Source organism: Chitinophaga sp. 10T418, assembly GCF_056394125.1.
In genome coordinates this window covers 115,343-173,013 of the sequence record NZ_JBFTHG010000008.1, presented here as the reverse complement: position 1 = coordinate 173,013, position 57,671 = coordinate 115,343, and the positions used below count along the sequence as shown (strand labels likewise).

Sequence of the window (57,671 nt, the reverse complement as noted above, 5' to 3'; positions counted from 1 at the left end):
CGGATATACTGGTGAGTAACCTGCTAGGTAATGCCATCAAATACAACTATTCAAAAGGCAACATTGATATTCGTTTAACACCTAATGCCTTCAGTATTACCAACAGCAGCCAGCTACCGGAAATCCCCGCAGAAATGCTGTTTCAGCGCTTTAAAAAACACAACAACGGTTATACGAATTCTAACGGACTGGGACTTGCCATCGTAAAAAAAATGGCAGATACCTACCACCTGCATTTGACGTATGGTTATGAAAACGGCCAGCATACTTTTACTGTAACTGTCTGAAACATTCAGATTTGCTCCAGATTCTATTACTTTCTTTGTACGACAAACCATACACGTTGTTATATGAAACGCATTTTACTGGCTATAATTTTACTGAGTACGGGCTTTCAACTGGCTGCTCAAAATCGTGTACCCATTTCCGTTAGTGATACTACCAAACCGTCTGCTAAGGATACGATCAGCAAAATTTCCGACCTGAATGAAGTCATTATTTCTTCTACACGCAATAACAGCCGTATTGCAGACCTCCCCATGAAAGTAGAAGTACTGGGCAAAGAAGATATGATGGAAGAAAGCGGGATTAAACCCGGTAATGTCGCGAGTATCTTAGGCGACTTATCGGTGATACATATTCAAAATACCTCGGCAGTCAGTGGTAATAACGCCATCCGTATGCAGGGACTGGATGGCAAATACACACAGCTGCTCCGCGATGGCGTACCCGTATACGAAGGTTTAAGCGGGAATTTTGGTGTACTCGCCATTCCTCCGCTGGACCTCAAACAAATCGAGATCATAAAAGGCTCTGTATCCACACTCTATGGCGGTGGGGCTATTGCCGGCATTATCAACTTCATAGCCAAAACACCCGGCAGTTCACCTGAACTTACCATACTGGCCAACCGCAGCACGCTGAAAGAAACGAATGTAAATGCCTTCTACTCAGAACGCTTCGGTAAAACCGGGCTGACATTGTTTGCCGGTGTCACTACACAAAATCCGGTAGATGTAAATAAAGATGGCTTCAGTGATGTTCCCCGGCTGCGGCAATACCTGCTGCATCCCCGCTTCTTCTGGTACATCAATCCACTGAGTACCCTGGTAGCAGGTTATACCGGCACCATCGAAAAGCGTGAAGGCGGTGATATGCAGGTACTGGAACATTCCGCAGATAATATTCATCAATACACAGAAGTCAACAATAGCGAACGTCATAGTGTAGACCTGCAATTTACCCGCAAAAGCCTCCTCGGCGGCACCCTGGCGATCAAAGGCGTGGGAAGTTTCTTCCATCTGCAAAATGATCAGGGCACCTTTGCGTTGCTGGGTAACCAAACCAGTACTTATGCAGAAGCTTCTTATAATAAAAAAAGCGGGCGGCACGATTGGGTGGCAGGGTTGAATAATACCGGTGAAATTTACCGCCGTGCTCAGGGCGATAGCACCTTGCTTGGTAACTACACCTACAATACTATGGGCGCCTTTGTGCAGGATGGCTATCACTTTACCGATCAGTTCCTGGCGGAAGCCGGAATTCGCGCCGATTACCACAACGTATTCGGATGGTATGTACTGCCCCGCCTGGCCTTTGTATACAAACCGGCAGAAGGCCTTTCTCTCCGCCTCAGCGCAGGCACCGGCTATAAATCACCGGCCGTATTTACCGCGCAAACGCAAACCATTGGCTATCGTAACTTGTTGCCGCTCAGTGCAGGTATTAAGTCTGAAAGAAGCCAGGGCATTAACTTTGACGGCAACTACCATACCTCTCTCGGCAAGGTAGATGTTACTATCAACCAGGCGCTGTACTATACCCATATCAAAGATCCGATCCTGCCGGTAGCAAGTAAGAACGACAATAACATGCTCCTGCTCCAGAACATGCCTTACCAGGTAAACAGTCTGGGTACCGACTCCTACCTCCGTTTTGAACTGGATCACCTGGAATTGTACCTGGGTTACAACCATACGGTTTCCAGGTATAACAATACCGGATCTACCAATATTCCCTTTGCTCCGCAGGACAAATTTGCCAGTACCCTGGCGTATGAAATAGAAGGGAAATGGCGCTTTGGGATAGAAAACAGCTGGATAGGTAATCAGTATGATGAAGCCAATCATAAAACGCCCAATTACTGGTTCTGGGCGGCCATGATTTCCCGGCAGTTTGGTGAACATATCACGCTGGTATTGAACGGAGAAAACATTTTTGACGCCAGACAAGGCAAAAATACGCCATTGTTTACCGGCCCGGTGAGTCATCCCAACTTCGCATCCCTCTGGGGGCCCATAGATGGACGCACTATCAACATGTCCGTAAAATTTAATTTATAGATAATATTGAGAACGGCGTACCTTCGCGATCCTAATTTTCTGTGCAAAATGAGATCTGCAAAAAACAGGTACGCCGTTTTATTTGGCTTTGGTACCTTACTCCTTATCCTGTCATTCCTGGTTAGAACTGCTCTGCTTATCTGGATTTATCCACAATCCGGCCTCCATATCTCTGATATACCCGCTATTTACGGCAAAGGTCTTGTCTACGATGTAGGAGTGGCGCTGTTCTTTACCATTGCTTACGCCTTTTACCTCTTAATACTGCCACAGCGGCTGAATAGTACGTTATTTAACCGGGTATTTACCTATATCGGCTTTTTCCTGGCCACCATGATCCTGGTATTTTCCTTCTTCGCTGAATTTACTTTCTGGGGAGAATATGCCGGTCGCTTTGACTTTATAGCAGTAGATTATCTCATATATACATACGAGGTGATCGGTAATATCAATGAGTCATACCCATTGCCATTACTGATTGGAGGCGTACTGCTGTTCACGTTCCTGCTTACCTGGGGCCTTAGTCGCCGGGGGACTTTCCGCAACAGCTTCCAGTCTAATACTTCCTGGGGAAAAAGATTGCTCACATTTGCCACCTTGCTGGGATTACTTCTGCTACACGTTTATTTTATCAGCAATACCTGGGCAGAAAAAAGTAAAAACCGCTATGCGCAGGAGTTATCCAAAGCAGGCGTCTATTCCTTTATTTCTGCTTACCAGAATAATGAGCTGGCTTATGATAAATATTATTTACTGGAAGATGACAACAAGGTGTTCGATCGCATGCGCTCCCTCCTGCAGTCACCAGACAGTCGTTACCTGGAGAATGGTAAGAGTGTTTACAGAAGTATAACGGATACGGCTACACGCGTAATGCCGAATGTAATGATGGTCACCATCGAAAGCTTCAGTGCCGACTTCATGGACCGCTTCGGCAACACCCAGCACATCACACCGGTACTGGACAGCATTGCAAAACAAAGTATCCTGTTTACCAATATGTATGCTACCGGCACCCGCACAGTGAGAGGGATGGAAGCCCTTACCCTGGCCGTTCCTCCTACACCCGGACAAAGTATTGTACGCCGCAAAAACAATGAAGGCCTGTTTTCTGTAGGCCAGATATTTGAACAGGCCGGTTACGAAAGCACTTTCTTTTATGGTGGCGATGGCTACTTCGACAACATGAATAAATTTTTCGGCAACAACGGCTACGATATCACCGACCGACATCGCCGGAAGCTAGTAGAAGATCAGATCACCACTACCCGTACCAACATACCAGATAGCGCCGTTCAATTCTCAAATGCCTGGGGTATCTGTGATGAAGATATTTACAACGCCGCTATCAGAAGTGCCGATGAGAAGTACGCCGCAGGAAAGCCGTTCTACGACTTCATTATGACGACCTCCAATCATCGCCCTTTCACCTACCCTTCCGGTAAAATAGATATTCCTTCCGGTGCAAGCCGGGAAGGTGCGGTAAAATATACCGACTACGCCATCGGACAGTTCCTGAAAAATATCAGCACCAAACCCTGGTTTAAAAATACGGTAGTCATCTTCGTAGCAGATCATTGTGCCAGCAGCGCCGGTAAAAATGAAATTGAAATCAGCAAATATCATATCCCCTGCATCCTGTACAATGTACCCGGGGCTACGCCACAGGAAATCAGTGCTATGTGCTCACAGATAGATATCTACCCTACCCTGTTGAGCTTATTGCACTGGAGTTACAACAGCAAACTCTACGGAAAAAATGTACTGGAGCCTGGCTACCAGCCACGTGCCATGATCAGCACTTACCAGAAACTGGGCTACCTGGAACCCGGAAAATTACTCATCCTCAGTCCACAACAAAAAGCAGCCTGCTTTAGCTGGAACCAGGCACGCAATGAACAACACGCAGCACCTATGGATAGCAGTCTGCTGAAAAACAGCATTGCGAATTATCAAACGGCTTACTCGTTGTTTAAAAACGGCGGGATGAAGAAGTAATCCATTCGTGATTGGGAGAATTTGTTAGCATCACCTGGTATTGCAGCACAAATTCTCCCAATCACGAAATATTTCATGTTTGTTTTTCCTCATAATTCCCTAAATTTATTTCCCCGGTATCATATTGATAATTTTTCTACCAACCGGTACTCATAATCTGGCCTCTTTTAAGCAACATTCGTCCAACATATAGCAGTACTGTCAGCCATTGACGGCAATGCCTTGTTTTTTTATTTGCTGAAAACAACCAAAACAGTAAAATCAACATCACTCATGCTGGCTACAACTTTTACGGGTTCCCTAGAAAGTGATCCGGACGGCGGGGAAATGAAAGATGATATGCAGCTGCATGAAAGACTAATGCGCCAGCAAAAATTACTGGAAATCATTGGTAGTATTCATGATAATTTTGCAACACCCGAACGCATCCATGATGCGTATGAACATTTATTACCCGATCTGATTTCACTAACAAACAGTGAGCACGGTTTTGTGAGCGAAGTGATTCAAAACCGGAATGGTGTCGTTCAGTGGCAACCGCTTGCCAAAAGCCGGATGCCGGAAAGCGAAGGAAGCTTTGCTGCGTCCCTGCAAAAGGCGGTCTATAGCGGGCACCCGCATATCAGTACTGTTGATAGTGGAGCCGTCAACTCCTGGTCGTTTCTGGGAATTCCGATTGTATTTCAACAAAAGGTCCTGGCTATAATAGGCCTGATCAGCAAAACCACTAGGTATACTACCGCCACCATACAACTACTTCAGCCCCTGCTGCAGGTGCTGGGTAATCAGCACGGACATGCCTTCCGTGTCCGTGAATACCAGCAATTGAAAAATGTACATACCGAACTGAAATCAGAATGGGAGGCACTCATGATGACGCTGGACGATATTGTGTTTGAAATGAATGATCAGAAAGTCTTCACCAAAGTATGGTGCAACCAGGAAAGCCTCCTGTTTCGTCCCCGGGAAGAAGTAATAGGCAAAACCATATCCGAAGTATTGGGCGAACATTCCATTGCCTTTAATCGCCTGGCAGACAAAATCCTGCGGACGGGAGAACCCCAGGAGTACCTATATCCGGACATCCGGCAAAGTCTTGAGCATTGGTACGAACTGAAAATGACGCTCATCAATAGCCCGCAACCAGGCCCTAAACGGATATTACTGCTTATCAGGAATATTTCCACCCGGGAAAGAAAACATACCGGCTACCAGCAGGCACAGTCAGAATTGAAGCGAAGCAATCAGTTACTCGGTATTTGCCAGCAAATGGGTAAAATGGGGGGCTGGGAATTCAATGTGGTGACCGGCGAAATGTACTGGACCAAAGAAGTGTATGCTTTGAGAGAAGTACCACCCGACTTCCCCATTACATTTCATGCAGCAGCCAGTTTCTATCATCCCGATGATCAGCCGGTTTTTGAAGCCGCCCGAGATCTCCTCTCCAGCGAGAATGTACCTTTTGACCTGGAACTACGGCATATTTCTGCCAAAGGTACCAAAACATGGGTACGGACAGTAGGCCGGCCCGTACGAAACAATAACGGCCACCTGACACATTTCCGGGGTATCATCATGGATATCACCGATAAAAAAGATACTGAACTGGCACTCACCAATGCCAGGGACAGCGCACAAAAAGCAGCACAATCAAGAAGTGAATTCTTATCCGTTATGAGCCACGAAATCCGTACTCCTTTAAATGCCATCATAGGCATTGCAGGCATCCTGGAAGAAAATCCGATGACAGAACATGCAGAAGTCATTCATAGCCTGCAATTCTCTGCCAACCATTTGCTGGGTCTTATTAATGATATTCTTGACTTCAGCAAGATGGAAGCAGGTAAGATTGAACTGGAAAAAATTCATTTCGATCCGGCGGCCCTTATACAGGGTATTACCACCAACTACCAGCCAATGGCCAAATCCAAGGGAATTGAACTGGTGTCCAACATCGATAGAAGACTGCCGGCCAACATTACCGGCGATCCGGTCAGGCTCTCACAAATCATCAATAACCTCCTCAGCAACGCTATCAAGTTTACCAACGAAGGCAGCGTTACCATAGCCGTACAAATGGAACGCAGCACGGAAGATACCTGCAATATCTCCTTTATGGTAAAAGATACCGGGATAGGCATAGTCCCTGAAATGCAGGATAAAATATTTGAAACTTTTGTACAGGAAGATTCTGCCACCACCCGCCATCATGGTGGTACGGGATTAGGCCTGGCCATCACAAAAAAACTGGTCAACCTCCATAACAGCAATATCACCCTGGAAAGCCAGAAAAATGAAGGCACCATTTTCCGCTTTGATATCCGTTTCGCCGTTCCGGAAAACGAAGCCAATCAACTCCGTAAAAAAGAGAAACAAGCCACTGGCTTCCTCAACGACATCACGTTGCTCGTAGTGGAAGACAATGCCATCAACATACGCATCATTGGATTACAGCTGAAAAATTCAGGCGCCACCATCGTCACCGCCAGTAATGGCCGGCAAGCCCTGGCCAAAATGCAGGAACAGTCTTTCGATGGCATCATCCTCGACCTGCATATGCCGGAAATGAATGGCTATGAAACCATCCCGCATATACAACACCTGCAGCCCAACGCTTTTATCATTGTACTTACCGCGGATATTATGCCGGAGGTAAAAGAGCGGCTCCATAAATTGCAGGTGAAAGATATGCTGCCCAAACCCTATGCTGCGGAAGATCTCCTGCATATTTTGGAAGAAGCGAAAAACAGAAGGCAAAAGCAAAAAGCTATTGACGCGAATGACCACAGCTGATAATACCTCAATATCCTGGTTCGATCATACAAACTCATTCGTGTCAATAGCTTTTTGCTTTTGCCTTCCGCTTTCCGCTTTTAAAAGTACCTTCGCGCCTGCACAAAAAGCCAACAATTATGCAAACACCTTCTTTGTCGGCCCGGGACCTGGACGTCATCTGGCACCCGTATACACAAATGCAAACCGCTCCTGCGCCTATCGGTATTGTACGTGGACAGGGCGCACTTCTTTTCGATGAACAAAACAACAGCTATATAGACGCCACTTCCAGCTGGTGGGTAAACATACACGGCCATGCACATCCACATATTGCACAGCAACTGGCCGCCCAGGCGCTGCAACTGGAACATTGCATCTTTGCCGGGTATACCCATCCTCCGGCCGTAAACCTGGCGGAACGCCTGCTACAGATCCTGCCGGATAACCAACGCCGCATATTTTACTCCGACAACGGATCTACTGCGATAGAAGTAGCCCTGAAAATGGCCATACAATACTGGGATAATAAAGGTACCCGTAAACATAAAATACTGGCCTTTAAAAATGCCTATCATGGCGATACTTTCGGCGCTATGAGTGTGAGCGGCAGAAGTGTGTTCACCCGCGTGTTCGATGACCTTTTGTTTGATGTTCACTTCCTGGAGGTACCCACCGCGGAAAACATCTCACAAATAATAAATACTATAAAAGACTTACAGCCGGAAGACATAGCTGCCTTTGTTTTTGAGCCACTGCTCCAGGGCTCCGGTGGGATGGTGATGTACGATGCCAATGCATTTGAGCAACTGTTACAGTATTGCGCTTCCAAAAATATTTTACTCATCGCCGATGAGGTAATGACCGGCTTCGGCAGAACCGGAAAAAACTTTGCCATGGAGTATCTCCATACGCAACCGGATATGATATGCCTCTCCAAAGGGCTTACCGGCGGCACCATGGCGCTGGGCGTAACCACCAGCACCGCTGCCGTATACGAAGCATTCCTATCGAACGATAAGCTGAAAACATTATTCCATGGCCATTCCTTCACGGCCAACCCCCTCGCCTGCACCGCCGCACTGGCCAGCCTGGACATCTTTACCGATCCCGCCTGTGCACTGAACCGGGAACGCATACACGAAAAACATGCTGCCTTCTTAAGCGAACTGCAACAGTTTTCGATGATAAAAAATCCAAGATTGCTGGGTACTATCCTCGCATTTGAAATAGTAACCTCCAACGCAGACGGGTATACGAATGCGTTAGCAGATCACCTGCACCGCTTCTTCCGGGAAAAACGGATCATGCTGCGCCCGTTGGGTAATACACTCTATATACTGCCACCATACTGCATCACCAACGAACAGCTGGACCAGGTATATGAGAGCATCCGGGAACTGATACCAACACTTGGCCACCAATAAAAAAATGGCTTAAATGCAAAGAGGCCGTCTTTTCAGACAGCCTCTTTGTAAATACTTCACCCAGTACAATTATTTTACCGGTACAGCAATTTTAGTATCATCCCACTCAAATACCACAGCATTGCCTGGTAATGTGAATGTGAGCTTTTCAGCCGGCGTAGCCAATGCTTCGCGCTTTACTTTTACTGCTACCACATCTTCACCTTTATTTTTGTCGTAATCATAAGCACCCCATTGACCCAGTTTACCATTGAGGATAACGGTCCAGGTTTTAGGATCAGGAATAGAAAATAAAGTGTAAGTGCCGGCTTTTACAGGTTTACCACCAAATACAACATCTTTGCTGAAGGTGATTTGAGTGGCTTCATCGGCACCGGTACGCCATACTTTACCGAATGGCTCCAGGGTGCCAAAAATTACGCGGCCATTTTTAGAAGGTTGTCCGTAAACTACTTTAATACCGTTGGCTTCTGTTGTAACGTGTGGACTCTTACGTGGCTTTTCCTGTGCAAAAACGAGGCTGGTAACTGCCAAAAATAAGGTTGCCAAAAAGAAATGTTTCATTTTTTTAAGTTTTTTCTGAAATAAGAAGAATTTTTCAAGAAAGCTTTACAATTTAAATTAAACCATAAAATCCGTTGTAAGCAAAACAATGGGATCAATGGTAAAATAACTCCATATTACTTCTTTTCACAGATATCACTCAACTTAGTTAAGCCGGTTTCCATGGCAGGCCCATAGATCCGGTCCGTTACAAATCCTCTTAATTTCCACCACGGCAGCATCCCCAGTTTGATTTCCATATGCCAGAATATAGCCGTGGATGCTCCATCTGCTGTGGGCTTTAGTTCAATACCTCCATTTACAGGTCTGGCACCTTTGATATCCAGCAGGTAATGTATGCCCTTAGCCGGATCACTGTCCAGGATCGTTACCTTTCCACTGCTTTCCTTGCCGTCCCAGCTATACCAGGCGCCTGTGCCGGCAGCCGGCCCTGAAAATACGAGGGTAGCGGTGCTGTCTGGCTTTGTCCATGGATTCCAGGGCTCCCATGCCTTCAGGTCACTGATCTGTGCATATACCACGGAAATTGGGGCCCGTATCACGCCGGTACGCTCTACCACTCCCGTAGATGGAAATAACAATGACAGCAGAAAAATCATACTGCCCAAAATGATCACACTGATCAGCAACAACTTAATAAGACGCATAGAAAGAAATTACGAATTACGAATGATGAATTACGGAGCATGGAGTATATCATACCCTGTAATTCGTAATTCCTCATTCGTAATTCTATTTATCGACAATCCTTTTTATATTCTCCAATCCCTTTTCAAAATCTTTCCCCACCCACTTGTCCATCATCAGGCCCATGACTTTTCTCAATGGATGCTGCCCCATATGGCAAATCATGCCCCAGGTAACCAGGGTGCCTCCGGTAACGGTATCAAAGCGAAAATAGCCTTTGGCGAGTCCCATGGCCATAAAATCGGTATCTGTAGCGATGTACTGATCTGCCCGCGACTCCGTGACAGACATGTGCCCCTTGCCTACATTGCGGTTGCTGCTTTCCCAGCTATATCCCGCGCCTACTCCGCTTTCCTTTTCTCCATAGGTAATTTTCACCGCCGGGTCCTGCTCTTTCCAGGGCGACCACAGCTCCCAGTTACGCACCACATTTACCAATGGGAAAATAACACCGGCTGCTGCCGGGACTAACAGCGAACGTTCCACTTTAACGGTGGGTGACAGGAATAAACTGAAAATGAAAAGCCCCAGTACAAGGACAATAAATGCACCCAGAATAATGAAAAAGGCTTGCATCTGACTGGATTTAGATAGCACAAAGCTAATAAAATCACACTATTCCCACTTGAATACTTTCACGGCTACCGCATATACGACAACACCCCACAAAGTAAGAATGGCAATATCCCAACCTACATTCCAGAGATGTTGCCCCTCAAAGGCCACTTTCCGCAACGCATCAATCAGGTAAGTCAGCGGCATTATTTTGCAAATAGGCTGCAGCCAGCCCGGGAAGGAATCTATCGGGAAAAAAGTGCCCGCCAGCAGGAACTGTGGCAGGGTAACAATATTGGCCAAAGGAGGAATGGTGCTTTCGTTTTTAGCCAGACTGCTTACTACAAAGCCAAAGCCCATGAATACCAGCAGCCCGAACACTGACAATACCAGCATTTCCAGGAAAGTGGCAAAACCATGCACCAGCGTAAAGCCAAACGCAAAATGCCCCAGCGCAATAATCACCACAGAGCTGATCAACTGGAAGATCATCCGGCTCAGCGCCTCCGCCAGTACAATATAGGTACGTTTGATAGGCGTAGCAAAGAAACGCTTGAGTACCAGCGTTTGACGCATATTATAAAACAGGAAAGCGGTACCAAATACGGCCGCACTCATCAGCGCAAATCCCAGCTGTCCCGGTAAAATAAAGTCAATGGTCTTAAATTCCCGTCCGGGGATCTCTGTTTGCTTAAAAACAGCCACAGTAGGACGTTTATAAGAGGAGTCATCCATGTTGGCGGTCACATTTTTCAACACGCCCATCAGGATCATTTTCTTACTGGCATCTGAAGCGGTAGACGTCCGGATATCAATTTCATAGTGCGGCACCTTATCTGCACTTTCCACAGGCACCACGTTCAAAATAGCCACCAGTCGCCCTTTCTTCAGGTCTTCCTCCATGTCAGCTGCCGGTTGATCCGTTACCAGCTTCAGGGCGCTTATATAATGCAAGTTCTTATAAAACTCACTCGTAGTATCGGTTTGGCGGCCTACTCCCACTTTTACGGAAACAGTACTGCCTCCTATAAACCCAAACACCAGGATAAATACCAGCGGGAACCCCAAACTAAACACCACGGCGGAAGGACTCCGGAATATACCCCTTAAACTTCCTTTCGTAATCGCCAGCATGGCCCTCAACTGATTGTACTTAGCTCCATTCATCTGATCTGCTATTTTAAAAACCGGAAGCAAAACTACTATAAAAAAGGAGAAAGCCTAAGGCATAAAGCAAAAAGCTATTGTAGCGGAGATATAAAGGGATATTGTATCCGCTTCGATCTATGCTACAATAGCTTTTTGCTTTATGCTTTGAGCCTTCTGCTCTTAGAAGCTATATTTAAATGGTATTCTTGCCTGTATCTGGCCATGCAACTGCTGCACGTCTTTCAATTGTTGATACAGCTCATAATTAGCGCCCAGCTCTTTTTTCACCATGTTGGCACTGGTCTCTGCACCTAACCCTTTGAGGAACCGGGCGATCTTATTCTTTCCAGCTTCAGGATATTCCCTTAAACGGTACTCAGATAATTTTGCCAGTCGCGCCGCACAAGCCAGGGCTTCATTCACACCACCTATACGGTCTACCAGTCCCAGTTGTTTTGCCTCTACACCGCTCCATACACGTCCCTGGGCGATGCTGTCCACCACAGCAGGATCCAGCTTTCTGCCGGCTACCACGCGGGATTTGAAGGAAGCATAGGTACTGTCAACACCATTCTGGATAAAGCGCTTCTCTCCTTCTGTCAACGGACGACCTACTGAACCCAGATCGGCATACTGTGCCGTTTTAACACCATCGAAAGTAACACCCAGCTTATTTTTAAAGAAATCCTGCAGATTAAACATCACACCAAATACACCGATAGAACCGGTTAAGGTATTAGGCTCTGCAAAAATGCTGTCGGCCATACAGGAAATATAATAACCACCGGAAGCGGCATAGTCGCCCATAGATACGACCACTGGTTTTACTTTCTTCGCCAGCGACAGTTCCCTCCAGATCACTTCAGAAGCCAGCGCACTACCGCCACCGGAGTTCACACGGAACACGATGGCCTTCACATGCTTATCTTCTCTTACCTTGCGGATTTCGCTGATATAATTTGCACTGGCAATGGTATTATCCTTATCAGATTCTCCATCCACAATATCACCCTGCGCATAGATCAGTGCAATTCTGCCCTCTCCCGTGCCGCTGGAAAGTTCGGTACCTACATTATATTTCCCCAGGGTAACAAAGTTGATGTCACCATCCGTCTTGGTAGCTGTTTTACTTTTCAACTCCGCAGTTACTTCATCATCATATTTCAAACCATCTACCAGCTTATATTTCAACGCATCATCGGGCTCCTGGATCAAATTTTCATTGGCGTATCCATGTAAGGTAGCAGTATCTATATTACGTGCTTTGCCTACTCCCTGCAGGAAAGTACCGTACAACTCTCCCAGGAACTGGGTAGTTTGAATACGGTTAGCTTCGGTCATCTGCGTTTCACGCAATGGCTCGGTAGCGCTTTTGAATTTGCCGCAATAGAAAATTTCCGGTTTTATTTCCAGTTTATCCAATGCTCCCTTTAAAAAAGGGATCTGGGTGGAGAAACCTGTGAAATCCAGTCCACCTTTGGGGTTCAGGTAAATTTTATCAGCAGCGGAAGCCAGGTAATAAGCGCCTTGCCCCATCACTTCTCCATATGCATACACAAATTTGCCTGATTTACGGAAACGAAGCAACGCATTACGCAACTCTTCTGTGCTGGCAAAACCACTGGGATTACCATTTACTTTGAGATAAATACCTTTAATGTTATCATCATTGGCTGCATTTTCGATCAGTCGTACTGCCTGAAACAAACCAGGCACCTCTCCTTCATCATCCGGCATCAGGGCACTAAGCGGGTTTACTACTTTCTGTTCTTTATACGACTGGCCCGTTTCGAGCACCAGTACGCCGTTGGGGTTAATGGTTACCTTTTCGGAGGTAAGGGCCTTGCCTATTATGACCATCAACACGATGATGCATATACCTGCAAATGCAACAAATGCAAGAAAGGCTGCCAGGAAAACTTTGAAGAAACGCATACTTTTTGGTTAAGATGAAACTGAGATAGAAAGATACATTTTTTCAAAAATAAGGAATATGGCTACTTTTGGGGCTTGAAATATACATGAATACAGCAATATTACTTATAGGTGGCAATTTGGGTGATCGTACCGGGAACCTTGAAAAGGCGGTACAGCTGATCTCAGAAACAGCCGGAGAGGTCGTACAGATCTCCGCCTTATACCAGACCGCTCCCTGGGGAGCCGTGGACCAGCCTGATTATCTTAATCAGGGTGTAGAAATCCGCACCACAATGGATGCACTAACGTTACTGCATACACTTTTGGAAATAGAAAGAAAGATTGGACGTATCCGTCAGGAGAAATGGGGATCGAGGGTCATTGACATCGACCTTATCTTCTTTAACGACAGCATTATAGCCCTACCGGAATTAAAGTTGCCGCATCCCCGGATGCAGCTACGGCAATTTGTACTGGTGCCTTTGCTGGAAATCGTCCCGGATTATGTACACCCGGTGTTACATAAAACAGTTAAAGAACTGGCAGCCAGCTGCCCGGATACATTACCGGTTAACCGCTACTCCAACTAAACGGGTTAGCATCATTCTAAACAACACATTCATGCACTATAAATTTATTACGGTAGAAGGGAATATCGGCGCTGGCAAAACAACACTGGCCAATATGCTGTCTGCTCATTTTTCTGCGAAACTGATCCTGGAAGAATTTGCAGATAATCCTTTCCTCCCCCTCTTTTACGAACGCCCGCAACAATACGCCTTCCCCCTTGAATTGTTTTTCATGGCGGAACGTTATAAACAACTGAAAGAAATGCTGCAGTCGCAGGATCTTTTCAGCGATATCATTATCTCCGATTACCTCTTTATTAAAAGCCTGCTGTTTGCAAAAATCAATCTGCCGGAAGAAGAATATGCCCTGTATCAGAAATTATTCGACATCATCAATCCGCAGCTGGTACAACCCGAACTACTTATCTTCCTGAACGCACCTGTTACCAAGCTTCAGGAAAATATCAAACACCGTAACCGTACTTACGAACAACATATTCCGGACGAATACCTCATGAGTGTACATGATATGTACATGCAGTATATTAAGCAGCATCCGGTACGTACACTGGTGGTAGATACCACCAAAGTAGATTTTCTCCGTCAGCCGGAAGACTTTAATAACCTGCTGCTGGCGCTGGAAAAAGAGTATGCACCGGGCGTGCATTACTTAAAGCTGTAGTACGATTTTTTGTCTTTGTCCAGGATTCTCCCGGACAAAGACAAAATCCGCTTTAAACCTTCTGCGCAATAGCATTCGCCGCTACAAAACCGCTGGTCCAGGCATGCTGAAAATTAAAGCCGCCTGTGATACCGTCTACATCCATTACCTCACCGGCAAAATATAAATCAGGTACCAGCCGGCTCTCCATGGTGGCAGGATCTATTTCACTCAGCGTAATACCACCGCAGGTTACAAATTCCTCTTTAAAGGTAGTTTTACCTTTTACCGGGAACTCCATGCTGACCAGCAATTTCATTAACTTGTTCTGGTCTTTGGCCGGCAGGTCAGCCCAACGCATTTCTTCCGGTATTCCTACCTGTTGCAGCAGAAATTGCCATAACCGTTGAGGCAAACTGAATGGATTCTTATTATATAATTTCTGTTTTCCTAACTCAAAACGCAGGCTTTGCCAGTCTTCCCGCAGCGTGTTTTCATTATAGGCCGGCAGCCAGTTCACAATCGCTGTAAAGGTATACTGGAGTTGCTGCAGCTCCCGGGCACCCCAGGCCGATAGGCGCAATATGGCCGGGCCACTCATACCCCAGTGGGTGATGAGCAAAGGTCCTGTTTCCTGTAACTTCGTCCCAGCCACTTTTACCTGGGCTGTGTTGGCCACTCCCATCAGGCTGGTGATCGGATTACCAGGCATGTTAAAGGTAAACAGGGAAGGCGCCGGTGGCACGATGCTATGCCCGCTTTGTTCCAGCCAGGCAAATTTGCCCGCCTGCGCATACCCTCCGGCGGCAATACATAAATAATCAGCTACCAGCTCACTGCCATTTTGCAATTGCAGTTGCCAGCGGCCATTTTTCCCCTTTTTAAAGGAAGTCACCTCTGTATTGGTCCGGATATTCAAATGGTATTTATCTGCTTCCCGCAGCAAACAATCGATGATGGTCTGGGAATTATCTGTTACAGGGAACATACGACCATCTTCTTCTGCCTTCAGCTTCACCCCTCTTTCGGCAAACCAGGCGATGGTATCGGAGACAAAAAACCGGGAAAATGATTTCTTTACAAAATTCTGCCCCCTTGGATAGCGTTTAGCCATATACGTAATATCCGGTGCATTGTGGGTAACATTGCAGCGGCCACCGCCACTTACCTTCACTTTGGATAACAGCTTGCCTGTTTTCTCCAGCAGCACGACTTCCAGCTGCGGGCAAAGACGGGCCGCATTTACCGCACAAAAAAATCCGGCAGCTCCACCGCCTGCCACCACTAAACGTTTCTGTTCTGAACTCATTAAAATCTTGTTAAAACCATGGCTTGAGCACGCAATAATAACAAACCTGCCGTAATCTTACCGATTAATCTTCCGAAGTTTATATTTTTACATATATTATACTGGCTCAAAATATATTGCATGCAACCGCACCTGAAGAAAAAGCGACATCACCTGAAATGGATGATCCCTGCCGTTCTGTTAACCGGCGTAATGAGTGCACTGGCTATACTACCATCGCCCAATGATTGGTCCGACCGCATAGTGAAGGCATTACAAACATTTGGTTCCCGCTACCCGGCTGAAAAAGTTTATCTCCACCTGGATAAAGACTACTACGCCTCCGGCGAAACCATCTGGTTCAAAGCCTATATCAMCCTGCAGGGAATGCCTTCCACTTCCGCTACCAATCTCTATGTAGAGTTGCTGGATAAGAACAATAACATTGTACAGAAGAAACTGTTTGCTGCCGGTAATGCCGGCGCTCCGGGTAACTTCGATATTCCTGAAACACAGAAACCGGGCGTATACCAGCTCAGGGCTTATACCGCCTGGATGCTCAATTTCGATCCCGCTTTCAGCTATAACAGGACCATAGAAATATTTGATCCTTCCAAAAAAACAACCGCTCCCGCCGACAGCGTTGTTGCGCCCGACTTTGCAGTACAGTTTTTCCCGGAAGGTGGTAACCTTATTGCCGGCCAACCTAATATCGTGGCCTTCAAAGCCATTGACAACAACGGCTACCCGATTGAGGTTTCCGGTACCGTTAAAGATGCCAAAGGCGGCAACTCCGTTGCGCTTAAAACCATTCACGATGGTATGGGTACCTTTGATATTACCCCTGCCAACGGACAGGATATTTTCCAGGCAGTGGTGAAAAGTGCCAAAGGACAAACCAAAACAATTGCCCTGCCAGCACCGGTAACCACCGGCGCATCCCTGAAAGTATTCAATAAAGGCGCCCGCATCTTTTACCAGGCCGTTCCCGGTAATGTAAGCGATACCGCCTTTAATGACCTGGTGATTGTGGCTCAAATGGGCTCCCAACTGGTGTACAAAGCCAGTCTGGATGTAGGCGAAGGCCGGATCAGTGGTTTTATCCCGGCAGACCATCTGCCTTCAGGTATCTTACAAATTACCCTGTTCGCTAAATCAGGTATGCCGCTCTCTGAACGACTCACCTTCGTCCGAAAAAATGACCTCCTGCAAATGGATGTACTAGACGCAGATACCCACAAAGAACCCAGGGCGAAAAATGCCATTGAAATCCGCCTGCCGGATACCCTGCAAACCAGCATATCCATGGCAATTACAGATGCCGATGCTGTACCGGTAGATAAAAATTCAAATAACATCGTTTCTACTTTCCTGCTGACCTCCGATCTCAAAGGATATATATACAACCCGTCCTGGTATTTCCATAACAATGCCGATTCCACCCTCCGTGGTCTGGACCTCGTAATGATGACCAACGGCTGGAGACGGTTCGCCTGGGAAAAAATCCTGAATAACGAATTCCCGGAAATCAGATTCCCTTACGAACAAGGGCTGCTGATGAAAGGAGTAGCCACCATGCTGAATGGCCGTCCTATGCCTACCGGTAAACTGGATATGATCATCCGCCTGCCGATAGACAGCTCCTCCATGTTCGCCTCTGCACCTATCAACGATAAAGGTCAATTTGAAATTGCCAACATGGTGTTCCCGGATACGGCCTATATCTACTACCAGGGCAATGACCTCGTAAAAAAAGGAGTAGATGTAAATGTGAAGTTCGATAATCACTTCTTCGAACGCCCTACCCAGGTTAAAATACCTTATCCATTGCGGATACCACCAGCGATAGACAATAATGCCCTGAAGCAGTTCCTGGCCAATGCAGCGGAAGGCAATAAGGTAAACCGGTCCATCAACAACAAAACGGTATACCTGAAAGAAGTAAACGTCAATGCCACAAAAGTTAAACCGGAAGAAACCACCGAAAAGCGTTATACCTCCGGTATGTTCTCCGGCGGCGATGGCTATACATTTGATCTGACCAAGGAAAATCCGATTGCACTCAACGTATTCCAGTATCTGCAATCTAAAGTAGCAGGGCTGCAGATTACCGGCGATCTGAGTAACCCTTCATTGTCGTGGCGTGGTGGCAAACCAGGCTTATACCTCAATGAAATGCAATCTGATGTAAGCATGCTGGGTACCCTCTCCATACAGGATATCGCCCTCATCAAAGTATTCCGCCCTCCGTTTATGGGTGGATTTGGTGGTGCCAACGGCRCCATTGCGGTATACACGAAGAAAGGTGGCGACAATGCCCCTAAAAATGATCCAAGCATCAGAGGCTTTAAACTTTATAAGAAAGCGGGTTATACCATCGTGAAGCAGTTCTATTCTCCTGACTACTCCGTTAAGAAAGAAGTACATGCTTTACCTGATAAACGCCTCACGCTCTACTGGAATCCAAACGTAGCGGTTGATACACTCACACACACCGCCAGGATACAATTCTACAACAACGATTTCACCAAACGTTTTCGTGTAGTCGTAGAAGGTATAGGAGATGATGGCAGCGTAGGCAGACTGGAACAGGAATTTTAGTAGCTTTTAGCTGTTAGCCATTAGCTTTTAGAAAAAATGCAGCGGAGATAAACATATATACTATGTGCTCCGCTGCATTTTTTCTAAAAGCTAATGGCTAACAGCTAAAAGCTATAAAATCAACAACGGCGTTACAATCCCTATTGAGAAACGATAGTTATCATTGTTTATCATCCCTAATTTCGTTTGTGCGTAATTGGTATACCGGTATACCCGTCCTATCATATTGGCATATACTTTCAGGTTCACATGTTTAAGCGGGTATACTTCTATACCTGGTATATATCCCCAGGCGGTACGCAGTTTTTTATCTTTGTTGGGGTCGGGATTTCCATCCCAATAGGCAAAATCCACCATGCCGGTTAAAGCCAGGTGTACAATCCTGCTCAGTTGTATATCAGCACTCAACCAGTGGCTCATATATTTCACGCCCTGCACCGCTTTTTTATCGGGGGTAAAGCTGCTCACAATTCCCTTGCGATCCAGGTTTTCAAGACTTAATTTAAAATCATATTGCAGGCGGAAACGGTTTAAGGAAAGCTGGTTGCCCAATGCAATGTAGTTCATGTACTGGTGGGTAGCTTCTTTAAATATACTGTAAGACCAGATGGTGCTGAACTTGCCGTCAAACATATTACCCCGCCAGTTGATCACCGCGGCAAAAGGAAATTTACTTTCACTGATACCAGGAATAGAATCATACAGTTCCTTAAATGTTTTGGTTCTGCTGTTGAGTATCTGAAAAGTGAATTCATTATTCTTATCAGGCAAAAAACCCAGTCCGGCACCTGTCAGGAAGTTATCGGAATATTCGATGATGTCGGAATATTCGTAAATATCGATCGGGTTCGCATCAAACTCGTAGCCGCCCCAATCTGCACATAATTTACCGGCATATATTTTCCATTTTTCATTGGGATCGAAACGAACAAAAGCCAGGTCAGTAGATCTGCTGAGGTTATCAATAGACTGTGTTACCGGATCACGGGTGTAGCGGTCACGGAAGCGGAAATACAGCTTATCTGCTACCTTACCTTTGATCTCCAGCCGGAACTGCTCATTCACAAAGCGGGAACCTGTATAAGTACCGTTTTCAAAGTCATTGCGAAAGGCGAAACGCATATTGGCGATGACGTCTACATTATTCAGCAATGATTGCTTGTTTACCGGTATCAGCGGGGTATGCAGGGTATCATTCGCAGATTCCTGCTGCTGTGCAGATGCAGTAAATGCGTACAATAGCATGCACGCCATTAACCATTTGCGGATATGCATAATCATTAGATTTCGGGAGTCATAGTTTGCCTGTAAAAATGCTACCACAGTATCCCTGCCAGGAGGAAACCCACTGCCACAGAAACACCTACACTCACAAAGCCTGGTAACATAAAGCTATGGTTCACCAGGTATTTACCTATATGTGTGCTGCCTGTACGGTCAAAATTGATGGCGGCCAGCAGTGTAGGATAGCCGGGTAAAACAAAGTCGCCATTTACTGCCGGAAACATAGCCACCAGGTGCGGAGGAATAATGCCCAGTGACAAACCCAATGGCATGAGCGCCTTGGTAGTAGCGGCCTGACTGAAAAGCAGGATGCTGAGCAGGAAAAGAGCAATAGCAAATGTCCACGGAGCAGCACGCACCATATCACCCAAGGCATGTTCTATGATATCGGTGTTGGTTTGCATAAAAGTAGCGCTCATCCATACCACACCAAAAATAGATACTACTGCCTGCGCACCGGAATTAAATAAACTTGCTTTCGCCACGGCAGCCGTAGTGGTTCTGCAAAGCAGCATAATAGCGGCTGCAGCAGCCAGCATCACCAGTTCTATTACTGCAGACATTTTGATATTGCCGGCAGCATCTACGGCCAGGTTACTGGTACCTTCTCCGAAAGAAGGCAACATATCTGGGAAAGCTCCTACCAGTACAATCAGTAATACCGCCAGCCCGAAAATCAGTACAGAAGTTTTAGCACCCGGTAACAGCGGCGCCCTGGCAGCTTCCGTATCTGAATTAATGCTGGCTGCAAACTCAGGGTCTTTCATCTTTTCGAGGAACTGGGGATCTTTGTCGAGGTCCTTACCCATTTTCCAGCATACCGCCACACCTGCCAATGTTCCTACAATCGTAGCAGGAATACATACTTTGAGGATTTCCAGCAGCTCCACTTTACCACTGAGGATCGTTAATATAGCAGCGGTGGCGGCGGAAATAGGACTGGCCGTGATAGCCAGGTGAGAAGAAATAACAGAAATACTCAATGCTCTTTCAGGGCGTATTCTTTTTTTGGTAGATACTTCTGCAATAATAGGCAACAACGAATAAGTAATATGTGCGGTGCCTGCAAATAAGGTAAACAGATAAGTCACCAGTGGGCCCAGCAATACAATCAGCGAAGGCTTGCTGCGTAGAATTTTCTCTGCCAGTCTTACCAGGTAGTCCATCCCACCGGCAGCCTGCAACGTAGCCGCAGTACTCACTACCGCCAGTATAATCAGCATTACATCAATAGGAGGATCTGCAGGCCGCATGCGGAACAGGAATATATAAATGGCCAATGCCACCATTCCCATCACACCCAGTCCAATACCTTTCATTCGGGCGCCTGCAAGGATAGCCCCAAGCAAAATTGCAAATTGTAACCAGATCATATGAAGTGTGTATATCTGATAATAATGATCGGATGTTTCTACACTACAGACAGGCGCCGGCAAAGAGAGAGCGCCGGAACATACGGGCAGCCTACCGGAAGGCGGTAGCTGCCCGCGTATTTTATTGAATAAACTGGGGTCTTATCAGGTTGTCGAAAGTGAAAATTTCATCCCATTTTTCCTGCGTTACCCATTTCTTTTCCTTCACTGCCAGATCATGAACAGATTTTCCTGTTTCCAGTGCTTCGCGTGCAATAGCGGAGCATTTTTCATATCCGATAATAGGATTCAGCTGTGTTACAATACCAATGCTATGCATCACCATTTCTTTGGTACGGTCTGCATTGGCGGTGATACCCACTACGCATTTATCTTTCAGCGTCTGACAGGCATTATTCATATAAGTAATCGCAGTAAACAATGCGAAAGCAATAGTAGGTTCCATTACATTGAGCTGCAGCTGTCCTGCTTCTGCGGCCATGGTCACCATCAGATCAGCGCCAATAACATAGAAAGCAGTTTGGTTCACCACCTCTGGTATTACCGGGTTTACTTTACCCGGCATAATAGAAGATCCCGGCTGCATGGGAGGCAGGTTAATTTCGTTTAACCCTGTCCGTGGGCCGGAAGATAATAACCTCAGATCATTACATATCTTGGAAATCTTTACAGCTGTACGTTTCAGCACACCAGACAATTGCACATAGGCACCGGTGTCATAGGTAGCTTCTATCAGATCTCCAGCCAGTATCAGATCCAGGCCGGTAATAGTCGCCAGGTATTTGGTGACCAGTTCGGAATATCCCTTAGGTGCATTTACGCCTGTACCAATCGCGGTGGCACCCATATTTATTTCAGAGATGAGTCGTTTGCTTTCTTCCACGCGGGACAGCTCTTCGTTGATATTGGTAGCAAAGGCTTTGAACTCATCGCCCATACTCATGGGCACCGCATCCTGTAACTGGGTGCGTCCCATTTTCAGCACATTTTTAAACTCCACTCCTTTAGCGCCGAAAGCTTCTGCCAGCTCACTCAGGGTAAGTTTGTACCCGGTGAGTTTATTCATGAGCGCTATGCGAAAAGCGGTAGGATAAGCATCGTTGGTTGACTGTGAGCAGTTTACATGATTGTTGGGATGACAGAATTCATATTGTCCCTTTTCCTTCCCCATCATTTCCAGGGCCACGTTCGCAATAACTTCGTTGGCATTCATATTCACCGAAGTACCTGCGCCGCCCTGTATCAGGTCGCTCAGAAACTGGTTATTAAACTCGCCAGCAATCACGCGATCACAAGCCTTGATAATATATTCTGCGATATTTTTATCCAGTACACCCAGATCGCGGTTGGCCATGGCGGCGCCTTTTTTCACATAGCCCAACGCCTGTACGAAAACGGGTTCCACCATCAGGGGAATACCGGTAATATGAAAGTTCTCAATTGCACGCAGGGTTTGAATACCGTAATATACGTCGGGTGGTATTTCTTTTTCTCCTAGGAAATCGTGCTCAATTCTCTTTGCCATATTTAAAGTAATTTAGGCCTGAAAGTTAAACGCATTTAGAACAATGAAACAGTGCGAATTGTTTTATTTTATCTTAAAGTGAAGTGCTTTTATTAGTATTTCATTCGGCATTCATGATTTGTAATTCATAATTATCTATGGTCTACCGTATTTTACTGATCTCTTTTCTATTTTTATTTTTCGGGAGAAATCAAACTTTTTCCCAGCAACTGCAGCCCAACTTTAACCCATCAGAGTACGGCGAATTGTTAAAACTGGCAGAACGGATGGGAGATACGCCCTGGACCAAAGTGAAGAGTAATCCGCCGCGCGATTGTGAGTTGATTTATCGTGCTAAAGAATCAGGGCTGGTGAACCGTTGGGATCTGTGGAAGCGAAAAGATGGCGTGGGTATTATTGTGATCCGTGGCACCATTGGTAGCAGTACATCCTGGCTGGAAAACTTTTATGCAGGCATGATTCCATCGCAGGGTACAGTGAAATTAAATGACAGTACTGCAGTGCCTTATAAAGTGGCAGAAGATCCAAGAGCTTACATACATGCCGGATGGATGCTGGCAGTAGCTGCTATGGGACCTGAAATTAAACGTAAAATAAACGAGTACTATCAGCAAGGCATACACGAATATATCATCTTCGGACATAGCCAGGGTGGCGCCATCTCTTTTCTGCTGCGCTCTTATTTTGAGTACACCGATGGACTCCCAAAAGATATTGTGTTCAAAACATACGCCAGTGCTGCGCCTAAGCCCGGCAATCTATACTATGCATACGACTATGATTTCATTACCCGGGGAGGCTGGGGACTGCGGGTAGTCAATGCACGCGACTGGGTGCCTGAAACACCGTTCTCTCTGCAAACAACCAGGGATTTCAATGCGGTAAGTCCTTTCGCGAATATTAAAGGCTCTCTGAAAGATCAGAAATGGGCCATACGCGCCGTACTTAATTACATGTATGGTCGCCTGGATCGTCCTACCAAACGCTCTTCCAGGCGTATGCAGCGGGTATTGGGCAAGTTTGCCTACAAGCGTGTCAGAAAGGTACTACCGGAGTATCAGCAACCGGATTTTGTAACCAGTCACAATTATACCCCGGCAGGCACGCCCATCATCTTATACCCGGTAAAGGGCTATGATGAACTGTTTCCGTTTGATGGAAAAAACATTTTCATCCACCATATGTTCGAACCTTACAGGTGGGAACTGGAACAGATTTATAAGATAAACGCCAACTAATCATTGCTGCCTTTCTCGCCGGTAAACCAGTGTTCCTTATCTCTGAACAATACATTGAAAGTAGTCAGGGAGCCGTAGATACGGGTAATATACTGCTGCATATTTACTTTCTCTTCATCTGTGAGCACTTTATGGCTGTTGATGTTTTGTTCCAGCACACGCAAGCGGTCACGTAGCATGACTATTTTATGGAAGAAGGTGTCAATAGGCAGCTCCTTTGCTTTCAGGGTGGGATCACCTGGCTGCAGCACCAGGTTACCGCCCTTCCAGCGATCGCCCAGTGGCACCACTTCTGTAATGCCTCCCCACAGACGCAGAATCTTCAATATAGATGTTTCCACCTCTGAAGCGGTTTCCACTTCGGAGGTGGTATTCTCCGCCACCAGTACCTCAAAGAGAGGATCCGTCTTGTCGATCATCTTAATACCATGATCCATGAAGGTAACGCGGTATTGGGCGTATTTCACCGCTACAATTACCCCAGGGCCAAAATGTGCGTGCTGTACCCTTGAGCCAACGCCGAGTGTGAGTTCTTCCATTATTTTTTCCTCAAACATAAAAAATTCCGGCAAAGGAATAAACTAACATTTGTTAAGGTCCATCCACTTTTAAGGATTTACTTTTGCCGCGACTAAATACTACAGCTATGACACCTTCAGCCAGACTAATGTGTGGACTCATTCTCATCACCATTCCTACCATTCAATTCGGCGGATATTTCCTGTTAAAGATCCTCAGTGGAAAAATGAATCAGTTGGCACTTACACCATTTCAACGATCCATGTTCCGGGCCGGTCATGCACATGCTGGTGTGCTGGTCATATTATCCCTGGTTTGCCAGTTGCTCACAGACGCAGCTACATTAGATAATGCACTTACATGGGCAGTAAGAATAAGTATTCCTTTTGGTACGATACTGATTAGTGGTGGATTTTTTGCAGCTGCCGCAGGTAAGGAAAGAACGCAGCCGAATCAATGGATTGGGATATTATATGCAGGTGTATTCCTGTTGGGTGCAGGTGTACTCACATTAGGGATAGGGTTGTTGTAAAAAAACGTGTGATGATCCTTTCACAGATCATCACACGCATCAAATTTTATTCTTTTACCTTGTTCAGGAAGTAGGATAATTTAAATAACAGTTCATCCTGTAAACCAGCGCGCAGCTTGGCTTCTTCATCTGTAATTCCTAAGCGGCGCAGGCGTTGATAATATACATAGGAGCCGCCAATCAGTTCGAGGCACTCTTGTATTTTACGTTTCACTTCTGCTTCTTTGGTGCGTTTTTCAAATTCTTTTTTAGTAAGAATTTTATCAACGAAGTAGAAGTTGTCTTTATCTTCTACCCACTTATTCCCTTCTCTGTGCTGGGGTTTGTATACTTCCAGGTAACAGTTATCCAGTTTCAATACATCGCCGAATTCTGCGCGTATATCTATCACCGTTGGTTTCTCTGCTGCCGGATTGGCCAGGCGTTTTTTAATATGATTGCTGATTTCAACACCCAGTTCATCGCTGCTCATCAGGATCTGGTTCAGTTCTGAAAATTCCAGGCTGATGGTGATGCGGGCATATCCTCTTCCACTTTTTATTTTACCAAATAGGCTGGGGGTAGTTTGTTCATCAAAGATGATGTCTTCTACCTGCACTTTGGTAATCGTTTTATAGTTAGGTGTATAACCATCTTCCAGTGGAGTAGCACGCTTGTTCACCAGGCGGGAAGGCTCTTGCCGGCGGGTAAACTGTATGAACTCATCGATGAAGCGCAGCTCCTGCTTTTTCAGCTTGGCGTAGACTTCATGTGTAGTATGGTTATGTATTTTACTTAACAGCATCAGATCACTCCAGCTGTCGAAATGCTGCATTTTTTTCAGTTCATCCAAAATATCTCCTGCTGCCATGTTACGGCGATAGAAGATTTCTCCTACAAGAAATAATGCGTACTCCTGGGCCGGGTATCCCAGTTCAGGCAGTACATCATAAGGGCTGCGTTTCTGTTCGCGGCCACTTTCCAAAAGATCAATATCTGACATAACTGGCGCCAAAAGGTACTTACGTGCGGCAGCACGCAGTTTCTTGCTCACATAATCCACCAATTGGTCACTTACGTGCCCATGATGCACAAAATCATGCAGTATCTGCACAAAACGCCGTGATGTAGGCAATCCAAATTGTGAAAGAATATCATTTTCCATGTCCAGCACGTCCTCAAAACCAGGCTCCTCCTTTCCAGGCTTCACCCGTTGATCCATTTGCTGGTAACGCTGATAGTACTCCTGCAACTTCAGTTTAAGCTGATCCATAATGTATATACAATTAAATATTAAATACTTCTATAAACAAAACAATAGTGGCATAGTAATCCTAAAAAAAATTCCTGTCTGGTTAACATATCCAGGCTTAACGACATCAGGAAACCCGAAAACAGGGGCTTCAACGATGCCATAAAAACAACATTCAGTTGGTTATCAACTACTTATAAAAATGGGAATGGAATGGGAAAGTGCGCAAAGATACACCTTTTCCTGAAGTGAGCAAAAGAGAGTGGAAATTATGAAAATTAAGATGAAAGGCTGTGCCTGCATTCACTTTAGACAGGAATCTATAGTGTAGATATTGCTCAATTTTGTGGATACATTTTTATCTCTGCGGAAAGGATTTCAGGTACATGAAAAATGATTGCATAACACATGAAATTCATTCACCTAAAAAAATAAATGCTGATCTGTCAAGGGTATTTTCATCTGCCCTGGCTCCTATTGCAGGCCCCTTTTATTTCTCCTGTTTTCCGCTTCATTCATTTATAAATTTCTCTTCATGTGTAATTCCTTGAAAATTTTTTATTCAAAGTATTTGGAATTTAAAAATAGTTTCGCTTATCTTTGCACTCCCAACAACGAAATACGGTGGTTGTAGCTCAGTTGGTTAGAGCATCAGATTGTGGTTCTGAGGGTCGAGGGTTCGAAACCCTTCAATCACCCAACCGTTAAAAAAGGCTTCTGTAAAAAGAAGCCTTTTTTGTTTTTATACCCCTCGTAAATCAATGCTGGCGGTAACCTGGGACCAGGTTGAATATTTGTGAAATAGCGTAAATTTTAAGCATAAAACACCCATCATTATAGCCAACATTACCTATTCATTATGTTGACACCGTCGAGCGCATGCCTGACACCCGATATGTACATATAGAAGCAGTGCAGCAGAGGTGGACTTGAGGTGGACTTGATGCGGGGATGATGAAGATAAGCCGGAGGTCAGAATCGGCCATAGTGGCGGCACCAAAGACAGTTCGGAAGGATTTTAGAATGGTAAACAAAAAATTACACTTCTTCCGAAGGAAAAATATTATCTTAAAAAATATGGAGAAAAATTTCTTTAGTAGAAAAAGATTCTCTTATATTTGCACTCCGAAAAACGGGTTAACCGTTAGGAAACGGTGGTTGTAGCTCAGTTGGTTAGAGCATCAGATTGTGGTTCTGAGGGTCGAGGGTTCGAAACCCTTCAATCACCCGAAAAAATGAAAAGGCTTCTGTAAAAGGAAGCCTTTTTTGTTTTTTAATAGATGATATCCTGACGGAGACTTCACAAGAATTTTTTTTCAATCCCCCCCTGATGAAATCCTCTTCCAATAATTCGCCAATGAAATAAAAACTGGCAAACAAAACCATCTTATCATCACTACTTACTTCAATCGTCCCTTCAAAAGGTCTGTCGATAGTAGTGCTCCCCATCTCCCAAAAGAAACCCAGCTTAAAATAATAGATCATTTCATCTATCCCATTTGTGACCCGATATCTGTATTGCCCCCAGCTATGCTTTTTAAACATGGAATATTTTAGCTCTGGCTTAATTTTCCGGAAAGTATACTCCATACCATTTAGCCATATCGATTCCCTATGCCCTATTGCTATCCATTGGTTAATTTCATAATTCCCAACAATCGTACCCGTATAGTCATCTATAATAGACATATCCTTGAAAAGTCGCTTCCCCACTGGCGCAATTTTCATCCGGGTATCTCCAAAGTAGAAAAAACTCATCTTTGCATTATAGTAAAACTCACCAATCATGTTTTCGCCATCATACACACTAAAAAGTTGATGCTTACCAGTATTTACAAATCCATTATTATAACTATCAACAATTACGCTTTTCTTGAAGCGGTACAGCATAGGTTTACGGGTATAGACAAAAATTACATTAAAAATAATTGATTTATCAGCGCCCACTTTGTTTTTTAATTATTTGTTTTGCCCGTTGATTTTCTACATTTGTGCAAACTGAAAATTAATAACGCATAATGATATTTTTTCTTCCCCTCATCGCTGCTGCCATTGGTTGGTTACTCAACAGTCTCGCTGTAACCCTCCTTTTCCGTCCATACAAACCCGTTAAACTAGGCTTCCTCACTCTGCAAGGCTTATTCCCTAAAAGGCAAGCCCAGCTGGCCAATAGTCTCGGTACACTGGTAGGTAAACAATTATTTTCTTTTGACGATATCAAAACCAAACTCACCGATCCGGAGAAGATCAGAAATATTATTCCGTTAGTAGAAGCACACCTCGATACTTTTCTAAGGGAAAAACTACCGAAAGCCATGCCGGTACTTTCCATGTTCATTGGCGACAGTATCGTGAACCAGATTAAAACCCACCTGGTAGCAGAACTCGACACCCTGTTTCCATTATTGATCAGCCAATACCTCGATAATGTACAACAGGACCTGGACCTGGAAAAAATAGTATCACAAAAAATTGCAGGCATCTCCGCAGATAAACTGGAAGCCATCACCCATGATCTGCTGCAAAAAGAACTGCAAAGCTTCAAAATGTTGGGTGCCATCAGCGGTTTAATTACCGGATTAATTTGCGTGGGTATCTCCCTGTTATAACCTTCATATGCCCGGGTTACAAACGATAAAAGACAACTCTGTTAACTACTGTTAAGACCTCTTAGCGGTCATTTTTGTGATTTCCTGCGGGCAATCATTCCGCTCATCACAATCTCAAACCATTCATACCTGTACCCCGATACATTTGTCCTTATCTGAGAAGAAAGTCCGGATAAAAACCGATAAGGATGAAAAAATGCTATGCAGTAATTGCTGGTATACTCTTGTGGCAGGTAAACGCCTTTGCACAGGCGCCTAAAGCAACAGCCCCCCAGCAGGGACAAGGACAGGGAAGGCCCAACATGCCACAGATTGGCCACTTGTACGGTAAACTGGTCGATGCCAAAACCGGGAAACCAATCGAATACGGCTCCGTTACCATATTAAAGCAACGGGACTCCTCCCTCGTAACCGGGATGCTCACTAAATCAAATGGTGATTTCAGCCTGGAAAATCTCCCCTTTGGCCCAATGATCCTGCGCGTTAATTTCATGGGCTATACCAGCCTGCAGAAGAAAGTGATGATCACCGCTCAAACACTGGAACAGGACCTGGGTAACATAAAAATGGCGCAGAATGTAAAAACACTGCAAAGCGTGGAAATTACCGGGCAAAAGAGCGCCTTTGCCATGGGCATAGATAAAAAAGTATTTAACGTAGACCGCAACCTTGCCAGTGTTGGCGGTACCGCACAGGATGTACTAAAAAATGTACCCTCCGTAAACGTTGACCTGGACGGTAATGTAACCGTACGTAATGCTTCTCCCAATATTTTTGTAGATGGCAAACCTTCTACCCTCACCCTGGATCAGATTCCGGCAGATGCCATCGAAAGTATTGAACTCGTCACCAATCCATCTGCTAAATATGACGCAGAAGGAATGTCAGGAATACTAAATATTGTGCTGAAGAAAAACCGCAAAGCCGGTTTCAATGGTGCAGTAAACATTGGCGCCGGTACGGGCAATAAATACAACGGCGGCGGTAATATCAATATACGCCAGGGAAAATTCAACGTATTTGCCAACTACAATATCAACTCCAACCACAACTGGGCCGATGGTACTACCAACCGCAGCAATTACCGCAGCGGTGCAATAACAGATACCAACTATCTCTTCCAGAACAGCAACAGCACCAGTAAACCACTGTTTCAGTTCGGACGTTTTGGATTGGATTATATGCTCGATAACCGCAACACCATTTCGGTGGCACAAAATATAGTTGCAGGAGATTTCAAAAATAACGAAGACCTCTCCAGCACTTTCTCCGATAAAAATCATCAGGTTACCGGTATCAGTGATCGCTTAAACAATAACAACTTCAACTTCCGGAACTACACGACTACGCTGAGTTTCAAACATACTTTTGCACAACCTAATAAAGAATGGACAGCAGACATCAACTATAACAAGAGTTCCAACAACCGCAGCGGCGACTATCTCACACAGGCAAAAAATGCCATGGGAGATCCGCTTGGACAAGCACTGCTGCAAAACAACTCCACTTCCGGCAAAACAACTTTCATGACTTTCCAAACGGATTACACCAATCCCATCGGAAAAAATGGGAAGCTGGAACTGGGAGCCAAAGCCACTTTGCGTGACTACACCAGTTTGTACGATGTATTTGATAAAGATACCATCACCGGTAAATTTATCAACAACCCACTGCTATCCAACAACTATAAATACAACGAAGAAATATATGCAGGCTACGCCAATTTTGCCAGTACCATCGGCAACTTCGGCTACCAGGCTGGTTTACGCGTAGAGCAATATGTATATGCCGGAGAAAATGAAGGCACAAAATACAAACCAACCAAAGCCGTACCTGGATTCTATCCCAGCTTATTCCTGTCGGAAAAATTAAAACACGATCAGGAACTGCAGCTGAACTATTCACGCCGCGTAAACAGACCTAACTTCTTTCAGCTGATTCCTTACCGCGATTACAGCGATCCGCAAAATCAACGCGAAGGGAATCCTAACCTGAAACCGGAATATACCAACAGCTTTGAATTTTCTTACGTGAAAAACTGGGCCAACAGTAACTTCCTTGGTAGCATCTATTTCAGGAATACCAATAATATGATTTCTACCATCAGTACGCCCATTGGTGCAGATACGCTGCTAACACAGTACATCAACGCCAACAGAAGTAACTCCTACGGTGCGGAACTGACCTTAAAAAATCAGATCTTAAAAGGATGGGATCTTACCAGCAACGTGAACCTGTATCAAACAGATATGAAGGTGAATGCCAACGGTCAGAATTTTGATAACAATGGATTTAGCTGGTTCGCTAAAATAAATTCAGAAACAAAGTTACCTGCTAACTTTACCGTACAGGTAAATGCCACTTATCAGGCGCCTACTATTGCACTTCCTTCATCCGGTGGTGGTGGCGGTGGTCGCGGTGGCGGAGGCGGTGGTGGTGGATTTAACCAAATTCCATCTTCCGCACAAGGTACTATCAAAGGCTTCAGTACCGTTGATGTTGCAGTGAAAAAAGACTTCCTGAAAAATAAAGCGGCCTCGTTAACGCTCAGCTTATCCGATATCTTCAATACCCGTCAGTATGAACTAAACCAGGTGTCTCCAGGCTTCGCACAGGATTATATCCGCAAACGCGAATCACGTGTACTCAAACTGAACTTCAGCTACCGCTTCGGCAAGTTTGATGCATCCTTATTCAAAAAGAAAAAGAAAGATCAGGGAAGTGACCAGCAGATGGGCGATCCCATGCAGAGCTTCTAGAACATATTAAAGAAGGTGAATGCAAACCACAGGCCGGTTAGTAGTGCAACTGCACTGCTGCCGGCCATGTTTTTTTAGCTACCACTCATCATATTTCGTCAACGTTTAAGCTTATGCCTATTACTTTTACGGTGTTGTTGTATCACTTATAAAGTTGCTAAATCCACGCATGCGAAATTTTCTATCACTCATGTTGGTGCTGTTTGTTATGTCTTATAACGTCAACGCACAAACGACAATTCCGGCTGCACTGAAAGTTACCGGCAAAGTAGCAGATGTTGTTACCGGAAAGCCCATTGAATACGCATCTGTAGTACTGCTCAAACAGGCAGACTCTACGATGGTGACCGGTGCATATACTACGCCCACCGGCAATTTTACACTCAATAATATTGTTCCTGGTATATATGTTTTACGTATCACCTTCATGGGCTACGAAAAAATGGAGAAAGCCATCCGTGTAGTGGAAGGAAAAAATACGCTCGCCGGAACCCTGCGCCTGCACTCTGCCGGCAAAGTATTAAATGCCGTGGAAATCAAAGCAGAAAAACCAGCCTTCTCCATGCAGATAGACCGGCAGGTATTTGATGCTGGCAACATGATTAATGCAGAAGGAGGCACGGGAACGGATATACTAAAAAATATTCCCAGCGTAGATGTAGACATAGATGATAACATTACCCTCAGAGGTAAAAGCGTGACCATTTATGTAGATGGCAAACCCTCTCCTTTCGGAGATGCCAAAACCGCGCTGCAAATGATCCCGGCGGAAAGTATTGATCGTGTGGAAGTCATCAATAACCCCTCTGCTAAATTCGAAGCGAACGGCAGCGGCGGTATTATTAACATCGTACTGAAAAAAGATAAAGCCTTCGGCTATAACGTCATGTTCAATGCAGGTGGCGCCACCCGCGGTGAAGCCAACGGAAGCGTAAATGCCAGTCTTCGTTTGAGACGCTTTAATTTCTTCGGCAACTATAACGGTCGCTATGAACACGTAAACGGCAGTGGCCTCAGCTCACGCCAAAACCTGGTTGCTGACAGCAGTAATACTTCCTTCTTTTCCCAGACCAGTAAAAACGTTAACAATAACAGCAACAATGGCGGACGCTTTGGCTTCGATTATTTTATGGACGATCATAACACCTTTACGATCTCTCAGGGATTAAATTTCAGCAAGAGCGATAATGAGGATAACATCTACCTCAATTACATGGATGAAAAAAGAGAAACATTGCGTTTCGGAAACCGGGATAACAACAGTGATAACCACAACAATAACAATAACACCAATCTTAACTACAAACATACTTTCGCGAAAGAAAACCAGGAACTGACGGCCTATGTCAGCTACAGCGGCAATAAAAGCAACAATAACAGCAGCTATAACACACAATATCAGTACAAAGGAGTAGATACCCTGCCCAATGCGGATAAACAAAGCAACTACAGTAACAATGGAAACCGCTTCTGGAATCTGCAGTCGGACTACACTTCTCCCATGGGGAAAAAAGGTAAGCTGGAAACCGGCGTAAAAGCTACCATGCGGCATATCGACAATAACTATATCGCCTCCCTGTACGACTGGACGGAGAAAAATTACGTAGTAAGCCCTACTTTGTCTAATCAGTATAATTATGAAGAAGACATTTACGGCGCATACATCAACTTTGCAAACGCCATTGGCAACCTGGGCTACCAGGTAGGAGTACGTGCAGAACAGTCTTACCTGAAAGGCTATTCCGTAACCAGGGACACCACGGTGAACAACCGCTTCTTTAACCTGTTTCCCAGCGTATTTCTCAAGTATAATTTACCAAAGAATCAAAACCAAAGCCTGGTATTCAACTACTCTACCCGTATAGACCGGCCCAATTTTGATCAGCTGTTGCCATATATCAATAACTCCGATCCGCAAAACATCCGGACGGGAAACCCGGAGCTACAGCCTGCATTGTCTCATAAATTTGAAGTCAGCTACTCAGTGTATTATCCTAAATCAAATAATTACCTGAGCACAAGTACCTACTACGCGCAAACCAATGACAACATTGACCGTATCAGTACGCTGGACACCATTTCAGGCGTAACCACCACCAAACCTATGAACCTGGCTACCCAGCAGAATATAGGAGGTAATGTGTCCTACAGCTTAAACCTGACCAAATGGTGGAAAGTATGGGCCAACCTGAACCTCGAATATAATAAGCTCACCAGCATTACCGTCAATAACGAAAACTTCAGCTACGGACTAAACGGTAATACCCAGTTTCGTATACCCGGCAGGTTTAGTATTGAATTAGGCGGCCATTTCCGCTCTCCGAGGATACAGCCGCAAGGAACCTTCAAGGCCATGAATGGCATCGATCTGGGTATCCGTAAAGAGTTCATGAAAACAAAAGCGCTGGTGGTGGCTCTGAATATTTCCGACATATTGAATTCGCAGCAGTTCAGCTCACATTACGAAACAGCTACTTTTATACAGGACTACGACCGCAAAAGGGCCACCCGCTTTATCCGCCTGAATGTGCGGTACCGGTTTGGCAAAATGGATCCTAACCTGTTCAAGAAAAAGAAACATACATCCGAAGAAGAAGAGAAAAAAGAAGAAGAGAAACCGAAAGAAGGCACAGGCAGGCTTTAATAAAAAAAGAGGCGTCTCATATTGAGGCGCTTTTTTTTGCAGGCATATTGATACGGCGCGCATATGTTACCACCCTATTACAACCGCTATACTTTCCTGTTTGCCCCTTACCCGGATAACTCAACCCTTTTTTGCTTTTACTAAAATATTTTAAACTATTTTGTCGGGCAATCATATATACAGGTGGATATGGCTTCCCGTGGTAATTACGATGAAAATACAATGCTGAAGCTGTTAGCACAGGGCAGTGAGTATGCTTTTACGGAGCTTTTTAGCCGCTACCGTACAAAAGTGTATTCCGTAGCATTCAGGTTCCTGCGATCGCAGGCTACCGCCGAAGAAGTGGTGCAGGATGTATTCCTCAAGTGCTGGCTGAAACGTGAAAGTCTTTCTGACGTAAAAAACCTGGATGCCTATCTTAAAGTGGTAACAAGAAACCTGGTACTTAACCGGTTCCGCAAGTTGGCCAATGAAGCCGCTGCGCACGAAGAGCTGGGGCGCAGGGATATAATGGTTAACGATACTGACCACCGCGTACAGGAACACCAATACCAGGAAATTGTCCGGGCTGCCCTGGAACAATTGTCGCCACAGCAACGGGAAGTATACCGGCTCGCCAAAGAAGAAGGACTAAGTCATGAGGACATCGCCAACCGCATGCAAATTTCCGCAGTTACCGTGAAATCTCATATGGCCAGGGCGTTACAGTCTATCCGCCGCTACCTGAACGGCAGCATTAGCATCCTCCTGCTAATGTCCCTGATTAAATAACAATAAAAAATATATCCTTTTACCCTCCACCATTGGAATTTACCAGGTGTCTATTATTATGTAAGTTTTGGAAAGATACCTGTAAGTTCCTGTAAAGTTATTGCAATCGTTATGTCGAACAACCCTGGATTCAATGAATTAATGGATAAATACCTTGCCGGAAAAGCCAGCAGGGAAGAGTGGGATGAATTGAGGGGAATGATTAACAAAGGCAACTTTGATGAAGTAATAAAAGACCGGATTGATGCGGAATGGGATAGCGGCGTAATGGAACCCGATGTTTCATTTGAACGTTATCATGAAATGATCGGCAATATTATGTCTGCCGAATCACATATCGCCAGCATCATCCCGCTTAAAACAAATCGCCGCCGCGGCATGCGCAGGCTCGCGATAGCTGCTGTGATAAGTGGTTTACTGACACTGCCTTTCGCGGGCTGGTGGTGGCAAACCCATGAGAAAAAGCCACCGGTCGCTAATGCTTTGCCGGTCGCTAAAGTAGCAGCTGAAGAAGAAGTGGTAGAAGTACAATCGAAATTTGTAAGGCTGCCTGATGGAAGTACCGTGTTACTGGCGGATAACAGCCGCCTGGAATATAACCGCGACTTTAAAGGTGATAAAAGAGAAGTAAGACTATGGGGAGAAGCCTATTTTGATATTAAAGAAGTGGTAGGTAAACCCTTTATCGTGAAAACGGGTAAACTCAGTACACAGGTATTGGGAACGGCTTTTAATGTAAAAACATCGGCTGACCAACAACGTGTAGTGGTAACAGTTACCAGGGGAAAAGTGAAAGTAGCAGATGAAAAAAACAGCTACGGCGTATTGGTGGCGGATCAACAGCTATCCGTAAATATGCTTACCAGTACCGTGACGCGGGCGCAGGTGAAAAGTATGGAAGTCGTGAAATGGAAAGATGAATTCCTCGTCCTGGATGATGTGAGTATGGAAGAAGCTGCTGTTATGATTGGAGATAAGTATCATGTGAAAATATTATTTGCCAATGAGTCATTAAAACACTGCCGCATCGCAGGATCATTTTTTCATAATCAGCCTTTGGAGAAAGTGCTGACGATTATTTGCAGTGTGGCAAATGCCGGGTACACCATTTATCCGAATGATAAGGTAGTACTGAACGGCGAAGGATGTGCCAACCAATAAATAAACGCTTATAGACAGTCATTAGTCAACAAACGGAATATAATATCGGTGAAGATCTTCACCCGGTACAGCGCGTTGTGCACCGCGTATAGTTGCCATTTTTTAATAGTAATTATCTAAAAATCAACCATCAGAATTATGGATCTAATCTCCGTGAGGGATCGCTATGTCCCTATGCGAATCAACCAACCATACATTAAGAAAAAGGGCAAAACAGGTTTTATTATGAAGATCATTTTCTTGTATTTTTTTCTGCTGGCATTATCCGTTCAGCTCCTGCCAGCCTCACCGCTGTCAGCACAGGAACTGGGAAAGAAAACAATTACACTGGGCCTGAGAGATGAAACACTCCACAGTGCCATTAAAAAAATTGAGCAGGCCAGCGGATTTCTTTTTGCTTATCCGCCAACTGCTGTAGCAAAATACAAACATATTACACTGCCCACCGCCAGCCGCTCTGTAAGTGCTACCCTGAATGCGGTACTGGAAAATACCAACCTGGCTTACCGGGAGGTAGACAGCAGCGTGGTATTGTTTGTAAAACCTGCCACCAATCCGGGTATCACCGACAACGTGGAGGCGGAGCTACAACAACAAACTATTATAACCGGCCGTATCCTCGATGAAAAAAGTGGCGACCAGATAGTGGGCGCCACTATTATTGAAAAGGGAAACAAAATACTCAATGGCACCACTTCCAACGAAGTAGGTGCTTTTAGATTACCGGTGACCCTTTCCGCTGGTAAAGCCGTACTACAGATCACCTACGTAGGTTACGAGTCAAAAGAAGTGGAAGTGCGCAAATCTGCCAATCTCACCATTAAACTCAGCACCAGTTCCAAATCACTGAATGCAGTAGTAGTCACCGGTTTGTTTTCCAGACCGGCAGAAAACTTCACGGGTGCAGCTACTTCCTATACCAAAGAAGAACTGACCAAGGTATCCGGTAACAGTGTACTCAGTGCACTCAGTGCCCTCGACCCTTCTTTCCAGATGCCTCAAAACATCAATGCCGGCTCCAATCCCAACGCATTGCCCAATGTAGTGGTAAGAGGCGGCAACAGCCTGGGAAGTCTGAATGGAACCAATCAAAGCAATGTATACGACTTCACTACCAGCCCCAATACACCACTGTTCATCATGGATGGCTTCGAGGTATCACTGCAACGGGTAAACGATTTTGATATGAATCGTATCGCCAAAGTAACTATTTTAAAAGACGCCGCAGCCACTTCCATTTACGGTTCCCGTGCAGCCAACGGCGTTATTGTGATTGAAACTATCCGGCCGCGCGAAGGTCGCTTACGTGTAACCTATACCGGTAGTGTTGTTGCAGAGTTACCTGACCTGAAAGGATATGACCTGGTTAACTCAAAAGAAAAACTACAACTGGAAAAAGAGGCTGGATTGTACAATGGCTACCCCAACCCGGTTTGGCAGGAAAGAAAAGATTTTCTATACAACTACCGACTGGCGGAAGTAGCCAAAGGTATCAATACCGACTGGCTCAATGTTCCCCTGCGTAACGGTATTGGCAACACCCATAACCTCTATGTGGAAGGTGGTTCTGAATCAATATTGTATGGTCTCAACGGTACCTATAATACCACAGAAGGTGTCATGAAAGGCTCCAGCCGGCAGAATATTTCCGGTAACACCTATTTATCCTATCGCTATAAAAATTTCATATTCAGGAACGATCTCACTCTCAATTTTAACAAGTCTGTTAATTCACCCTATGGTTCATTTTATACCTATACCAAATTAAATCCTTACTGGTCGCCTTACGATGCAGACGGACGCCCAAAGTACTACCTGGAAGATATCCGGTTTTACGATGGCGCACGCCTGGCTTCACAACTGAACCCTGTTTACAACGTATCATTACACACCGTAGATCAGGCGACCCAGCAAAATATAACAAATAACTTTTTTGCACAGTGGCAGGCGAAAGAATGGCTGCGCTTTACCGCCCGTTTTGCTTACCAGCGCACTACCACCGGTGGAGATAATTTCCTTCCGGCACAGCATACCTCATTCGATAGTATTCCCATAGAACGCTATTATGAAAAAGGATCCTATACCAAAGGCTATGGCCTGAGAAACACCATTGACGGGTCTTTTATGGCAGACCTGAATAAATCCTTCGGATCACATATGTTCTTTGGTTCGCTGGGTACTACCATCCGACAGGATAAACTGACTTCAGAATCATATACCATCAACGGTTTCCCCAACGATAAACTGGACCAGGTATCACTCGGAAATGGTTACAAAACAGGTGCCCGCCCATTAGGCCTGGAAGGACTTACCCGCCTGCTGGGATATTTTGCCAACCTAAGCTATGCGTACGATAACCGCTACCTGCTGGATGTATCCTACCGTTTGGATGGCTCGTCACAATTCGGCGCCAACAAGCGTTTTGCTTCCTTCTGGAGCGTAGGCGGCGGCTGGAATCTTCATAACGAAAGCTTCCTGAAAAACAGTGCTGCTATTAACCGCCTGAAATTACGCTACTCATATGGTTACACCGGCTCCTCAAATTTTGCCAGCTACCTCGGACTTACTACCAGCAAGTATTACACCGACCAGGATTACTTATATCACCTCGGTACTTCCCTGCTGGGCTTTGGCAATCCCAACCTTGCCTGGCAGCAAACTGCAAAAAGTAATGTTGGTATTGATGGTACTTTCTTCAAACGACTGGACATAACAGCCAACTATTTCCAGGAGAAAACAAAAGGATCTGTAGTATCTATCACTACTGCTCCGTCTACCGGCTTCTCTATGTACATGGATAATATGGGTGATGTGGTAAGTAAAGGATACGAAGTAAACCTGCGTTATACCATTTTCTCAAATCCCCGTAACCGCGACAGCTGGTCAGTGTTTGCCAACGGTTTCCATGTGCAGAATAAGATTGAGAAGATTTCCAATACCCTGGAACAACTCAACAAAAAGAATACAGAATCACTCAGCACTGCGCCATTGGCCAGGTTTGCGGAAGGTCGCAGTACGACTGCTATATGGGCAGTGCCATCACTGGGCATCGACCCTTCTTCCGGAAGGGAAATTTACCGCACCCGCAACGGCACTACCACTACAGTGTACGATCCGCTGGACCAGGTAATTGTAGGCGATGCACGCGCCACCCTGGAGGGCACCTTCGGAACCAACTTTGAAAAAAGAGGCTTCGGGGTAAACCTTTACTTCCGCTACAGGTTCGGCGGCTATACTTATAACCAAACACTGGTCGACAGAGTAGAAAGCGCAGATATGAGTCTCAATGTGGATCGCCGCGTATTTGAAGAGCGCTGGAAAAAGCCGGGAGATGTTACCTTTTACAAAGGCATTGTAGATAACAATGGATATACCATCACCTCTACCACCTACGCCACCTCACGCTTTGTACAAAAAGATGATTGGCTGAGCCTCGAAAGCGCTTCACTGTATTATCGTTTAAGTGACGCGCAGAATGCACGGTTACGCCTGCACGATACCAAGGTGACACTCTTTACCAATCAACTGTTCTGGTGGTCAAGCATTAAGCGGGAAAGAGGTTTGGACTATCCTTTCAGCCGCAGCTTCACGTTACAGTTACAAACTACTTTTTAATCTTAAAGGAATCTGAACATGAAACATCTACGCAATATACTTTTCCTGGTAGCTTCCTCGGCCGCACTCACACTCACTTCCTGCAAGAAATGGCTGGATGTAAGGCCCAAAACAGAGATCAAGGAATCAGAACAGTTTTCTACAGAACAGGGATTTAAAGATGCATTGTACGGCAGCTATCAGAAAGCAGCCGACGGACAACTGTACGGTGCCAACCTCACCTTCAGCTTCCTGGAAGTGCTGTCGCAGGGATACGATAACACCACGAAAATAGACCACGACTTTTTCTACGCGGCTACCTATCAATATAACAATGCCGGCATAACAGCTATTATCAATAATATCTGGGGCAGTATGTATGCCACCATTGCACAAACAAATTACATCCTGAAGAACATTGATGACAAAAAATCCATCTTTGCTGCGGATAATTATAATATCATTAAAGGGGAAGCACTGGCGCTGAGAGCATTCCTGCATTTCGACCTGCTGCGCTTATATGCGCCCTCGCCAAAGTCAGATGCCAATGCCCCCGCCATTCCTTACATAATCGCCTTTACCGTTACACCACAGGCACGTTTGAAAGTAAGCGAGGTGATAGCGCTTTGTGAAAAAGACCTGAAAGAAGCAGAAGCATTATTGAAAGTATATCCGCAAATGACCAATCCTGGTGGCAACGATGACTTCCTCGCCTTCCGCAAAAACCGGATGAATTACTGGGCAGTAAAAGCGTTGTTGGCAAGGCTCTATCTCTATAACAACGATAAAGTACATGCACTTCCTTACGCGAAAGAAGTCATCGCCAGCAATAACTTTCGTTTCATCACATCTGCAGAACTGACTGCCAATGCGAAAGATCTCGACAGAACCTTTACACCGGAACACATATTTGCGATCTATGTTTCCAAACTAAAAGATCCGGTGACCAGCTATTTCATGATGGCTACCGGCGACAAGATATACAAGAAATTTACCGTTACGGAAGAACGCAGAAAAGCAGTGTTCGAAACCACATCAGGTGGAAGCACCGACATCCGCTTTGTGAGCAACAGCCTGTGGAGCGTAAGCAATGGAATTATTTTCCCCGGTAAGCTCTGGCAGATAGATGAAAACAGGGAAGAACTGAAGAAAAGAATCCCTGTAATATCGCTCTCAGAGATGTATTACATCGCGGCCGAAAGTGAACCTTCTCCTGCAGAAGGACTCAAATGGCTGAATAAGATCAGGTCTGCCCGCAACATTGCAGAACTGCCGGCCGGCCTGGATGCAACTACTTTGCAGAATGAAATATTCAAGGAGTATCGCAAGGATTTTATCTGCCTGGGACAACTCTTCTTCTATTACAAACGGTTAAACCTGGCTAAAATTGAAGGCTCCCTGAATGGTACCATCAATAACACGCAGTATGTACTGCCATTGCCTAACCAGGAAATAGAGTTTGGAAAGTAATCATATCTGCATCTTCATAAATCATCAAACATGAAAAATATTTCCAGGCTGATAGCAACAGCCATATTATACCTGCTGGTAAGTGCATGTGGTAAAGAAGAGCGGCTGATGTATAAAGAAGCCCCTGCTATCTATTTCTCAAGGGATTTTGTAATGCCCGATAGCATCAATTATACTTTCGTGGTTAAGCCTGATACTGTATTGAAAGATACAGTGTACCTCAATATCCGGATCAGCGGACTGGCTACAAACGCAGACAGAAAATTTAATCTCGTGATCGCAGACAGCTCCACTGCTGTAAAAGGAAAACATTTTGATATAGGCCCCACCGTTATAAAGGCTGGTCAATATGCTATTAAGTTTCCGGTATACCTGTTCCGCACCGCAGACATGAAAGACAAAGTGTTCTCTATTTATTTTCGTATAGCCTCCTCCGATGATTTTGCCGCAGGATTCGGCAACAGTCTGAATTACCAGGTAAGGGTAACGGATAAGCTGCTGAAGCCGGCCGACTGGAGCGACTTCTTTTACGGCGCCTATTCATTGACCAAACACCAGTTTATGGTATCAAGACTGGGCACTACTGCCATTACGATGGGTACCGGGGCACAGTTCTCCGAGATCATGTCTATCCTGCAGAAAATGCGCGTGGAACTGGTGAAGTATGAAAATGAGAATGGTCCGCTGATAGACGAAAATGGCAACCGGGTAACCTTTCCAGCCATTTAACCTGTCACTTTTTTTCTTTATCCTAAAAGTTGCAATATGAAATTGTCGATATATAACTGGTCAGGTGTTTTACTGCTGCTGATGCTCACGCTGTCCGGCTGCCTGAAAGACAACAGCAATAAAGACGTTAAACCTATCAATGAAATTACAATCTCCGATACTACGGCGGTAGCTGCTGTACTGCAGTTTGATACCTTAACAGTGAAACCGGATATCAAGGAATCTATTCCTGTGGGTGACAAAGGACTGGTGTATGAATGGAGTATCCACCAGAACGATTCTGAAGATGCATACCCGGTATACATCCTGGACAGCACCCGTTATCTGCATCAGTCAATCMGTGTAAAGCCTGGCATCTACCGGCTTATTTACAAAGTAACGGTAAAGGCTTCCGGCGTGTCTTATTTTAAATTTTTCAACCTCAAGGTGATCAACCGTTTCAGCGAAGGATGGTTGGTGATGGAAGACCTGGCCGGTAAAACGGATATGACGATTATCCTGGGGACAGATACTTCTTTCCATCATATTTTCACGGAGCTGAATAAAGACTATACGCTGAATAATCCGTTGCAGGTAGCTACAACCAACCATTACGGCGACAAATCCGTGTGGATGTTTGGCGCAGATAACGCCATAGAACTGGAGTATACCCAAATGACAAAGCTCACGGATTATACCAGGTGGTTCTGGGAAACACCGGCCGTATTTCATCCGCAAAAGTTCAGGCAAATTAACACCGGTGTATATATCCTGATTAACAACGGGCTTTTGCATGCACGTTTTGCCGGAGGTTTTCCGGGAGATGTAAAATACCTGAATACACTTCCTTTCCCGGGCGGCAAAGGCGATGATTATTATTTTTCTTCCTATACCGGTGTTGGTCCGCAGCCTTATACGGATGAAAAAACGCCGTATACGGCTTTCTTCTATGATACAAAAAGTAAAGGCTTTGTGTATCTCTCAGGTGCTTCCCTGATCCCTTCATTGGTGGCTTTCAGTGCTCCGCAGGCTGGTAGTTATTTCGATATGCGCAATATTGGGTTGGATCTGTTGGCCATGGATCAGGGCAATGCACCTTATCTGAATAATGCCATTTTTAAAGATAATGGCAATATTTATTTATACCAGATAGATGCCAACCGCTCAGATCCCGCTATTGCTAAAAAACTGATCACGGGTGATGCGCCAGAACTGGCAACTTTCTCCAAAATGACCAGCTCCAGGAAATTACAGCAGATCTATTTCCTGGTGAATAATAATATCCACCTGTATGATATTCCTTCCGGCAAAGCCCGCGTAATCAAACCCATTCCGGCCGGAGAGCAGGTAACGTACCTGCAGTGTACCGGCAACGATGTAATGGTAGGCACCTGGAATGGTACGGAGGGAAAACTGTATCGTTATAAAATCAGTCCTTTGGGTGATTTCCAGGACGTAAAAGTATTTACCGGATTCGGCAAAATTGTAAGCATGACCTATAAAGCTGCATAACATCAAAACCCACTATTAATATGAAGAAATCAATCGCCCTGCTGGCTGCCGTTACCGGCATGCTTTCTGTGCAGGCACAAAACGGAAAGGGCTATACGATTAATGGCGTGATCCATGGCCAGGATACCGGCAAGATATATCTGAATACGTTTATGATCCCCGATCATAAGCCTGACTCCACCATGCTGAAAAATGGTAAGTTTACTTTTAAAGGTAAAGTGAGTTCCCCGCAGCTATATACCATATGGCTGGAGCACCAGAATGGTGGCGGATCTTTGTTCCTGGAAAACAGCAATATTACGTTTATTGCCGGGAAGGATTCCATGTCGAACGCAAAAATTACCGGCTCTTCAACAGATCCGCTCTATAGAGTATGGGATGCCCAATGGGAAGCTATCCGCCAGAAGGCCGGTAAATTATACGGTCGTGCTGACGCAGCAGAGAAAAATAAAGATAGCGTGGAGCGTAAAGCTGTCACCACCGCATTTGCTGATTTAGATAAGGAACTCGATAGCACCGTTACTGCTTTTATAAAAAAATCTCCTGCCTCCCCTGCATCCGCAGCGGTTGTACTGGAAAGGTATATCATGTATTCCTACCCGGAAAAGGCCGCTGCGGCCTGGCAACTGCTCGCTGCGCCGGCAAAGAAAACAGACTATGGACAGGCGATCAAAGCGGCGCTTGATAAGCACGCCAAAATGAGTGTAGGCGCCCGTCCAGTCATGTCTCTTCCGGATACTACCGGTAAACCCGTAAAGCTATCTGACTATAAAGGCAAAGTAGTGCTGGTAGATTTCTGGGCCAGCTGGTGTGGTCCCTGCCGTGCTGAAAATCCCAATGTGGTAAAAGCGTATCAACGTTTCCATGACAAAGGCTTCGATATCCTGGGCGTATCACTGGATACCGATAAAAAAGCCTGGTTGAAAGCGGTGGGTAAAGACGGCCTGACCTGGACGCATGTTTCTGATCTGAAAGGATGGAAAAGCAACCCGGTATTGGAGTTTGGTATTTCAGGCATCCCCGCCAACTTTATCATGGATGGTACCGGGAAAATAATTGCGCAAAACCTGCGTGGAGAGGACCTGGAAAAGAAACTGGAAGAAGTATTTAAAAAATAATGGCTTAAAAAAGGTGAGGCGGTATAAAAGTTTAAAATCACTTTTATACCGCCTCTTCTTTTATCGTTCTATATCATTTACTTCTTTCCGGCCAGCATAGGCACAAAAGAGAAATTGTCGAACAGCTCCTGCTCGTTCTCTGTGTCACTGATTTTCGTAATCCGCAACATACGCTGTACATCCTGTCCACCCACCGGAATCACCATCTTACCTCCTACTTTCATCTGTTGCAGCAGTTTTTCCGGAATATGCGGCGCAGCGGCCGTTACCAGCACCTTGTCAAAAGGGGCATAGGTAGACAAGCCCTCGTAGCCATCTCCATAAAATAAGCGGAGATTGGGGTACTGGGACTTAAAGGGAAACAGTTTTACCTGGTCAAAGAGCTTACGTTGCCGTTCTATGCTGAAAACGCTGGCTTTCAGCTCCGCCAGCACACAGGCCTGGTAGCCACTGCCTGTGCCTATTTCCAGCACCTTCTCATAGGGTTTGATTTCCAGCAACTGGCTCTGATAGGCCACCGTATAAGGTTGTGAAATAGTTTGTCCTTCCCCGATAGGAAAGGCCCTGTCGTCGTAGGCTATACTCTCAAAAGCCGTATCAAGGAAAAAATGCCGGGGAATATTGCCAATAGCCGCCAGTACATTTTCATCTGTAATACCTTTCTGACGGATACTATCAACTAACTGTTTGCGTAATCCTTTTTGTTTATAAGTATCTTCATACCGCCTCATGGCCGCAAAATTAACCATTACGGGCGATTTTCAATGTATTTTGGAATCTGTAATTTCCAACATTCGTTTTTTTATTTTTACTTTACAATCCATTTTAGCATTTACGGCTTACAAAAAAAGAACCATGGATATAAATATTGAAAACAAAGTATCGCAATGGCTCAACGGGAATTATGACGCGGAAACCGTTGCCACACTGAAGAAAATGCAGGAAAGCAACCCCGATGAACTCAACGACGCCTTTTACCGCAACCTCGAATTTGGCACCGGTGGCCTCCGGGGGATCATGGGTGTAGGTACCAACCGCATGAATAAATATACCCTTGGCATGGCTACGCAGGGTTTTGCCAATTACCTTAAAAAAACCTTTACAGGCGAAATTAAGGTGGCCATAGCACATGATAGCCGCAACAATGCCCGCTTTTTCGCGGAAACCGTTGCCAACGTTTTTGCTGCCAACGACATCAAAGTGTTTCTTTTTGAAAGCCTGCGTCCTACGCCGGAACTGTCTTTCACCATCCGTCACCTGCAATGTCATGGCGGCGTGGTACTCACAGCATCTCATAACCCGAAGGAATATAATGGTTACAAAGCCTACTGGAACGATGGCGCCCAACTGGTGCCTCCCCACGATGGTAATGTGATCCGTGAAGTAGAAAACATCGCCTCCCCCGATGAAGTGAAGTGGACCGGCGGTGAAGCCAATATCACCCTCATTGGCAAAGAAGTGGATGAAGCCTACCAGAAAGAACTGGTCAGCCTCTCTATCAACCCGGACATCATCCGCCAGCAACATGATCTTAAAATAGTATATACCCCCATTCATGGTACTGGTATCACCCAGGTGCCTGCGGTACTGCAACAGTATGGTTTTACCAACATAAACATCGTACAGGAGCAGGCTACACCGGATGGTAACTTCCCTACCGTAGTATATCCTAACCCTGAAGAGTCTGAAGCCATGAGCCTGGGCCTCAAAAAGGCGAAGGAACTGGATGCCGATATCCTTCTGGGTACCGATCCGGATGCAGATCGTGTAGGCATTGCCGTGAAAGACCTGAAAGGCGAATGGATCCTGTTAAACGGCAACCAAACCGGTGTACTGTTATTTAACTACATCGTGGAGGCCCGCAAACGCAAAGGTCTCGCTAAGCCAAACGATTACATCGCCAAAACGGTTGTTACCTCCGATCTGATCGATGTATTTGCTGCCAAAAACAATATCACCTGCTACAACGTACTGACCGGCTTCAAATGGATCGCCGACCTGATCCGCCGCAAAGAACCACAGGAAAACTTTATCTGTGGCGGGGAAGAATCATATGGTTATATGATCGGCAACAATATCCGGGATAAAGATGCCATCTCCTCCGTAGCCATGATTTGCGAAATGGCAGCCTATGCACGCAGCCACGGCAAAACATTGTTCGAAGAACTGATCGACATCTACGTACGCTACGGCTATTACAAAGAAAGCCTGATCTCCATTACCAAAAAAGGAATGAGAGGGGCTGAGGAAATCGCCGAAATGATGCGTGGATACCGCGAAAATCCACCAGTAACCATCAATGGTTCTCCGGTGGTAACGCTCTACGATTACCAGCTACAACAGATCAGGGATATCAAAACCGGTGATATTAAGGCACTGGACCTCCCTAAATCCAACGTACTGCAGTTTTTACTGGCAGACGGCAGCAAAATTTCTGCCCGCCCTTCCGGTACAGAACCTAAGATTAAATTCTACTTCAGCGTAAATGCGCCACTAAACAGTGCAGCAGACTATGATAAAGTAACCGCGGAACTGGATCAGAAAATAAATGGCATTATTCAGGACATGGACCTGAAGTAATCCCTGTCATCTGAAAATGATGATATAAACCGGGAATGTTGAAAGAACGTATCTACTCAGCATACATACCTTTCAGTATTCCCGGTATTGTTTACATACCCGCATGAAAAGACCACTGCTTATCCTGATCCTGATGCTGCCCTTCCTGTGCAGCAAGGCACAAAAAAAAGTGCCTTTTTTCTCTATTCCGGATACCACTGTTAACTCCCATGTATGGCTGCTGAGCGGCACTACCGTAGCATTATACGGTGCAAGTCTCGCCGCCCTCAATACGGCCTGGTACAAAGGCTACCCCAGGTCAGGGTTTCATTATTTCAATGATATGGGGGAATGGAACCAGATGGACAAAGCAGGACATATTTTCAGTGCATATTTCATTGGAAAATATAGCCGTGAAATGTGGCGCTGGTCGGGACTTCCCCGTAAAAAACAAATCTGGATAGGTGGTCTCAGTGGTTTCGCTTATCAATCTGTTGTTGAAGTACTGGATGGCTATTCGTCCGAATGGGGATTTTCCTGGGGAGATATGGGCGCCAATGCGATAGGCTCCGCCCTGTTGATCAGCCAGGAACTGGCCTGGGATGAACAACGCATTCAATTAAAATTTTCCGCACATCCACAGCGTTATGACGACCCGGTGCTGCAGGAGAAAGCCGATCAGCTTTTCGGCACCACCTACTGGGAAAGAACCCTGAAAAATTATAACGGTCAAACCTATTGGCTGTCAGTAAATCTCTACTCCTTTCATAAAGACGGCCGGATACCCAAATGGCTGAATATTGCAGTGGGCTATGGCGCACAGGGCATGATCGGCGGCAGGGATAACACCTGGACAGATTCCCATGGCATCCACCAGGACTACAGCGAACTACAGCGTATACGGCAGTTCTATTTGTCTCCGGATGTAGACTTTACCAAAATCCCTACCAAGAAGAAAGGCATCAAAGTCCTGTTCCAGGTATTAAATATGATCAAATTTCCAGCTCCCACTTTAGAAATCAATTCGCAGGGACATATGAAAGTACATGCTATCTATTTTTAAGATGGCTTATTCGAAATAGGCGGAAATAATCTCCTCACCGTTCATCTCCACCAACACCATATCCTGCAAAGTAGTTGCCAGGGAATAACCTACAAAGTCAACGGACAGTGGGAAGGATTTATGCTTGCGGTCTACCAGCACAGCGGTCTGGATTTTTTTGGGGAGAAATTTCAGCAGTGGTTTCAGTGCATACAACATGGTGCGGCCGGAGTTGGCCACATCATCCACCACTACGATTACTTTATTGTTGAAGTCAATTTCTTCAGACACCACTACCTCACCCGGATTTTGTTTATCCAGGTGCAGTTCTATAATATGGGTTTTCAGGGGAGATATCTGTTCCAGTATAGCCGCGATCTTATGGGCAATGATCACACCACGATCCCAGATGCCTGCTAAAATGATATCCGTACCATCGCTGTTCAGTTCATAAATTTCGTAAGCGATACGTTCAATTTTCTTTTGAATGATATCCTGCGTTAGAATGATATTCCTGTTTTCCATGGTTGCAAAAATAAGCAATTCGTCATTAGCAGTTAGCCATTGATAAAAAAATCAAATACACTAAATGCTAACAGCTAATGGCTGACAGCTAAAAAAGACATAAATTAGGGAGTCAAATCTGAGATAATGCGAATTGTACAAGAATTATTATTTGTTATCCTCTTTGGGGCAGCGGTATATCTTTTTGCCCGTAAGGCAGGACAGATAAGGAAAAACATACTGCTGGGAAGAGATAAAGACCTGAGTGACCATCCTGACCTTAGATGGAAAAATCTCCTGTTGCTGGCATTTGGACAAAAAAAGATGTTCCGTAATCCGCTGGTGGCGGTACTTCACTTTTTTGTGTACGCCGGCTTTCTGATCATCAACCTGGAAATCCTGGAGATCATCCTCGACGGTATTTTGGGTACACATCGTTTATTCGTTCCCGTATTAGGCAGTTTATATCCTGTATTAATCAGCTTATTTGAAGTGCTGGCAGTACTGGTACTCAGCGGCTGTGCCATCTTTTTAATACGCAGGAATATTTTAAAGCTGAAACGCTTTATCAGTAAAGATCTGGATGGATGGCCGCGTTCAGATGCCAACTATATCCTGATCACAGAAATTGTGCTGATGTTCCTGTTTCTGACCATGGATACGGCAGACCAGGCGCTACAGGCCAGAGGCGTTGCTCATTATATGCCTACCGGACAATTCTGGATTTCAGGGATGTTTACTCCGCTGTTCAACGGGCTTTCTGACGGCTCACTGGAAGCCATTGAACGTGGTTGCTGGTGGCTGCACATCGCAGGGGTGCTGGCCTTCCTGAACTATCTCCCCTACTCCAAACACCTGCATATTATACTGGCGTTTCCGAATGCCTACTTTGCCAGCCTGGAACCCAAAGGTGAAATGGAAAATATGCCGGCAGTGCAACATGAGGTACAGTTGATGTTGCAGCCGGAGTTGGCCGCCAATGCACCTGCATCCGATACCATGCCTAAGTTCGGCGCCAAAGATGTAATGGATCTTACCTGGAAAAATTTACTGGATGCCTATAGTTGTACAGAATGCGGCCGTTGCAGTGCTGCCTGTCCGGCAAATATCACCGGTAAACTGTTGTCGCCCAGGAAAATTATGATGGATACCCGCGACCGCCTGGAAGAAGTAGGGCGCAACATTAAAGCAAATGGCACCTTTACAGATGATAAGAAAGCATTGTTACGCGATTATATTTCTGAAGAAGAACTGCGTGCCTGCACTACCTGTAACGCTTGTGTACAGGAATGCCCGGTAAGCATTAACCCGCTGGATATCATCCTTCAGCTGCGCCGCCACCTCGTAATGGAAGAATCCAGCGCGCCGGCAGAATGGACCGGGATGTTCAGCAACATTGAAAATAATATGGCCCCCTGGAAATTCAGTATGGACGACCGGGACAAATGGGCCACCGAATAACACCGGCCTTATTTAACCGATCGCCATCATTTTCGGTATTACCTTAAAAAAATCAGAATGCATATTAAAACAATGGCAGAATATGCCGCAAACGGAGAAACCCCTGAAGTCCTTTTCTGGGTGGGTTGTGCAGGTAGTTTTGATCAGCGTGCCCAAAAAATCACCAAAGCATTTACCACCATCCTTGATAAGGTGGGGATTCAGTTTGCCATTTTAGGAAAAGAAGAAAGCTGCACAGGAGATCCTGCAAGAAGAGCTGGTAATGAATTCATTTTCCAGATGATGGCGCAGAACAATATACAGCTGCTGAATATGTACGGCGTAAAAAAAATAGTAACCGCCTGCCCACATTGCTTTAATACACTGAAAAACGAATACCCTGCACTGGGAGGTAATTACGAAGTTATTCACCATACCACTTTCCTCCAGTCACTGATTGATGAAGGAAAAATAAAGATGCAGGAAGGCGGCACTTTCAAAGGAAAAAAAATTACTTACCACGACTCCTGTTACCTCGGACGCGCCAATAATATATATGAAGCACCCCGCAAAGTACTGGAAACACTGGATGCAGAACTGGTAGAAATGAAGCGCTGCCGCAGTAAAGGCTTATGCTGTGGTGCCGGTGGAGCACAAATGTTTAAGGAAGAAGAAAAAGGTACTACCCGTATCAATTTTGAACGCGGACATGAAGCTGTAGCTACCGGTGCCTCCGTGATTGCTTCCAATTGTCCGTTTTGTATGACCATGCTAACGGATGGAGTAAAAGAAGTAGGTAAAGAAGACGAAGTAAAAGTGCTGGACATCGCGGAATTAATCGCTCAAAGCATGAAATGAAATCAATTGCCTAAATTTGTKACATGAATACTAACAACATCTTCCCTTCAGGCTTCTCTCCGGCCTCCAGGGTGTGGATATACCAGAGCAACAGACCGTTCAATGAACAGGAGATACTTGAAATCAATGAGCAGCTACAACAGTTTACAGCGCAATGGAATGCACATGGAGCGCCTGTTAAAGGCTGGGGACAGGTAGTACTGAACCAACTGATCGTGCTGATTGCAGATGAATCACAGACAACCGTAAGTGGTTGCAGCACAGATAGTTCAGTTCGAATCATTAAAAGCATAGAAAAACAGTACGAGGTAAATATGTTTGATCGTCTCCTGCTCGGCTTCATCGTGAAAGATAAAGTACAGCTGTTGCCTATGGCCCAGGTAGCTTATGCCCTGGAAAAAGGCTATATAGATGAAAATACCATCTACCTGAATAATACCGTATTGACCAGGCAGGAACTGGATACCCATTGGCTGCAGCCGCTGAAAGACAGCTRGATTGCCAAAAAGCTGGGTGTAAAGGCATAAGCCGGGTAACATCATTATCAGCCCTGTAACAGTAATGCTGTTACAGGGCTTTTATTTTAACCGATTGCTGCCATTCTGTCATTTTGTTGTTTTTATTACCTATTTTTGCCTTCCAAAATTTTTGTCAGGATGCTTGATCTGGATACCAAAGTGCATGATGAAAGTCGCCAGGGAGAAGCCTTTTCTCCGGCAACGACTGGCACCCAAACATATACTAAAAAATTCTACATTGAAAGCTATGGTTGTGCAATGAATTTCAACGATAGCGAAATTGTTGCGTCCATACTTGGAGCAGAAGGATATGGCCCTACCCGCAACGCGGAAGAAGCCAGCCTCATCCTGCTGAATACCTGTTCTATCCGCGAAAAAGCAGAACAAACCGTACGTAAACGTTTAACCGAATTCAAAAAAATAAAACAGCAAACACCAGGTATGCTGGTAGGCGTTTTAGGCTGCATGGCCGAACGTATTAAAGGCAAATTGCTGGAAGAAGAAAAACTGGTGGACCTGGTAGTAGGCCCCGATGCCTATCGCAGTCTCCCGGCCCTGATCGCCGAAGCAGAATCAGGTCAGAAATCAGTGAATGTTTTATTAAGCCGGGAAGAAACGTATGGTGATATCAGCCCGGTAAGACTGGATAACAACGGCGTCACCTCTTTTGTATCCATTATGCGGGGTTGCAATAATATGTGTACTTTCTGCGTGGTGCCTTTTACCCGCGGTCGGGAACGCAGCCGTGACGCTTATTCCATCGTAAAGGAAGCAACAGAACTATTTGAAAACGGCTACCGCGAAGTAACCCTGCTTGGCCAAAACGTAGACTCCTACTACTGGAACAGCGATGATGGCTCAGAAACGGTGACCTTCGCCATGTTGCTGGAAAGAGTAGCGCTGATCAATCCTTTACTGAGAGTGCGTTTCAGCACCTCACATCCTAAAGACATCACAGATGAAGTACTTTTCACCATGCTGAAGTACGATAACATCTGCAACTATATTCACCTGCCGGTGCAAAGCGGCAGCTCACGTATCCTGCAACTTATGAACCGCACGTATACCCGTGAATGGTACATGAAAAAAGTAACCCGGATACGTGAACTGATTCCTGACTGTGGCCTTTCTACCGATATTATTACCGGTTTCTGTACAGAAACCGAAGAAGATCACCAGGATACCCTTAGTCTCATGGAGTTTGCACGCTATGACCTGGCCTATATGTACTTCTATTCTGAACGCCCCGGCACCCTCGCGGAACGCCGCTACCAGGACGATATCCCGGAAGACGTAAAGAAAAGGAGACTGGCAGAAGTAGTGGAATTATACCGTGGCCATTCACAGGCCACCATGGAAAAAGAAGTAGGAAAAACCTTCCGTGTACTGGCAGAAGGCACTTCCAAACGTTCCGATGAACAGCTTTTTGGCCGTAATGATCAGAATAAGGTAATCGTCTTTCCAAAAGAAAACTTTAAAAAGGGTGATTATGTTATGGTGAAGGTGGAAAGCTGCACATCCGGTACTTTGATAGGAAAAGCCGTACAATAGCAGCCCGCTGATAACGGGGCTATATTTTTAACCATCTAACATATGAATAACCGCTTATGGACATTCAGGCTATAAAAAACAGGTTTGGCATTATTGGTAGTAGTCCTGCTCTCAACTACGCATTACAAGTGGCTGTTCAGGTAGCCAATACAGATCTCACGGTATTAATTAACGGAGAGAGCGGTGTTGGTAAAGAGGTTTTTTCACAAATCATCCACGCCCTCAGCGCACGTAAACATAATCCTTTCATAGCTGTAAACTGCGGTGCCATTCCGGAAGGAACGATCGACTCCGAGCTATTCGGCCATGAGAAAGGATCTTTTACCGGTGCGGTAGACAGCCGCAAAGGCTACTTCGAAACCGTTAACGGCGGCACCATCTTCCTGGATGAAATTGGGGAAATGCCAATGGGCACCCAGGCCCGCCTGCTGCGCGTACTGGAAACCGGCGAGTATATACGCGTAGGTTCTTCCAAAGTTCAAAAAACAGATGTACGCGTAGTAGCCGCTACCAACAGGGATTTACTGGAACGTACCCAGCAGGGCAAGTTCCGCGAAGATCTTTACTACCGCCTCAACACCGTGCCTATCCGCGTACCCGCACTACGCGATCGCAAAGAAGATATCCCGTTGTTGTTCAGGAAATTCTCGGTAGACTTCTCAGAAAAATATAAAACACCCTCTATACAACTGGATGAAGAAGCTCGCAATATACTCGTGAACTATCCATGGAGAGGTAATATCCGTGAGTTGAAAAATATTGCGGAACAAATTTCTGTATTATCGTCCGATAAGCTGGTCACCGCCAATGACCTGAAACGCTTCCTGCCGGAACAACCGGAAATAAACCGCTTGCCTATGCTGGCAGCGCCACAGCAAAACGCCGATTTCAACAGCGAAAGGGATATTCTGTACAAACTTTTTTTCGACATGAAAAAAGATGTGACAGAAGTAAAGAAAATGTTTTTCGATATTCTTCAGAACCCCAATATGCCGCATGCAGCGGAGTATCCGGTAGATAATCATGTATTGCACAGCTACCCTTCTGCCGCAGAAATGAGTACTCCTCCCAGCAGCAGTCTTGGTAATGCACAACCCATTATCTTAGCAGATAATAAAATTGATCATCACGAAGAAGTAGAAGAAACGCTGTCTATTGCCGACAAAGAGAAAGAACTCATTGTGAAAGCGCTGAAAAAACATAAAGGCAAACGTAAGGATGCCGCTCTGGACCTGGGTATTTCTGAAAGAACGCTTTACCGCAAACTCAAAGAATATAACATCGCCGAATAAACGAATTTTAATATCAGCACAACAATGATCACCAGCATCAAAGCATTTATATCAATAGCCATACTGACAGCATTAGGCGGTTGCAGTGTAAAATACTCTACTACCGGCGCCAGTATAGACCTGGAGGCAAAAACCGTGAATGTGCGCTTCATTGAGAACAGGGCTCCCATTAACAACCCTACCATAAGCCAGAAGCTGACACAGAAACTGCGTGATAAAATCACTTCTCAAACCAGTCTGACGCAGGTGAATGAAAATGAACCAAGAGCAGACTACGAGTTTAAATCTACTATCACCGGTTACTCCTTCTCCAATGCGGCTGTAACGAATGTTGACCAGGCAGCTACCTCCCGTTTGAACGTCACCGTAAATGTTACTTTCATCAAGCGGGTAGGCGATAAAAAAGGATTTACCCAATCATTTTCCCGCTCTGCAGAGTTCCCGGCCACCCAATTGCCCAGCACCGTAGAAAATGGCTTGCTCGAAAACAATATTATTCCGGGTATCACAGATGATATCTTTAACAGGGCATTTGCCAACTGGTAGTGTGTAAGTCGTTTTTTTTATTACATTAGCAACCTATGACGGCAAACAGGATTATAGCGCATGTGTTTCTACAACCCTCTCTTCATTTGGTAAATGAAGCGGCGATAGAACAATTGGTGGCGGATCACCCATATTTTTCTGCTGCCCGCCTGCTGCTGGCCAGAAAGGTATACCAAAAAACCGGCGACCTGCAAAGTTCCGCCGTTAAAAAGGCGCTGCTTTATACCAACCAGCACCACTACGCTTATCAGGTGATTTCAGAAGAACAATTATTACAGGAAGTGGAAAACCGTGTTGCATCGGTTATCCCGGAAGATACACTGCCCGGCGAAACCGTGGAATCACTTGCGGAGAGTCAGGGATTCGAACCCCGGGAGTTGATGGCTGCACAACCAGATGCAATCGGATCTATAGCGGATGAAATAGCAGAGGAAGAAGCACTGCCTGTAGTGGAAGACCGGCTCCTGGATGTTATTCCGGAAGATCAACTACCAACAGAAATGGCCCCTCCTCCTGTCATTGACGAAGATGTAGCTACCATAGCATCTGCGGCTGTACACCCCGCCACAGAAAATCATTTTGGGGTTGTTTCGGAAGATATACCTGAAGTGGAAGCTGCTTCAGCTGCGGAAGTAACAACAGATCTGCCGGAATCGGTCACCATAGCTGATAATGAGGTAACAATCCCAACAGCATTGTCTGGCAGTGTTGTTATGGAAAAAGAAACACCTCTTGCTATAGCAGATTTTGAACCGGCAGGTATCGAGCCTACCATTTCACCAAACATGCCGGCACCGCCTGTTATCGCTGCTGCAGCGGAAAACAGCCCTGCAACCGCCAATGAAGAAGTGGAGGCTGCAATGGGGCCTATCAAAATATTCCCCTTGTCGGAAAGAGTGGAAGAAACAGAACTAATCTTTCAGCCCCTATATACAGATGATTATTTTGCCTATAAAAGGCTGAAAAATCCGGAAGAGGCAGATGACCTGAATGAACAGGGCGCAGCTGAAATGAAAAGCTTTACTTCCTGGCTGCGGCAAATGAAAGACAATTTTGTCGGGAAAACCAGCAAAGACTGGTATCACCAGCAATTGCACCGCATTTATGAAGAAGAAGACGAACCGGAAGTTTCTGAAACAGTAGAGAAAATGGCCATGGACTCTATTGTATTTAACAATGATATCGTATCTGAAACACTGGCGGAGATCTGGGTTCGCCAGCACCAATATACCAACGCGATTAAGATATATCAAAAATTAAGTTTGCTTAATCCCGACAAAAACGCTTATTTTGCGCAAAAGATATTAGAATTAAAGTCACTAACAGACAAAAAATAAATAGTAATTTCTATGTTGATAATTTTTGGTATCCTGATCATATTAGCCTGTGTGTTGTTGGGCTTCTTCGTGCTGATCCAGAACCCTAAAGGTGGCGGACTTTCCGGCGCTCTTGGCGGTGTTGGCAATCAGGTGATTGGGGTGCGTCAGACAACTGACGTGTTGGAAAAAGGTACCTGGATCCTGGCGATACTGATCGCTGTATTATGCCTCACTGCTCCTTTCTTCATAGGAAAAGGCGGTAAGGCAACTCAAACCCTGGCTCCTAGTGCGGTTGAAAGAGCAGGTGCAGGTGCACCGGTACAAGCTCCTCCTGCTCAGCAGTTACCAGGCACTACCCCGGCTCCTGCTCCAGCGACTCCCGGCAAATAAGCATCTTATCGGAATAATAATATTTGAAACCTCGCCGTTAAAAGCGAGGTTTTTTTTCATGGCGACTGACGGAGTATATTGAAAAACCTGGCTTTATCACCGCTTTCGCTTAATTGTAACGTCCAATACTATCTATGGCTAAAAAAAGCAAACCATCCAGCGCAAAAGCTGTCTGGATAAGACGGACACTGGTAATTGCCGGCTGTTTGATTGCCGGTGCGCTGGTATATACCTCTTACCGCGTATTTGGTCCGAATACCAAAGCTTTTGGCGACAATAAGTACTTTTATATACGCACCAACAGCACCTATGACAACGTGCTCGATGGCCTGGAAGAACAAGGTATCATACGCAACCGCAGCAGTTTTAACTGGGTGGCGCAGAAACTGGACTATCCAGCCCGCGTAAAAGCCGGTCGCTATAAGATCAGCAGAGGAATGAGCAACTTTGACATTGCCCGGCTGCTGCGCTCCGGCAAACAAGCCCCCGTAGTACTGGTCATCAATAAATTACGCACCAAAGACGATTTCGTCCGGAAAGTGAGTAACAACCTGGAAGCAGATTCCGGCGTACTCCGCTCCCTGATGCACGATGCAGTATATCTCCGCCAGTTTGGCCTGGATACTAACACCGTGATGTGTGTGGTAGTACCCAATACCTACGAATTCTACTGGAATACCGGTGCAGAAGCGGTATTCAAAAAGCTGGAAAAAGAAAGAGAAGAATTCTGGACACCGGAAAGAAAAGAAAAGGCAGATAAACTGAATTTATCGGAAAACCAGGTCACCATCCTGGCTTCTATTGTGGAGGAAGAAAGTAACAAAAATGATGAAAAGCCGCTGATTGCGAGTGTATACCTGAACCGCTTCCGTAAAGGCATGCGCCTGCAGGCAGATCCTACCGTGAAATTTGCATTGCAGGATTTCGGTCTGAAACGGATACGGGAGAATCATACCCTGTTCGATTCTCCGTATAACACTTACCGTTATGAAGGTTTCCCCCCCGGACCTATCTGTACCCCATCAGAGAAAACGTTGAACGCCGTTTTAAATACTCCGGAAACAGATTATCTTT

The 57,671-nt window shown here is 45.4% G+C and carries 44 protein-coding genes and 2 tRNA genes (2 of these 46 running past the window's edge); 33 read left to right on the top strand and 13 right to left on the bottom strand.

Annotated features, from left to right (window positions below; genetic code table 11):
• From AC1DCV_RS23330 to bioA, 5 genes are all read left to right on the top strand, one after another.
• Positions 1-287: the 3' portion of a sensor histidine kinase gene (locus tag AC1DCV_RS23330; RefSeq protein WP_477025399.1), read on the top strand. It extends 1,036 nt beyond the left edge of the window; only the last 287 of its 1,323 coding nucleotides appear in the window; the start codon falls outside the window, past its left edge; its stop codon occupies positions 285-287.
• Between the two features lie 63 nt (positions 288-350).
• Positions 351-2,342: a TonB-dependent receptor plug domain-containing protein gene (locus tag AC1DCV_RS23325; protein ID WP_477025398.1), complete on the top strand. Its 1,992-nt coding sequence runs from the start codon at positions 351-353 to the stop codon at positions 2,340-2,342.
• A gap of 48 nt (positions 2,343-2,390) precedes the next feature.
• Positions 2,391-4,340 (top strand): LTA synthase family protein, encoded by a 1,950-nt coding sequence (locus AC1DCV_RS23320; RefSeq protein WP_477025397.1) that lies wholly within the window; start codon positions 2,391-2,393, stop codon positions 4,338-4,340.
• A gap of 273 nt (positions 4,341-4,613) precedes the next feature.
• The gene (locus tag AC1DCV_RS23315) at positions 4,614-7,133 is read left to right on the top strand and encodes an ATP-binding protein (protein WP_477025396.1); all 2,520 of its coding nucleotides are present in this window, start codon (positions 4,614-4,616) and stop codon (positions 7,131-7,133) included.
• Positions 7,134-7,252: 119 nt separating this feature from the next.
• A complete protein-coding gene (bioA, locus tag AC1DCV_RS23310) occupies positions 7,253-8,539 on the top strand; it encodes an adenosylmethionine--8-amino-7-oxononanoate transaminase (RefSeq protein WP_477025395.1) in 1,287 nt (428 codons plus the stop codon).
• Between the two features lie 69 nt (positions 8,540-8,608).
• Here the strand turns inward: bioA and AC1DCV_RS23305 are convergent, their stop codons facing one another.
• The 5 genes from AC1DCV_RS23305 to sppA form a co-directional block, all read right to left on the bottom strand.
• Positions 8,609-9,103: a DUF2911 domain-containing protein gene (locus AC1DCV_RS23305; RefSeq protein WP_477025394.1), complete on the bottom strand. Its 495-nt coding sequence runs from the start codon at positions 9,101-9,103 to the stop codon at positions 8,609-8,611.
• A 116-nt stretch (positions 9,104-9,219) separates the two neighbouring features.
• A complete protein-coding gene (locus AC1DCV_RS23300) occupies positions 9,220-9,750 on the bottom strand; it encodes an SRPBCC family protein (RefSeq protein WP_477025393.1) in 531 nt (176 codons plus the stop codon).
• A gap of 85 nt (positions 9,751-9,835) precedes the next feature.
• Complete coding sequence (locus AC1DCV_RS23295; protein ID WP_477025392.1) at positions 9,836-10,366, bottom strand: SRPBCC family protein; 531 nt, start codon at positions 10,364-10,366, stop codon at positions 9,836-9,838.
• 39 nt (positions 10,367-10,405) lie between these two features.
• Positions 10,406-11,512, bottom strand: a complete 1,107-nt coding sequence (locus AC1DCV_RS23290) for an ABC transporter permease (RefSeq protein ID WP_477025391.1) — start codon at positions 11,510-11,512, stop codon at positions 10,406-10,408.
• Between the two features lie 162 nt (positions 11,513-11,674).
• Positions 11,675-13,429 carry a signal peptide peptidase SppA gene (gene sppA, locus AC1DCV_RS23285; protein ID WP_477025390.1) on the bottom strand — a complete coding sequence of 585 codons (1,755 nt, stop codon included), beginning with the start codon at positions 13,427-13,429 and terminating at the stop codon, positions 11,675-11,677.
• An 86-nt stretch (positions 13,430-13,515) separates the two neighbouring features.
• On the opposite strand from sppA, the gene folK reads away from it, so the two are divergent.
• Positions 13,516-14,001 carry a 2-amino-4-hydroxy-6-hydroxymethyldihydropteridine diphosphokinase gene (folK, locus tag AC1DCV_RS23280; protein WP_441574394.1) on the top strand — a complete coding sequence of 162 codons (486 nt, stop codon included), beginning with the start codon at positions 13,516-13,518 and terminating at the stop codon, positions 13,999-14,001.
• Positions 14,002-14,032: 31 nt separating this feature from the next.
• Positions 14,033-14,662, top strand: a complete 630-nt coding sequence (locus AC1DCV_RS23275) for a deoxynucleoside kinase (protein ID WP_441574395.1) — start codon at positions 14,033-14,035, stop codon at positions 14,660-14,662.
• 52 nt (positions 14,663-14,714) lie between these two features.
• On the opposite strand, the gene AC1DCV_RS23270 is transcribed toward AC1DCV_RS23275, so the two are convergent.
• On the bottom strand, positions 14,715-15,950 hold the full coding sequence (locus tag AC1DCV_RS23270) for a BaiN/RdsA family NAD(P)/FAD-dependent oxidoreductase (RefSeq protein WP_477025389.1): 1,236 nt from the start codon (positions 15,948-15,950) through the stop codon (positions 14,715-14,717).
• Positions 15,951-16,070: 120 nt separating this feature from the next.
• Between AC1DCV_RS23270 and AC1DCV_RS23265 the strand changes: the two genes are divergently transcribed.
• Positions 16,071-18,530, top strand: a complete 2,460-nt coding sequence (locus AC1DCV_RS23265) for an MG2 domain-containing protein (RefSeq protein ID WP_477025388.1) — start codon at positions 16,071-16,073, stop codon at positions 18,528-18,530.
• Positions 18,531-18,641: 111 nt separating this feature from the next.
• Here AC1DCV_RS23265 and AC1DCV_RS23260 read toward each other — a convergent pair whose 3' ends face one another.
• The 3 genes from AC1DCV_RS23260 to aspA form a co-directional block, all read right to left on the bottom strand.
• Entirely contained in the window at positions 18,642-19,805 is a 1,164-nt protein-coding gene (locus AC1DCV_RS23260) for a porin (protein WP_477025387.1), read from the bottom strand.
• Between the two features lie 41 nt (positions 19,806-19,846).
• On the bottom strand, positions 19,847-21,187 hold the full coding sequence (locus tag AC1DCV_RS23255) for an anaerobic C4-dicarboxylate transporter family protein (protein WP_477025386.1): 1,341 nt from the start codon (positions 21,185-21,187) through the stop codon (positions 19,847-19,849).
• 121 nt (positions 21,188-21,308) lie between these two features.
• The gene (gene aspA, locus AC1DCV_RS23250) at positions 21,309-22,712 is read right to left on the bottom strand and encodes an aspartate ammonia-lyase (protein WP_477025385.1); all 1,404 of its coding nucleotides are present in this window, start codon (positions 22,710-22,712) and stop codon (positions 21,309-21,311) included.
• A gap of 137 nt (positions 22,713-22,849) precedes the next feature.
• Here aspA and AC1DCV_RS23245 point away from each other — a divergent pair, with 137 nt between their 5' ends.
• Positions 22,850-23,950 carry a lipase family protein gene (locus AC1DCV_RS23245; protein WP_477025384.1) on the top strand — a complete coding sequence of 367 codons (1,101 nt, stop codon included), beginning with the start codon at positions 22,850-22,852 and terminating at the stop codon, positions 23,948-23,950.
• On the opposite strand, the gene AC1DCV_RS23240 is transcribed toward AC1DCV_RS23245, so the two are convergent.
• A complete protein-coding gene (locus AC1DCV_RS23240; RefSeq protein ID WP_441574402.1) occupies positions 23,947-24,489 on the bottom strand; it encodes a hypothetical protein in 543 nt (180 codons plus the stop codon). The two genes, AC1DCV_RS23245 and AC1DCV_RS23240, sit on opposite strands and share 4 nt — an antisense overlap.
• Positions 24,490-24,596: 107 nt before the next feature.
• Between AC1DCV_RS23240 and AC1DCV_RS23235 the strand changes: the two genes are divergently transcribed.
• Positions 24,597-25,001 (top strand): hypothetical protein, encoded by a 405-nt coding sequence (locus tag AC1DCV_RS23235; RefSeq protein ID WP_477025383.1) that lies wholly within the window; start codon positions 24,597-24,599, stop codon positions 24,999-25,001.
• 46 nt (positions 25,002-25,047) lie between these two features.
• Here AC1DCV_RS23235 and AC1DCV_RS23230 read toward each other — a convergent pair whose 3' ends face one another.
• Complete coding sequence (locus AC1DCV_RS23230; RefSeq protein WP_441574404.1) at positions 25,048-26,253, bottom strand: hypothetical protein; 1,206 nt, start codon at positions 26,251-26,253, stop codon at positions 25,048-25,050.
• A 603-nt stretch (positions 26,254-26,856) separates the two neighbouring features.
• On the opposite strand from AC1DCV_RS23230, the gene AC1DCV_RS23225 reads away from it, so the two are divergent.
• From AC1DCV_RS23225 to AC1DCV_RS23170, 12 genes are all read left to right on the top strand, one after another.
• Positions 26,857-26,930: transfer RNA gene (locus tag AC1DCV_RS23225), tRNA-His, on the top strand.
• Positions 26,931-27,386: 456 nt separating this feature from the next.
• Positions 27,387-27,460, top strand: a tRNA-His gene (locus AC1DCV_RS23220).
• A 790-nt stretch (positions 27,461-28,250) separates the two neighbouring features.
• On the top strand, positions 28,251-28,841 hold the full coding sequence (locus AC1DCV_RS23215; protein WP_477025382.1) for a DUF445 domain-containing protein: 591 nt from the start codon (positions 28,251-28,253) through the stop codon (positions 28,839-28,841).
• A 188-nt stretch (positions 28,842-29,029) separates the two neighbouring features.
• Positions 29,030-31,600 (top strand): TonB-dependent receptor, encoded by a 2,571-nt coding sequence (locus tag AC1DCV_RS23210; RefSeq protein WP_477025381.1) that lies wholly within the window; start codon positions 29,030-29,032, stop codon positions 31,598-31,600.
• Positions 31,601-31,769: 169 nt separating this feature from the next.
• Positions 31,770-34,244 carry a TonB-dependent receptor gene (locus tag AC1DCV_RS23205; RefSeq protein WP_477025380.1) on the top strand — a complete coding sequence of 825 codons (2,475 nt, stop codon included), beginning with the start codon at positions 31,770-31,772 and terminating at the stop codon, positions 34,242-34,244.
• Between the two features lie 189 nt (positions 34,245-34,433).
• Positions 34,434-35,015, top strand: coding sequence for an RNA polymerase sigma factor (locus AC1DCV_RS23200; RefSeq protein ID WP_477025379.1), 582 nt, complete (start codon positions 34,434-34,436; stop codon positions 35,013-35,015).
• 111 nt (positions 35,016-35,126) lie between these two features.
• Entirely contained in the window at positions 35,127-36,176 is a 1,050-nt protein-coding gene (locus AC1DCV_RS23195) for a FecR family protein (RefSeq protein WP_477025378.1), read from the top strand.
• Positions 36,177-36,401: 225 nt separating this feature from the next.
• Complete coding sequence (locus AC1DCV_RS23190) at positions 36,402-39,791, top strand: SusC/RagA family TonB-linked outer membrane protein (RefSeq protein ID WP_477025377.1); 3,390 nt, start codon at positions 36,402-36,404, stop codon at positions 39,789-39,791.
• Positions 39,792-39,809: 18 nt separating this feature from the next.
• The gene (locus AC1DCV_RS23185; RefSeq protein ID WP_477025376.1) at positions 39,810-41,240 is read left to right on the top strand and encodes a RagB/SusD family nutrient uptake outer membrane protein; all 1,431 of its coding nucleotides are present in this window, start codon (positions 39,810-39,812) and stop codon (positions 41,238-41,240) included.
• A 30-nt stretch (positions 41,241-41,270) separates the two neighbouring features.
• Positions 41,271-41,969: a DUF4843 domain-containing protein gene (locus AC1DCV_RS23180; protein WP_477025375.1), complete on the top strand. Its 699-nt coding sequence runs from the start codon at positions 41,271-41,273 to the stop codon at positions 41,967-41,969.
• A 36-nt stretch (positions 41,970-42,005) separates the two neighbouring features.
• Positions 42,006-43,460 carry a PKD-like family lipoprotein gene (locus AC1DCV_RS23175; protein WP_477025374.1) on the top strand — a complete coding sequence of 485 codons (1,455 nt, stop codon included), beginning with the start codon at positions 42,006-42,008 and terminating at the stop codon, positions 43,458-43,460.
• Positions 43,461-43,480: 20 nt separating this feature from the next.
• Complete coding sequence (locus AC1DCV_RS23170; protein WP_477025373.1) at positions 43,481-44,578, top strand: redoxin family protein; 1,098 nt, start codon at positions 43,481-43,483, stop codon at positions 44,576-44,578.
• Positions 44,579-44,655: 77 nt separating this feature from the next.
• Here the strand turns inward: AC1DCV_RS23170 and AC1DCV_RS23165 are convergent, their stop codons facing one another.
• Complete coding sequence (locus tag AC1DCV_RS23165; RefSeq protein WP_477025372.1) at positions 44,656-45,309, bottom strand: protein-L-isoaspartate(D-aspartate) O-methyltransferase; 654 nt, start codon at positions 45,307-45,309, stop codon at positions 44,656-44,658.
• A 124-nt stretch (positions 45,310-45,433) separates the two neighbouring features.
• Here AC1DCV_RS23165 and AC1DCV_RS23160 point away from each other — a divergent pair, with 124 nt between their 5' ends.
• Both AC1DCV_RS23160 and AC1DCV_RS23155 read left to right on the top strand, forming a co-directional pair.
• Complete coding sequence (locus AC1DCV_RS23160; protein ID WP_477025371.1) at positions 45,434-47,158, top strand: phospho-sugar mutase; 1,725 nt, start codon at positions 45,434-45,436, stop codon at positions 47,156-47,158.
• 103 nt (positions 47,159-47,261) lie between these two features.
• On the top strand, positions 47,262-48,200 hold the full coding sequence (locus AC1DCV_RS23155) for a DUF2279 domain-containing protein (protein ID WP_477025370.1): 939 nt from the start codon (positions 47,262-47,264) through the stop codon (positions 48,198-48,200).
• A gap of 6 nt (positions 48,201-48,206) precedes the next feature.
• Here AC1DCV_RS23155 and AC1DCV_RS23150 read toward each other — a convergent pair whose 3' ends face one another.
• Complete coding sequence (locus tag AC1DCV_RS23150; RefSeq protein WP_477025369.1) at positions 48,207-48,704, bottom strand: phosphoribosyltransferase family protein; 498 nt, start codon at positions 48,702-48,704, stop codon at positions 48,207-48,209.
• Between the two features lie 126 nt (positions 48,705-48,830).
• Here AC1DCV_RS23150 and AC1DCV_RS23145 point away from each other — a divergent pair, with 126 nt between their 5' ends.
• The 9 genes from AC1DCV_RS23145 to mltG form a co-directional block, all read left to right on the top strand.
• The gene (locus AC1DCV_RS23145) at positions 48,831-50,144 is read left to right on the top strand and encodes a 4Fe-4S dicluster domain-containing protein (protein WP_477025368.1); all 1,314 of its coding nucleotides are present in this window, start codon (positions 48,831-48,833) and stop codon (positions 50,142-50,144) included.
• Positions 50,145-50,201: 57 nt separating this feature from the next.
• Positions 50,202-50,981 (top strand): (Fe-S)-binding protein, encoded by a 780-nt coding sequence (locus AC1DCV_RS23140; RefSeq protein ID WP_441574421.1) that lies wholly within the window; start codon positions 50,202-50,204, stop codon positions 50,979-50,981.
• A 23-nt stretch (positions 50,982-51,004) separates the two neighbouring features.
• Positions 51,005-51,508 carry a hypothetical protein gene (locus tag AC1DCV_RS23135; RefSeq protein WP_477025367.1) on the top strand — a complete coding sequence of 168 codons (504 nt, stop codon included), beginning with the start codon at positions 51,005-51,007 and terminating at the stop codon, positions 51,506-51,508.
• A gap of 129 nt (positions 51,509-51,637) precedes the next feature.
• Entirely contained in the window at positions 51,638-53,050 is a 1,413-nt protein-coding gene (miaB, locus tag AC1DCV_RS23130) for a tRNA (N6-isopentenyl adenosine(37)-C2)-methylthiotransferase MiaB (protein WP_477025366.1), read from the top strand.
• Positions 53,051-53,106: 56 nt separating this feature from the next.
• The gene (locus AC1DCV_RS23125; RefSeq protein WP_441574424.1) at positions 53,107-54,342 is read left to right on the top strand and encodes a sigma-54 interaction domain-containing protein; all 1,236 of its coding nucleotides are present in this window, start codon (positions 53,107-53,109) and stop codon (positions 54,340-54,342) included.
• Positions 54,343-54,366: 24 nt separating this feature from the next.
• A complete protein-coding gene (gene lptE / locus AC1DCV_RS23120; RefSeq protein WP_477025365.1) occupies positions 54,367-54,888 on the top strand; it encodes an LPS assembly lipoprotein LptE in 522 nt (173 codons plus the stop codon).
• 35 nt (positions 54,889-54,923) lie between these two features.
• The gene (locus AC1DCV_RS23115; protein WP_477025364.1) at positions 54,924-56,225 is read left to right on the top strand and encodes a hypothetical protein; all 1,302 of its coding nucleotides are present in this window, start codon (positions 54,924-54,926) and stop codon (positions 56,223-56,225) included.
• Positions 56,226-56,237: 12 nt separating this feature from the next.
• Positions 56,238-56,597 (top strand): preprotein translocase subunit SecG, encoded by a 360-nt coding sequence (gene secG, locus AC1DCV_RS23110; RefSeq protein WP_441574427.1) that lies wholly within the window; start codon positions 56,238-56,240, stop codon positions 56,595-56,597.
• Between the two features lie 134 nt (positions 56,598-56,731).
• Positions 56,732-57,671 carry the 5' portion of an endolytic transglycosylase MltG gene (gene mltG / locus AC1DCV_RS23105; protein ID WP_477025363.1) on the top strand. Its footprint extends 113 nt past the window's final position, so the window shows 940 of its 1,053 coding nt (coding positions 1-940); its start codon is at positions 56,732-56,734; the stop codon falls past the right edge of the window.

Bases quoted from the DNA above. Each gene is read 5' to 3' on its own strand.
- AC1DCV_RS23325 (WP_477025398.1), top strand. From the start codon at position 351: ATGAAACGCATTTTACTGGCTATAATTTTACTGAGTACGGGCTTTCAA.
- AC1DCV_RS23320 (WP_477025397.1), top strand. From the start codon at position 2,391: ATGAGATCTGCAAAAAACAGGTACGCCGTTTTATTTGGCTTTGGTACC.
- AC1DCV_RS23315 (WP_477025396.1), top strand. From the start codon at position 4,614: ATGCTGGCTACAACTTTTACGGGTTCCCTAGAAAGTGATCCGGACGGC.
- bioA (WP_477025395.1), top strand. From the start codon at position 7,253: ATGCAAACACCTTCTTTGTCGGCCCGGGACCTGGACGTCATCTGGCAC.
- AC1DCV_RS23305 (WP_477025394.1), bottom strand. From the start codon at position 9,103: ATGAAACATTTCTTTTTGGCAACCTTATTTTTGGCAGTTACCAGCCTC.
- AC1DCV_RS23300 (WP_477025393.1), bottom strand. From the start codon at position 9,750: ATGCGTCTTATTAAGTTGTTGCTGATCAGTGTGATCATTTTGGGCAGT.
- AC1DCV_RS23295 (WP_477025392.1), bottom strand. From the start codon at position 10,366: ATGCAAGCCTTTTTCATTATTCTGGGTGCATTTATTGTCCTTGTACTG.
- AC1DCV_RS23290 (WP_477025391.1), bottom strand. From the start codon at position 11,512: ATGAATGGAGCTAAGTACAATCAGTTGAGGGCCATGCTGGCGATTACG.
- sppA (WP_477025390.1), bottom strand. From the start codon at position 13,429: ATGCGTTTCTTCAAAGTTTTCCTGGCAGCCTTTCTTGCATTTGTTGCA.
- folK (WP_441574394.1), top strand. From the start codon at position 13,516: ATGAATACAGCAATATTACTTATAGGTGGCAATTTGGGTGATCGTACC.
- AC1DCV_RS23275 (WP_441574395.1), top strand. From the start codon at position 14,033: ATGCACTATAAATTTATTACGGTAGAAGGGAATATCGGCGCTGGCAAA.
- AC1DCV_RS23270 (WP_477025389.1), bottom strand. From the start codon at position 15,950: ATGAGTTCAGAACAGAAACGTTTAGTGGTGGCAGGCGGTGGAGCTGCC.
- AC1DCV_RS23260 (WP_477025387.1), bottom strand. From the start codon at position 19,805: ATGCATATCCGCAAATGGTTAATGGCGTGCATGCTATTGTACGCATTT.
- AC1DCV_RS23255 (WP_477025386.1), bottom strand. From the start codon at position 21,187: ATGATCTGGTTACAATTTGCAATTTTGCTTGGGGCTATCCTTGCAGGC.
- aspA (WP_477025385.1), bottom strand. From the start codon at position 22,712: ATGGCAAAGAGAATTGAGCACGATTTCCTAGGAGAAAAAGAAATACCA.
- AC1DCV_RS23245 (WP_477025384.1), top strand. From the start codon at position 22,850: ATGGTCTACCGTATTTTACTGATCTCTTTTCTATTTTTATTTTTCGGG.
- AC1DCV_RS23240 (WP_441574402.1), bottom strand. From the start codon at position 24,489: ATGGAAGAACTCACACTCGGCGTTGGCTCAAGGGTACAGCACGCACAT.
- AC1DCV_RS23235 (WP_477025383.1), top strand. From the start codon at position 24,597: ATGACACCTTCAGCCAGACTAATGTGTGGACTCATTCTCATCACCATT.
- AC1DCV_RS23230 (WP_441574404.1), bottom strand. From the start codon at position 26,253: ATGGATCAGCTTAAACTGAAGTTGCAGGAGTACTATCAGCGTTACCAG.
- AC1DCV_RS23215 (WP_477025382.1), top strand. From the start codon at position 28,251: ATGATATTTTTTCTTCCCCTCATCGCTGCTGCCATTGGTTGGTTACTC.
- AC1DCV_RS23210 (WP_477025381.1), top strand. From the start codon at position 29,030: ATGAAAAAATGCTATGCAGTAATTGCTGGTATACTCTTGTGGCAGGTA.
- AC1DCV_RS23205 (WP_477025380.1), top strand. From the start codon at position 31,770: ATGCGAAATTTTCTATCACTCATGTTGGTGCTGTTTGTTATGTCTTAT.
- AC1DCV_RS23200 (WP_477025379.1), top strand. From the start codon at position 34,434: ATGGCTTCCCGTGGTAATTACGATGAAAATACAATGCTGAAGCTGTTA.
- AC1DCV_RS23195 (WP_477025378.1), top strand. From the start codon at position 35,127: ATGTCGAACAACCCTGGATTCAATGAATTAATGGATAAATACCTTGCC.
- AC1DCV_RS23190 (WP_477025377.1), top strand. From the start codon at position 36,402: ATGAAGATCATTTTCTTGTATTTTTTTCTGCTGGCATTATCCGTTCAG.
- AC1DCV_RS23185 (WP_477025376.1), top strand. From the start codon at position 39,810: ATGAAACATCTACGCAATATACTTTTCCTGGTAGCTTCCTCGGCCGCA.
- AC1DCV_RS23180 (WP_477025375.1), top strand. From the start codon at position 41,271: ATGAAAAATATTTCCAGGCTGATAGCAACAGCCATATTATACCTGCTG.
- AC1DCV_RS23170 (WP_477025373.1), top strand. From the start codon at position 43,481: ATGAAGAAATCAATCGCCCTGCTGGCTGCCGTTACCGGCATGCTTTCT.
- AC1DCV_RS23165 (WP_477025372.1), bottom strand. From the start codon at position 45,309: ATGAGGCGGTATGAAGATACTTATAAACAAAAAGGATTACGCAAACAG.
- AC1DCV_RS23160 (WP_477025371.1), top strand. From the start codon at position 45,434: ATGGATATAAATATTGAAAACAAAGTATCGCAATGGCTCAACGGGAAT.
- AC1DCV_RS23155 (WP_477025370.1), top strand. From the start codon at position 47,262: ATGAAAAGACCACTGCTTATCCTGATCCTGATGCTGCCCTTCCTGTGC.
- AC1DCV_RS23150 (WP_477025369.1), bottom strand. From the start codon at position 48,704: ATGGAAAACAGGAATATCATTCTAACGCAGGATATCATTCAAAAGAAA.
- AC1DCV_RS23145 (WP_477025368.1), top strand. From the start codon at position 48,831: ATGCGAATTGTACAAGAATTATTATTTGTTATCCTCTTTGGGGCAGCG.
- AC1DCV_RS23140 (WP_441574421.1), top strand. From the start codon at position 50,202: ATGCATATTAAAACAATGGCAGAATATGCCGCAAACGGAGAAACCCCT.
- miaB (WP_477025366.1), top strand. From the start codon at position 51,638: ATGCTTGATCTGGATACCAAAGTGCATGATGAAAGTCGCCAGGGAGAA.
- AC1DCV_RS23125 (WP_441574424.1), top strand. From the start codon at position 53,107: ATGGACATTCAGGCTATAAAAAACAGGTTTGGCATTATTGGTAGTAGT.
- lptE (WP_477025365.1), top strand. From the start codon at position 54,367: ATGATCACCAGCATCAAAGCATTTATATCAATAGCCATACTGACAGCA.
- AC1DCV_RS23115 (WP_477025364.1), top strand. From the start codon at position 54,924: ATGACGGCAAACAGGATTATAGCGCATGTGTTTCTACAACCCTCTCTT.
- secG (WP_441574427.1), top strand. From the start codon at position 56,238: ATGTTGATAATTTTTGGTATCCTGATCATATTAGCCTGTGTGTTGTTG.